Raw genomic sequence first — 55611 nt, 5'->3', positions numbered from 1 at the left:
GCGATCGGTGTCGGCCCCGGCCGCACCGAGACCATCGAGATCAACTCCTTCCTGTAGGAGATACCGACGGAGCGGCCGGACCTTCCCCCGTGGAAGGTCCGGCCGCTCCGTCGTCTACCGGGGTACCGCACTGTCCTCCCCGCAGAGCCGCATCCCCTTCGGGGTCGCGCAGGGCAGATGACCGCCGGTCCGCATGATCTCCTCGCCGTAGTCGTCGACGTAGTTGAGGAAGCCGGTCACCAGCGAGTCGGCGGGTGGCGATCCGTAGGTGTAGGCGTACTCGATCTCCCGGTACGGGTAGCTGCTGGTGCCGATCGAGTCGACGGAGGGGACGGTGCCGTCGATGGCCGTCCGGTGCGCCCCGGCGGGCACGTCGCCGTTGCGCAGCTCGGTGTAGCCGATCGCGCCGTCCAGCCGGGCGACCTCGGCCAGGACCTGGTCCGTGCCGTCGAGTTCGCAGCGGAGGACCGGGGCGTCGGCGTAGTCCTTGGTGGTGCAGTCGCGCGAGGAGGTGGCGGGCTCGCTGCCGTTCAGGACACGGCGCTGGAACACCTCACGGGTCCCGGAGTTGGCGTCCCGGCTGACGAGCCTGATCTCCAGGTCGGGGCCGCCCTCGATCTCGTTCCAGTTGCGGATGTCGCCGCGGTAGATCCGTCCGATCTGGTCGAGCGAGAGGTCGGTCACCGGCACCGTGTCGTTGACGACGAGGGAGAACAGCGAGATCGCGACCCGCTTCTCGTGCAGCGCGGTGAGCGCGGCGGGCCTGGGGCCGTCGGAGAAGGCGATCATGGCGGGCGAACCGGCAGGTCCGGCCTTGCCGCCCAGCGCGTCGAGCTTCCGCACCCCGGCGTTGCTGCCATGGATGTCCAGGACGATCTCCGTGCCCTCGCACTCGTCCTCGTACGTACGCTCCAGCTCCTCCAGGACGGGCTTGAACGCCGTGGAGCCCGTGACCGTGAGGGTGCCCCTGGCGCAGTCCATCGGCGGCGGGGAGTCGTCCCGTACGACGATGATGCCCGCGAGCGCGACGACGCAGACGGTGAGCGCCACGGTGATGCTCCTGGCGGCAGGTCCGAACAGCGGGGGCTTCTCGTCGGGGCGGGCGGCCTTGTTCCGCGCCACGACACCGTCCCGGATGCCCCCGGTGACCTTGATGGGCCCGCCCACGTGCGAACCGGTGAGCAGGACCAGGAGCTTGAAGTGCTCGTTGCGGTTGAGCGGGACGCGCGGCAGCCGGATGAACGAGCCGTGGTGCCGCATCCCGGCGGCCGGGGTGAAGTGGTCCATCAGATGGTCGGCGTCCGGCGAATGGGTCACGGCGATCCCGCGGACGGTCCGCCCGGTGAACTCCGCCGTGAGGCCGTTGAGTTCCCCGCGCCCGGTGTAGTCCTCGTCGCCGATCGACTGCGAGCCGTCGTTCTCGATGCGCAGCAGGACGAGCGTGGCGTCGGCCATGTCCGGGGTCTCGTTGAAGAGGCCCAGCCGCACATTGGCCCGGCCCTGGCTCACCTCGCTGCCGATGGGTGTGTCCATCTGCACGCGGTAGCCGATGCGCTTGCGGCGCGGGACACGGCGTTCGTACCAGAGCACGCCCGCCGACGTCAGGACGCCCAGGACGGCGGTGAGGACGGCGACGACGTTCTCGGGGCTGAACCACTCCATGGTCCTCGCGCTCCCTCGGGGATGCGGTGTGCCGGATGGCGTCACGGTACGGCCGGGGATCGCGAGGAGGACGAGCCTCCGGATTCCTTCCGGTGAAGTTCGCCTCGCGTTCAATGGGCCCGCATTTACGGCGAGTTGGGCGTCAGCCGGATGGAGGGCGAGTTCTGGTCTAGACCTTGACAGGTCCAGACCATCGGCGCTTGAGTGGCTCCAACCCCCCATGGCGGCGCTCGCTCGCGCGGGCGCCGCGCTCGAAGGAGAGATCACGTGGCCAAACGTGTCATGAGCCTGATCGCCGCGCTGGGCGCGGTCATCGCGACGTTCGTCTTTCTCCCCGCCTCCACGGCTTCGGCCGCCGCGTGCGCCCCGGCCTGGAACGCCTCCTCCGTGTACACCGGCGGCGGCTCGGCCTCGTACGAAGGGCACAACTGGTCCGCGAAGTGGTGGACCCAGAACGAGCGGCCCGGCACGTCCGACGTCTGGGCGGACCAGGGCAGCTGCGGCTCCGGCGGCGAGACGGACCCGGGCGAGCCGGACCCCTCGGGCTTCCTGGTGAGCGAGGCCCAGTTCAACCAGATGTTCCCGAACCGGAATTCGTTCTACACCTACAGTGGCCTCACCGCGGCCCTGAGCGCCTACCCGGGCTTCGCCAACACCGGCAGCGACACGGTCAAGAAGCAGGAGGCGGCGGCGTTCCTCGCCAACGTCAGCCATGAGACCGGCGGGCTGGTGTACATCAAGGAGATCAACGAGGCCAACTACCCGCACTACTGCGACGCCAGCCAGTCCTACGGCTGCCCGGCCGGACAGGCCGCCTACTACGGGCGTGGTCCCATCCAGCTCAGCTGGAACTTCAACTACAAGGCCGCCGGTGACGCGCTGGGCATCGACCTGCTCGGCAACCCCTACCTGGTCGAGCAGAACGCGTCCGTGGCCTGGAAGACCGGCCTCTGGTACTGGAACACCCAGAGCGGCCCCGGCACCATGACGCCGCACAACGCCATCGTCAACGGCGCCGGCTTCGGTGAGACGATCCGCTCGATCAACGGCAGCATCGAGTGCAACGGCGGCAACCCCGCCCAGGTCCAGAGCCGCATCGACACGTACCAGGCGTTCGTCCAGATCCTCGGAACCACGCCCGGCTCGAACCTGAGCTGCTGAACCCGGCCCCACCCCGGGGGAGAAGGGGGCGCGTACGGCAGTGGCCGTGCGCGCCCCCGATTCGTTTTCCGGAGCGGGCGGTTGGCAGGATCGGGCCCCATGGACACGGAAAACGCCGGCACCCCTCCCGCGACCACCGAGGCCCGCCTGGCCCTGATCGACAAGGTCCTCGCCCTGCCCTTCCCGCCGGGGGAGGAGAGCGAGGACAACGGTGTGCGCAGCAGCGGCCCCGGACACCACCTGCTGATCCTCCGGGCGAGCCAGGACTTCTGGGACGACCGGTCGCCCGAGGTCGTCGAACCCGCCGAGCAGGAGATCGAGACCGAGTTCAGCGTGCTGGCGACCGCGCTGAGCGAGCGGTGGGGCGAGCCGGAGACCGTCGACCTCTGGCCGTATCTGGAGCGGGACGACGACGGCTCGGGCGAGGATGTCGCCCCGGAGCCCATGGGGCAGCTCTGCCAGCTGGCGGGCAGCATGCAGGTCTGGCGGGTGCCCGGGGGCACGCGCTGGCTCGGACTGTCGGTGGGGCAGGCCGATCCGGAGTTCCCCGTCTGGCTGCTGGCCGCCGTCGGGGAGACGGCGACGCTCCCGGGGCGCTGACCCCGCCCCGGGGCTCCGGGGCGCCCGCCCCAGGGGTCAGAGCAGCGGCGGTTTCACGGACATCAGCAGATGCTGGTGGGTGACCGTCCCGGTGCCGTCCCCGCCGGTGACCATGGCGCGCTGCCCCGGCCCCATCAGCTTCATCCGGACCGTCGCGTCCTCGAAGGAGGACAGGGCGTCCATCAGATACGCGGGGTTGAAGGCCACGGCCATCTCCACCGCACCGGCCGAGACCGCGGGCAGCCGCTGCGAGGCCACATCGTCCTCGAACCCCGCCTGCAGCAGAACCGAGCCCTCCGGCCCGGCGGAGAACGTCAGCTGGAGCGGACTGCCGCCGTCCGCGACCACGGAGACCCGCTTGACGGCCTCCACCAGACGGGCCCGGTCCAGCACCACGACCGCGGGGTCCGCCATCGCGAACAGCTTGTCGTGGCGCGGGAGTCTGCCGTCCAGCAGCCGCACCGTCGTACGCGTCCCGGCGTGCTCGAACCCGACCGAGCCCCCGTCCACGGCGACATCGACCTGCCCGGGCCCGCCGAGCGACCGGGCGATCTCGGCCAGCCGGCGCGCCGACACCACGACATCGGCCGCCACCTCGGGCGCCGTCGCCTTGAACGGCAGGGTGCGCACCGCGAAGCGGTACCGGTCCGTCGCCGCCAGGGTCATCGTGGTGCCGTCGAGACCGAGACGGATCCCGGTGAGCGTCGGCAGGGTGTCGTCCCGCCCCGCCGCCACCGCCACCTGGGCGACCGCCGAGGCGAACTCCCCGGCGTCCACCGCCCCGCGGACCTCCGGCAGCGGCGGCAGCGCCGGATAGTCGTCGAAGGGGAGGACCGAGAGGCCGAAGCGGGAGCCGTCACCCACGACCGTGAGACGCGAGCCCTCCAGGGCGCACTCCACGGGCCCCTCGGGCAGCACCTTGCAGATGTCGAGCAGCCGCCGCCCCATGACCAGCACCTTCCCGGGCCGGACGGTGTGCGCCTCCGTCTCGACGCGCGTGGAGGCCTCGAAGTCCAGACCCGACACACGGAGCCGGCCGGCGTCGGCGTCGAGGAGGAGCCCGCCGAGGACGGGAACGGGCGAGCGCGCGGGCAGCACCCGGGCCGCCCGCGAGACGGCATCGGTCAGTGCGCCACGCTCGATGCGGAATTCCACGGCAGGGGCCTCTCGTCCGGCGTACGTCACGGTCGAGAACCACGCTAGGCGGCACCACTGACAGCGGCCGCGGACCGACGACAGCGACCACCCCCGTGAGCCGCTGCCGCCGTGCCGTCCGGACGTCCCCCGACGTCCTCGGGCCCCCGGATCCGGGACGTCCTGACGTCCCCCGACGTCCCCCGAACGTCCCGGAACACGCTGGGGACTCTAGGTGGACGCAGCGGCGGGCGGGGAGATTCAAATCGCACCGTGTGGAACACGACGGGTATCAAACCGCACAGCCGGACCGGTACTCTGCACTCCGGTTCCGGGGAGGAGCGTTCGGGAGGAGCGGACACGTGCGTGCGCGGGAACGGGCCGACGACGTACTTCTGATGTACCGGCTGGCGCGGACCGGTGGATCGCCGGAGCTGCTGCGCAGGCTGGCCCAGCGGGCGGAGGGCTGGGCCGGGATCCTTGACGGGGACGGCACGGTGCTCCAGGCCGTGGCCGGAAACGTCCGGTGGCCGGGGCACGAGGCGGCCGGGCTCGCCGCGCGGGCGGCGCGGGAGCTGACGGCCAGGGCCGCCGGCTCGTACTCCCTCGACACCGACGAGTGCGCCGCGCTGCTGCTTCCCCTCGACCGGGCGTCCGAGGGGCACGGCCCGGTCCTCGCGGTCGTCGCCCCCAAGCCGCTGCCCGGCGGGCTGACCACGCTGATGGCGGACGCGGTGATGCCGCTCGCCCTGTCCTGGGCGTCGGAGAGCGTCGAGCGCAAACGGCGGCGCGTGGACCTCGCGGAGTCCCGGGGCCGTGAGGCCGTGCTGCACCTCCTGATGACGGGTCAGCTCTCCATCGCCCACCAGGTGGCGGGTGCTCTGCGGCCGAAGCTCCCCGACCCCGTACGCGTCTGCGTCGTCGAGTGCTCGGGAGGGCAGCGGGACGAGGTGGCCCGGATCTGTACGGACGTCTCCGGTGGCCGTACCTGGATCGTGCGCTGCCCGGTCTACGCCCGTCATCTGATCCTGATCGTGCCGGCGGACGACGAAGCGGAACCGCAAACGGAAGGACCGGAAGGGCCGGAGGGCGGCACGCTCGGTCTGGCCGTCGCCGGACTCGTGGAGGACTGCGTCGTAGGCGTCAGCGAGGAGGTGCGGCTGCCCGACACGGCGACCGCCTACCAGCAGGCCTTCCACGCCCTCGCCGTCGCCCGTGGACTCCCCGGGCGCCACGCCAGATTCGGTGCCGCCCCGGAGCCCGCGCTGGTCGTGGGCGCCGCCGGGGCCCGGTGGGCCGACGCCCTGCTCGCGCCCCTCCTCGCCCATCTGCCGCGCCGCTCGCAGGACCCGGGCAGCCAGGAGCTGTCGGCGACCCTCGCGTCCTGGCTGGCGTTCTCCTCCCACGCCACCCAGCACCTGAAGATCCACCGCAACACGCTGGCCGCCCGGCTGAAGCTCGTCGGTGAACTCCTCGGCCTGGACCTGAACCGGGTGGCGGACCAGGCGGCCGTCGACCTGGCCCTGCGGATCAGGGCCACTCCGGCCCTGCAGCGCCCCGACCCGGGGGATGCCGCCGCGCCCCGGGACCTCGACACGGTGCTGCGTGCCCCCGGGGTCCAGGACTGGGCCCTCCAGCAGCTGCGGCTCGTCGGCCGGGCCGGACCGACGGCGGAGGACACCCTGCGGACCTGGCTGCGGTGCGAGGCCCAACTGAGCCCGGCCGCCGCCGAACTGGGCATCTCCGTGCCCGGCGCGCGCAAGCGCCTCACCCGGCTCGAAGCACTGCTGTGCAGGTCGCTGCTCCAGACTCCGAGCGCGCGGTACGACCTGTGGCTCGCGTTCCGGGCGGTGGACCTCGCGGCGTGACCGCGTGCCCTCGGCCGTGTGTGCCCCTGCTCGTGCTGCCGCTCAGCCCGTCTTCGTGTACGTCAGGCTCTGGCCGGTGGAGGTGATCTGGCGGCGCAGGGTGCCGTCGGGCTGCAGCGTCAGGACGGTGGGCTCCCCCGGGGTGCACGAGGCCTCCGGTTCGCCCTCGACCACCTGGGAGGGCCCGATGCGGACGGGCCCGCCGGAGGACGGCTCGCTCGCCAGCTCGGCCTGGAACACGCAGCGGTAGGAGCCGCCCGTGTCGAGCGGGCCTTCGGCGGTGAGGGACATCACGGTGTCGCCCACCTCGCCCTGCTGGACGACCAGTTGACGGTTCGACGCTCCCCCGCCGCCCTCGACGGTGCCGGACCAGGTGCCCAGGAACCCGGAGGGGACGGAGCCGTCGGAGCCCTTGCCGTCGGTGCCGCCGGAGCCTTCGCCGCCCGAGGAGCCGTGACCGGAAGGGGAGACCGACCCGCTGGGGTTCGCCGTGGGATCGCCGTCCCCGCCCCGCATGAAGGCGTAGACCCCCCAGCCCGCCCCCACCGCGACGAGCAGCGCGACGGCGACCAGCAGCAGGGTGGAGCCCACCGCGCGGCGGCGTTCGGGCGGCGGCGCGAAGCCCCCGGGCCGGCCGTACGGAGGAACGGGCGGCCTGTATCCGTTGGCGGGGGAGGGCTGTTGCGGATAGCCGTACGCACGTGCCGGTGCGGGAGGCTGCGGCACCGGTGGCCGGGCGAACGCGGGGGTCAGGTGCGCGGCGGCGGGAGGCGGCACCGGCGCGGGAGGAGCGGGCCCGGCGGGTGCGGCGGGCACCTGCGCCGCCCGCGGGCCCCCGGCGGCACCGGACTCCCCGGCGGCACCGGACTCCCCGGGGTCCTCCGGGTCCTCGGAGTCCAGCAGCTCCACCGCGTGCCGGCCCAGCTGGGCGATCAGGGCGCCCGGAAGCCACGGCTCGGCCGTGTCCGTATCGCCCAGCCGCTCCAGGACGGCGTCCGTGGTCGGCCGTGCGGCCGGGTCCTTCGCCAGGCACTCCTGGATCAGCTCGACCAGGTCGACGGGTACGCCGGTGAGGTCGGGCTCCTCTTGCACTATCCGGTACATCAGCGCGTGGGCTCCGGTGTCCGCCGTACCGAACGGCAGCCGGCCGGTGGCCGCGTACGCCAGGACGGCCCCGAGACAGAACACGTCGCACGCGGGCGTCACGCGCTCGCCCCGCACCTGCTCGGGCGACATGAACCCGGGGGAGCCGATCATCGCGCCGGTGCGGGTGAGGCCGCCGTCGGCCACGGTGTCCAGGGCCCGGGCGATCCCGAAGTCGATGACACGGGGCCCGTCGATCGTCATCAGGACGTTGGACGGTTTCAGGTCACGGTGGATCAGCCCGGCGCGGTGGATGTCCTGGAGGGCCCCCGCGAGCCCGGCGCCCAGGATGCAAACGGAGCGCCCGGGGAGCGGACCGTACGCCTCCGGGTCGGGCACCGGCGCGCCAGGACGCCCCGAGACGATGCGGTGGAGCGAGGGGCCGGCGACGTAACCGGTGGCCACCCACGGCACCGCGGCGTCCACCCCGGCGTCGAGAACCGGCGCGGTCCAGGAGCCGCCGACCCGCCGGGCGGCCTGCACCTCCGCCCGGAAGCGGTCGCGGAAATGCTGCAGTTCGGCGAGCTCGGGACGGACCAGCTTGATGGCGACGGTACGGCCCCGGTCCGAGCGTGCCAGGAACACCTGGCCCATCCCGCCGGCGCCGAGACGCCCCAACAGGCGGTAGGTGCCGATGCGTTGCGGATCGCCGGCGCCCAGCTTCTCCATGGTGCGTTTCCTCCCCGTACGGCCGTGGCGGACCGTGGGGTCGAGAATAGCGGCGCACCTGTCCGGAGGCGGCCCTCAGCCCCCGGAGGGCTCCGGCGGCAGCCCGGCCGGGGACGTCAGGGTGTCCATGGCGGCCGAGAGCCGCTCCAGCACCTCGACGGTCCGGGCGAACTCCTCCTCGCCCAGCTCCCCGGCCAGCCGCGCCGCGAACTCCGCGTGGGCGGGGATGATCCGTCGCACCGCGTCCCGGCCCTCCGCGGTGGGGCGGAGCAGCTTGGCGCGCCGGTGGGCCGGGTTCGCGAGGTACTCGGCGAGGCCCCGGTCGACCAGCAGATCGGCGATCCGCTGCACGCTCTGCCGGGTGATCCCCATCGCGCGGGCGATCCCCGACACGGGAAGCGGCTCGGTCAGGACCGCGCCGAGGACCTGCCACCGGGCCGCCGTGAGCCCGGCGGGCCCGGCCAGCTCCTCGGCGACCGCCAGGAACCGGCCGTTGAGCCGGAACACCCCGAGCGCGGTGCGGCTGAGCAGAGTGGGGTTCCCCGCGCTCTCGCCGTTCCCTGGGTCCCCGCCGGTCCCGGAGGCCCCGTCGGTCGTAGCGCTCATGCGTTCAGCTCCTCGTAGGCGCCGGCGTCCGAGTCGTGGAAGAGCCGGTACCAGGCATCCAGCTTCTTCGGCTCGAACACCCCGAGCAGACCGAAGATCTCGCGGGCGAAGGCGACCGGCTCGGTCGGCCCCGCCGTGACGAGAGCGCCGCGCGGCACCCCGCCGGACGGTGTGTCCGCGCCGGGGTCCGTCACCGCGTCGGCGTCCACGTAGTGCGCGCCGCCCGCGTACCCCGTGGCCGCGAGGTAGAAGGAGACGGCGCTCGTGTGGCGGCGCCCGTCGAGCAGTCCCTCGCGGGCCAGTCCCGCGGTCGCCCCGCAGATGGCCGCCACCGGCACACCCGCCTCCAGGAATTCCCGTGCCGCCCGGGCGAAGGGGGCGAGGGTGTCCCCGGCGTCCCACAGGGAGGCGCCGGTGAGGATCAGCAGCTCGCTCCCGGCAGGGTCCAGCGCGTCGAGCGGCAGATCGGGCTGGACGCGGACCCCGCCCATCGTGGTGACGGGTGCGGTGGTGAGGCCGACGGTGCGCACGGTGTGACCGTGCTGGGTGAGCTGGGACGTGGCGAAGCCCGGCTCCCAGTCGGCGAACGTGTCGTAGACGGCCAGGTGGACGCTCGTGCCGGTCATGACGACCTCCGGTGGCGGAATTCCGTGAACCGATCCTTACGACAGCAGCCTGTCATGATGACAACATGCTGTCAATAGATCGGCCGGTTGCCGGGCGGAGACCCGACACCCTGCCGAGCCGGGCGGCCCACGCCGTACACAGTGGCCATGGAGGACGGCCGCGCCGCCGCATACGCTCGCCGCATGAGCCCCGATGCCCCTCGCGCCCCGTACGCCGACCCCGCAGCGGGCGCGGCCGTGAAGGCCGCCGACCGCGCGCACGTGTTCCACTCCTGGTCCGCCCAGGGCCTGATCGACCCGCTCGCCGTCGCCGGCGCCGAGGGGGTGTACTTCTGGGACTACGACGGCAACCGCTATCTGGACTTCACCAGCGGTCTCGTCTTCACCAACATCGGCTACCAGCACCCCACCGTGGTCGCCGCGATCCAGGAACAGGCGGGCAAGCTCGCCACGTTCGCACCCGCCTTCGCCGTCGAGGCGCGCTCCGAGGCCGCCCGGCTGATCGCCGAGCGCACCCCCGGCGACCTGGACAAGATCTTCTTCACCAACGGCGGCGCCGAGGCCGTCGAGAACGCCGTCCGCATGGCCCGCGTCCACACCGGGCGCACGAAGGTGCTCTCCGCCTACCGCTCGTACCACGGAGCCACCTCCACCGCGATCAACCTCACCGGCGACCCGCGCCGCTGGGCGTCCGACACCGGATCGGCGGGCGTCGTCCGCTTCTGGGCGCCGTTCCTCTACCGCTCCCCGTTCCACGCGCAGACGGAGGCCGAGGAGTGCGCCCGCGCACTCCAGCACCTCGAGGACACGCTCGCCTTCGAGGGCCCGGCGACCGTCGCCGCGATCATCCTGGAGACGATCCCCGGCACGGCCGGCATCATGACGCCGCCGCCCGGCTACCTCGCGGGAGTCCGCGAGATCTGCGACCGGTACGGGATCGTGTTCGTGCTGGACGAGGTGATGGCCGGTTTCGGACGCACCGGGAAGTGGTTCGCCGCCGACCACGACGGTGTCGTGCCGGACCTGATGACCTTCGCGAAGGGCGTGAACTCCGGTTACGTGCCGCTCGGCGGCGTCGCGATCAACGCCGAGATCGCCGCCACGTTCGAGACGCGCCCCTACCCCGGCGGACTCACCTACTCCGGCCACCCGCTGGCCTGTGCCGCCGCCGTCGCGACGATCGGCGTGATGGAGGACGAGAAGGTCGTCGAGAGCGCCGCACACCTCGGCGAGCACGTGCTCGGCCCCGGTCTGCGCGAGCTCGCCGAGCGGCACCCGTCCGTCGGCGAGGTGCGGGGGCTCGGCGCGTTCTGGGCGCTGGAGCTGGTCCGTGACAGGGAGACCCGCGAGCCCCTGGTCCCGTACAACGCGACCGGCGAGGCCAACGCCCCGATGGCCGCCTTCGGCGCGGCCTGCCGGAAGAACGGCCTCTGGCCCTTCATCAACATGAACCGCACCCATGTCGTCCCCGCCTGCAACATCACCGAGGCGGAGGCGAAGGAGGGCCTCGCCGCCCTGGACGCGGCCCTCTCGGTCGCGGACGAGCACACGCTGTAGACGGCGCAACCGGAGTGACGCCCCCACCAGGTCGTAAGGTGACCCAAGCCGAGAACGGGAGGGGGCGTCATGGGCGCGAGCGGAGGCGTGACCCGCAGCACGCTGCGGCAGCAGATCGCCGACGCACTGCGCGACGAGGTGCTCGCGGGGCGTCTGCGGCCCCGGGTGGAGTTCACCGTCAAGCAGATCGCCGAGCAGTACGGGGTGTCCGCGACGCCCGTACGGGAAGCGCTCTTCGACCTCTCCGCGCAGGGGCTGCTCGAATCCGACCAGCACCGCGGCTTCCGCGTCCGGGAGTTCTCCGTCGCCGACTACCGGGCGATGGTCGAGGCACGGGCCCTGGTCATAGACGGGGTGTTCCGGCGGATCTTCGACGGGACCGGTTCGGCGCCCGCCGTGATCGGCGCCCACCGGGCCGCCCTCGTCTCCGTACGCCGCCGGGGCGAGGAGGCCGCACGGGCGGCGCGCGGCGGTGACCTCGACATCCTCATCGGCTACGACCTGCGGTTCTGGCGGGAGCTGGGCGCGGTCGTCGGCAACGCCTACATCAGCGACTTCCTGCAACGGCTGCGAATGCAGGCCTGGGCCTTCGCCGTCCCGTACCTGCGCGGCGACGGCGACGTACGCGACTGGCTGTGGAACGGCCACCAGGAGCTGGTGGAGGCGATCACGGCTGCCGACGGGCCCGCCGTGCGGGCGGTGCTGGACGACTACTACGCGCACGGGCTGAAGTGGGCGGACCGGCTGGCCCACGGCGACCCCCCGCACCCGGGCCACACCTGAGCGCGCTCCGGCCCCCGGCACGCCCGCACCCTGTGCGCGGGGTCCCGGCCGCATTACGCTGTCCCGACCGTTGCACGAACCCGTTGGAGAGCGAGACTTCGTGGCCTGTGACCTGTGGCTGGTCCCCCTCGTCGATGTGCTGTGCCACAGCCCCGACAACCCGTTCGCCGAAGAGATCGCCGTCTACGACAAGGCGCTGACCGAGGCCGGGCTGCCGCCCGTGCCCGTCTACGCCTACATGCCAGGACTCACCGGGGACGTCGCCCCGGTCGCGGGCTTCGACTACGACGCCCTGCACTTCCTGCGCCGCGCCTACCTGCTCCAGCTCAGCGGCCTCGCCGTCACACCCGTCGACGAACTGGGCGGGGACTACGAGCAGCTGCTGGAGATGTTCGAGCAGAGCGCGCAGGAGTCGCACCTGGTCTGGCACTACGACCACGCCGGAGCGTACGTCCCGGTGGACTTCCCCCATCCGCTCTCCGACGAGCAGCTGCTGGAGGGCGGCGGCCCGCTGGGCTCCTCCCACGGCCTGCTGCGCGAGCTGGAGTTCGTCGCCCCCTCCATCGGCATCGACCCGGCCAACCCTCCGGCCGCACCTCTCCCGCCCGCCGGCCCGACCACGCTGGAGGAACCGGCCGCTCCGGTCCCGTACGACGAGAGCCCGTTCGCCCGCGAGCGGCACGTCTGGCTCGGCCTGCACGCGGCGGCGACCCGTAGCCTCGCGCAGGGCTCGATGATCATCTTCAGCTGAGCCGCCGCGCCTGTGGCAGCCGCCGCACCGGCTGCCCGCGGCCGTCCCGCTCCTTCACCGGGGCGGCTCGGGCGGCCGCTGGCGCGGCATGTTCGGCCGGGCCACCGCGGGCATGGTGAGCCGGTGCGAGGCACCCTGCTCGGGGCGGCCTCCGGGCCCGCCCGTCACCAGCGACTGCACGCCCATGGGCGCGGGGCCCGCCCGGAACTCGACCATCCAGTCCGCCGTCTCCATGCGGACGAGTTCGGTGATGTCCTCGGAGAACCTGCGCAGCACCCCCAGGCACCGCTCCGCGGCCTCGCTGGCGGTGCCCTCCGTCGGCCCGAGCACCTCGCGGACGCACTCGGAGGCCCAGTCGAACTGGAGCACCTGGAGCCGCCGCTGCACGGCCTGCGCCGTCGCGAGGTTCCTTATCCAGCCCGAGGTCAGTCCGAAGTACCGGTCGCACGCCATGCACGCGGCGCCCAGCAGCAGCGACAGATAGCCCCAGCCGGCCGATCCGTGCAGCTCCCCGGTCAGATCGAGCAGCGGGAGGGCCGCGCCCGCCACCACCCCCGCCGCCGTGCCGAGCCGGAGCAGTCTGGCCGTGCGCCGTTTGCGGACCCGGTCGCGCAGATACCAGTCGGCGGTCTCCATGGCGCCGGCCTCGACCCACCGGTACAGCTCGTCGAGCCGTTCGGCGGGTTCACCCCAGTCGCCGAGGGGGAAGGCGCGGCCGGTCAGGTCCCGTGGGCTCGAACCGTAGCGTGAACCGGACCGATCGGTTCCGGTGCCGGCACCGGATCCCGCGCCGGACTCCTTGCGGGGCGGCCCTTCGGGCTGCATCTCCGGCTGACTCACCGGGGGACTCCTCTGCACTCTGCGTTCGGCGCGTATCGACGCGGATCGGCACGGCTCTCGGTCACGGAGGGGCGGATCCCGGCATATGACCGGGGCCCCATCCGTGTAACTCTGCGTTACCCTCACTATGCGTACGGGTGCGGATACGCATGCTCTTCCTACCGCCGAATGGTGGGCCGCGGGGTCGAAATCGCGGGATTCCCGGGTGGACACGGCCTCTGGTCAGGTATAGGAGCCCGGCAGGTGGTTTTCAGAACTCACCCGAAAGAGTTGGTCCCCGGCGGGTGGGGCGCGGTGTCCGGCGAACACGTAGGCTCGGCATACCGAAACAATCCGTTGTCGAAATGCCAGGAGTGACCGTGATTCCCGGTGGTGGCCAGCCCAACATGCAGCAGCTGCTCCAGCAGGCCCAGAAGATGCAGCAGGATCTTGCCGAGGCCCAGGAGGAGCTGGCCAGGACCGAGGTCGAGGGACAGGCGGGCGGTGGTCTCGTGAAGGCCACCGTGACCGGTTCCGGTGAGCTCCGCGCCCTGGTGATCGACCCGGGCGCGGTGGACCCGGAGGACACCGAGACGCTCGCGGACCTCGTGGTCGCGGCGGTCCAGGCGGCGAACGAGAACGCGCAGCAGCTCCAGCAGCAGAAGCTCGGCCCGCTGGCCCAGGGCCTGGGCGGCATGCCGGGTCTTCCGTTCTGACCCTGTGGCTCCCCGTTCGCACCGGCTACGGTACGAACGGCACGAGCAGGAAAAAGGAAAGGCGTTCCGTTGTACGAAGGCGTGGTTCAAGAGCTGATCGACGAGCTGGGCAGGCTGCCGGGCGTCGGTCCCAAGAGCGCGCAGCGGATCGCCTTCCACATCCTGCAGGCCGAGCCCACCGACGTACGCCGTCTGGCCCATGCCCTCCTCGAGGTCAAGGACAAGGTCCGCTTCTGCGAGATCTGCGGCAACGTCGCCCAGCAGGAGCAGTGCGGCATCTGCCGGGACGCACGCCGTGACCGCTCGGTCATCTGCGTCGTCGAGGAGCCCAAGGACGTCGTGGCGATCGAGCGGACCCGTGAGTTCCGGGGCCGCTACCACGTGCTCGGCGGCGCGATCAGCCCGATCGAGGGCGTCGGCCCCGACGACCTGCGCATCCGGGAGCTGCTGGCCCGGCTCGCGGACGGCTCCATCACCGAGCTGATCCTGGCCACCGACCCCAACCTGGAGGGCGAGGCCACCGCGACGTACCTCGCCCGGATGGTCAAGCCGATGGGCCTGCGGGTCACGCGGCTGGCCAGCGGGCTGCCCGTGGGCGGCGACCTGGAGTACGCCGACGAGGTGACCCTGGGCCGCGCCTTCGAGGGGAGGCGGCTGCTCGATGTCTGACCCGGCATCTGAGTCTGACCCGGCATCTGACTGCGGCTTTATGTGCGGCGGCGCTATGTTCTACCCACCGTTCGCGACCGTGCCCACGGGAGGTCCCCTCGATGTCTGACGCCACGCTGAACTCCGTCACGCAGGACCCGGACGATTTCGCCGTCCAGATCGCGGACCAGATCAAGACGTTCATCGTCGCGGTCACCGAGGTGTCCAAGGCCGAGGAGCCCGAGGAGGCCGTACCGGTCCTCCTCCTCCAGGTCTCCCAGCTCCTGCTGGCCGGCGGCAGACTCGGCGCGTACGAGGACATCCTCCCGGACGAGCGCTACGAGCCGGACCTGGGCGCCGAACCGGACGCCGACGGGCTGCGTGAGCGCTTCGCGGAGCTCCTGGAGCCCATCGACGTCTACTCCGAGGTCTTCGACCCGTACGAGCCCCGTAAGCCGCCCGTGCCCCACCGGATCTCCGACGACCTGGCCGACCTGGTCACGGACCTCGGCCACGGCCTCGCGCACTACGAGGCGGACCGCACGGCGGAGGCCATGTGGTGGTGGCAGTTCTCGTACTTCTCCAACTGGGGATCCACCGCGTCCGCAGCCCTGCGCGCGCTCCAGTCGCTGATCGCCCACATCCGGCTGAACCAGCCGCTCCAGGAGCTCGACGGCCTGGACACGGACCAGGACCCGGGCGACGGTGACCTGGCCGAGGAGGCGGGGCGTGTGATGGCCGAGGAGATCGCGGGGCCGCTGGGCCTGCGGCCGGTCCTGTAGCCGTCTCCGTGGCTTGTGCGACCGCTGTGCCTGTTGTGTCCTGGGACACAAAGAGGCGTGCGGTTCGGGGAAGCGGGCAACAGCCCGGTACGAGCAGTTCGGAGCGACACGCCGTTCCGGGTGGTGGGCGGGACATCTCACCATCCGGTACTGACGGGTCGATTCCGGACTGCTCGTTAAACTGAGCCGACCGCACCATTATTGAGCGAGGAGCGCACGTGGGCCTTGTCGTGCAGAAGTACGGAGGCTCCTCCGTAGCCGATGCCGAAGGCATCAAGCGTGTCGCCAAGCGAATCGTCGACGCCAAGAAGAACGGCAACCAGGTGGTTGTCGTGGTGTCCGCGATGGGCGACACGACGGACGAGTTGATCGATCTCGCCGAGCAGGTATCCCCGATGCCTGCCGGGCGTGAGTTCGACATGCTGCTGACCGCCGGAGAGCGGATCTCCATGGCCCTGCTGGCGATGGCGATCAAAAACCTGGGCCACGAGGCCCAGTCGTTCACGGGCAGCCAGGCCGGTGTCATCACCGACTCGGTCCACAACAAAGCGCGCATCATCGATGTCACGCCGGGCCGCATCAAGACCTCGATCGACGAGGGCAACATCGCCATCGTCGCCGGGTTCCAGGGTGTGAGCCAGGAGGGCAAGAACATCACGACCCTCGGTCGTGGCGGGTCGGACACGACCGCTGTCGCCCTGGCCGCCGCGCTGGACGCCGAGGTCTGTGAGATCTATACAGACGTGGACGGTGTCTTCACCGCCGACCCCCGGGTCGTGAAGAAGGCCCGGAAGATCGACTGGATCTCGTTCGAGGACATGCTGGAGCTGGCGGCGTCCGGCTCCAAGGTGCTGCTGCACCGGTGCGTCGAGTACGCACGCCGTTACAACATCCCGATCCACGTCCGCTCGTCCTTCTCCGGACTGCGCGGCACCTGGGTCAGCAACGAGCCGCAAGGGGACCAGCAGGTGGAGCACGCCATCATCTCCGGAGTCGCCCACGACGTCTCCGAGGCCAAGGTCACGGTCGTCGGTGTCCCCGACAAGCCGGGCGAGGCCGCCGCGATCTTCCGCGCCATCGCGGACGCCGAGATCAACATGGACATGGTGGTGCAGAACGTCTCCGCCGCTTCGACCGGTCTGACGGACATCACGTTCACCCTGCCCAAGGCGGAGGGCCGCAAGGCCATCGACGCCCTGGAGCGGGCACGCGCCGGCATAGGGTTCGATTCGCTGCGCTACGACGACCAGATCGCGAAGATCTCCCTCGTTGGCGCCGGCATGAAGACCAACCCCGGGGTCACCGCGGGCTTCTTCGAGGCGCTGTCCAACGTCGGCGTGAACATCGAGCTGATCTCGACGTCCGAGATCCGCATCTCGGTCGTCACCCGTGTCGACGACGTCAACGAGGCCGTGCGCGCCGTGCACACCGCCTTCGGTCTCGACAGCGACTCGGACGAGGCAGTCGTCTACGGGGGCACCGGCCGATGACAGGACGCCGCCCTTCGCTCGCGGTCGTCGGTGCGACCGGGGCGATCGGCGGCGTCATGCTCCAGATCCTCTCGCAGCACGAGGACGTCTGGGGCGAGGTCAGGCTGATCGCCTCCCCGCGTGCGGCCGGCACCAAGCTGGTCGTACGCGGCGAGGAGACCGAGGTCCTCGCACTGTCCGAGGATGTGTTCGACGGTGTGGACGTCGCCCTGTTCCTGGTGCCGGACGAGGTGTCCGCACAGTGGGGGCCGGTCGCGGCCGCCACGGGCGCCGTGGTCGTGGACGACTCGGGGGCCTTCCGGCTGGACGACGACGTCCCCCTCGTCGTACCCGAGATCAATCCCCATGCCGTGCGGCTGAGGCCGCGCGGCATCGTCGCGTCCCCGAACTGCACGACGCTGTCGCTGATCGTGGCGGTCGGTGCGCTGCACGCCGAATTCGGGCTGCGGGAGCTGATCGTCTCGTCCTACCAGGCGGTGAGCGGTGCGGGCCGGGACGGCGTCGCCGTGCTCCGCGAGCAGCTGGCCCTGGTGGCGGGCACGGAGCTGGGCACCCGCCCCGGGGACGTGCGCCGGGCGCTGGGTGACGGTGACAAGAGCCCCTTCGCCGCCCCCGTGGCGCTGAACGTCGTGCCGTGGGCCGGGACGGACGCCGGGGACGGCTGGTCGTCCGAGGAGATGGCCATCCGCGGGGAGTGCAGGAAGGTCCTGGGTCTGCCGGACCTGAAGGTGACGGCGACCTGTGTGTACGTACCCGTCGTGGCGACGCACTCCATGTCCGTGCACGCGCGCTTCGAGAACGAGGTGTCCGTGGCCCGGGCGCACGAGGTCCTGGCGACCGCACCCGGGGTGGTGCTCTTCGACAGCCCGGCGGCCGGTGACTTCCCGACGCCGTCCGACGTCGTGGGCACCGACCCGACCTGGGTGGGCCGGGTGCGGCAGTCGATGGACGACCCACATGCCGTGTCCATGTTTATCTGCGGCGATAATCTCCGAAAAGGCGCGGCCCTGAATGTGGCCCAGATCGCCGAGTCGGTGGCGGCGGAATTTCCTCGTACCTGATCGAACCTGTTTTGTAGGATCTGTGTGCGCCCTGTGGGTAACTTGCTGGTCTGAACCTCTTGAGCTGGGGCGTTGTCATATCCGACGATGATCTCCTGACCCTTTGCAACCGCTAGGCGGATGCGACGCGTCTATGTCGTCACTTCTTGCGTGGCTGGACGCGTTTTCGGGGCATTTGGGGAAGAGCAGGTACGAATGAGGGCATGTCGCACAGCATCGAACGCGGTGCCGTACGCGTACAACCCTGACGGGGGGAAGCGTGTCCAACTGGCGTGGCAGAGGTTCTCGACATCACAGTGGTGGGCCCGTTGCGAGGCGCTTCGGTGCGCCCGCTCCGGCGGCCCCGCGCAGCCGGCGGTATGCCGGTGATCGCGCCCATGCCCGCCGCACGGTCCACCCGGCTGCCCTCGCAACGCGAGGGCGCTGAGGAGACGGTGGCGGCAGGAACGACCGTTGACCATCTCACCGAGACCTATCGCGCTCACTACCGCTCGCTGCTGGGCCTCGCGGCGCTCCTGCTGGACGACACCGCGTCCTGCGAGGACGTGGTGCAGGAGGCGTTCATCCGGGTGCACTCGGCGCGGAACCGGGTGCGCGATCCGGAGAAGACGCTCGCCTATCTCCGCCAGACGGTGGTCAACCTGTCGCGCTCCGCGCTGCGTCGGCGCATCCTCGGGCTGAAGCTCCTCTCGAAGCCGATGCCCGACATGGCGAGCGCGGAGGAGGGCGCGTACGACCAGTTGGAGCGGGACGCGCTGATCAAGGCGATGAAGGGGCTGCAGCGCCGCCAGCGCGAGGTGCTGGTGCTGCGCTACTTCTCGGACATGACGGAGGCCCAGGTCGCGGAGACGCTGGGGATATCGCTCGGTTCGGTGAAGGCGTACGGCTCCCGGGGCATTGCGGCACTGCGCGTCGTGATGGAGGCGCAGGCATGAGCAGGCCCGAGCACAGGCACGACGAAGACCGGACTGGAAACGGAATTGTGAACCACAGGCCGGAGAACATCCCCGACACCGATCCCGAGCAGGACGGTGAACGGAAGCAGGGCGCGGACACCGCCGCGGTCGACGGCGCGGAAGCCGCCTCAGGGACCGCCGCCCCGGAAGCGGAGCCGGAAGCGGACGCGGGCTCGGGCGGCCGTGCCACTGGCGGCGGCGGGGGCAGGGGCGGCGGCACGCTGACCGAACTGTTCGGCGGCTCCGGCGGATCCGGTGGGTCCGGAGGCTCGGGCGGATTCGGTGGTGACGACATGGACGAGGCCGCGCTGCGCCGCATGCTGCAGGGCGCCGTCCAGGGCCTGGAGCCCTCCGACGGCACACTCGACCATCTGTACCGCGCGGTACCCGCCCGGCGCGCCAGGCGGCGGCAGGGCGTGGTCGGCGCGGCGGCTGCGGCGCTGCTGATCGGGACGGCGGTCCCCGCGTTCGTCCATGTGGCGAATTCGGACGGCTCGGCCACCGCCAGCCCCGCCATCGCCGGTCATGGCGAGCAGGCCCAGGGCGGCAGCGGCGAGGACGCGGGCGCCGAGGCCGACGGGGGGCGGACGGCGGGCCCCGACGACCGACGGAGCGAGGGCGCCGAGGGCGAGAAGGGCGACTCCGCGGAGCCGTCCCGGGGATCGGGCCCGGGTGCCGAGAGCAGCGGGGCCGAGGGGCTGGACGACCCGCCGGGCGCCGGTACGGCGGCCGCCAGGACCTGCAGCCCTGACCAGCTCGGTGTCGCCTCCGCCGACGCGGGCGCGGCCCGGGCGGACGGCACGGTGTACGGGACCTTCAGGATCGCCAACGTGTCCGGCGACGCCTGCTCGGTCACCAGCAACGGCACGGTCGGCTTCCAGGCGGCCGGTGCCGCCGACCCGCTGAAGATCACCGTGGTGCAGCACACCGCGGGCGACCCGGCGGCCGGGCTGCCCGATCCGTCGCTGGAGCCGGGGACCGTGTTCCTGAAGCCGGCGATGACGTACGAGGTGCGCTTCGCGTGGGTGCCGTCGGACACCTGCCCGACCAGCGGTGGTTCGCCCAGCCCGACGCCCACGGACGGCGGCGGAGGCGGCGGCGAGGGTACTGCGGGCAGCGACGCGGGGACGACGGACACGGCGGCGCAGTTCGGCAGCGCGGACGAGGGCCCGACGGACGGAAGCATCGCGGTCACCCACACCCCGGAGGCGGGTGCGCCGACCGCGGAGACCAAGATCACCAACGCGTGCGCCGGCACGATCTACCGCACGGGCGTCCTGGACGCCTCGTAGCAGGATCCGGGCGCGGATCCCGCCACGTGCGCCGGTACCGGCCCACGTGGCGGATTCCGATCCGGATGACGGTACGGGCAGGGGCCCGTCAGGAACCGGGAGTTCCTGACGGGCCCCTGTGCGTCGCTGTTGCCCGGTCGCTGCCGTCGTCCTCGCGGGCGCGTCCTCACGGGCGTCGGCGGCGTTCCTAGCGCGGGACTCCGTCAGTCGGCGTCGGCGGTGAGCCCCAGCTGGATGTCGCGCGCGGCCTCGGCCTCACGGCGCAGCAGCCGGAACCACATGAAGAGCACGAAGCCGGCGAAGACGAACCACTCGCCGGTGTAGCCGAGGTTCTGGAAGGCCTTCAGGTCGAGCCCGCTGCCCTGCGCCGCCGCCGCGGGCACGGGCCGCAGGTCACCGCCCGCACCTCCCGCCTCCGGCTCGGGCAGGGTGACCCAGGCGTCGTAGACGTCGTACGGGACGAGGTTCACGAGGGACGCCGCGCTGATCATGCCCAGCTGCCCCTCGGGGAGCCCGCCGCCGAGGTCGACGCCGGTGGTGCCGCTGTTCTCGGAGGCCTGCAGATCGCCGGTCACGGTGACCTCACCGGCGGGCGCCGCGGGGACCTCGGTGCTGCCCGGGCTGCCCGCCAGCCAGCCGCGCACGACGGGCAGGGCCTTGCCGCTGTCGGTACGCAGCAGATCCAGCACGTAGAAGCCGTCACGGTCGTCCAGCTTGCGGCCCGGGACCAGGAACTGATCGGCGTACGTCCCCTTCACCACGGCGGGGCGGCCGGACGTCTCCGTGCTCACGGGGAGCAGCTCGTCGAGCGGCGCCGGTGAGCGGCTGCCCGGATCGGGACGCTCCTCGGCCTCCTCGTGCGTCTGCACACGGTCCTCGAAACGACCGAGCTGCCACGTGCCCATGAACACGCAGAACGGGATGGCCAGCACGACGAAGAGGTTGATCCCCCACCACCGCGGGGTCAGCAGGAACCGGTACACCCCTCCACGGTACGGTTTCCCGCTCCGGGCCCTCGGAGCGGGGTGCACCATTTATCCGGAACTTATGCCGACGGGCCCGCGTCCCGTCGCTGTCCCGCCGAGCCCTTGTCCTGCCAAGGCCCGTCCCGACGGGCCCGCGCGTCACCGGCCTCTCTCGCTCCCGGGCTCAGGCCCTACGCCTCCCCTCCTTCCGCCTTCTCGTTCTCGGCGCGCCCCCGCCCGAGGTGGCGCAGGGTGAAGTCCAGCTCCAGCCGCACCTGCTTGATCCGTTCCTCCACGACGAGCGAGCCGTGCCCCGCGTCGTAGCGGTACACCTCGTGGACCGCGCCACGGGCCGCCAGGCGGTCCACGTAGTTCTCCACCTGACGGATCGGGCAGCGGGGGTCGTTGATGCCGGCCGAGATGTAGACCGGGGCGCGCACGGCGTCCACATAGGTCAGCGGGGACGAGGCCTCGAAGCGCTCGGGCACCTCCTCCGGGGTCCCGCCGAGCAGGGTGCGGTCCATCGCCTTCAGCGCCTCCATCTCGTCGTGGTAGGCGGTGACGTAGTCGGCGACCGGGACCGCCGCCAGCCCGAGTGCCCAGGACTCCGGCTGCGTACCGAGCCCGAGCAGGGTGAGATAGCCGCCCCACGAACCGCCGGCCAGCACCAGCCGCTCCGGATCGGCGAGCCCCGACTCGACCGCCCAGTCCCGGACGGCCGCGACATCCTCCAGCTCGATCAGCCCGACCCGGTGCTTGAGCGCGTCCGTCCAGGCCCGGCCGTACCCCGTGGACCCGCGGTAGTTGACCCGCACGACGGCGAAGCCGTGGTCCACCCACGCCGCTGGACCCGACGCGAAGGCGTCGCTGTCGTGCCAGGTGGGACCGCCGTGTATCTCGAAGACCGTGGGGAACGGGCCGTCACCGGTGGCCGGGGTCTGCACCAGGGCGTGGATACGGCCTCCGGGGCCCTCCACCCAGGCGTCCCGCACCGGCACCGAGGTCGGAGCCTTCGCACCCGGCGGGTCGAGGACGGCGGCGCCGGTGGTGGACCGCACGGCGGGCGGCTGCGCGGCCGACGACCACAGATACTCCACCGTGCCGTCCGGACGGGCCGTGGCGCCCGACACGGTCCCGGGAGGGGTTTCCACACGGACGGGGCCCGCGGCTCCCGGCTCGTACCGCCACAGCTCGCTGCGGGCCTCGAAGCCGTGCTCGATCAGCAGCGCGGAACCGTCCGGATACCACTCGGCGCCCGCGTCACCGGGCAGATCGACCGGCAGATCCGTCTCCGTGCCCGCCACCGGGTCCCAGATCATCGGCTCCCAGCGCCCGCGCCGCTGATGCGCCACCAGCAGCCGGGTGTCACCCGCCACCGGGGCGAAGCCCAGCACCGACAGGCCGAGCTCCTTCGTGCCGCCCTCGGTGTCGTCCAGCTCCGCGACCGGCGAACCGTCGGGGCGCACCACCCGCAGCGCGGAGTGCATCGCGTCGCCGTGCTCCGTGTGCTCCAGGGCGATCAGCGTCCCGTCGTGGGAGAGGTCGCCGACCCCGGCGGACTCCCGGTGCCGGTAGATCTCGGCCGGCTCCGCCCCGGGGCGCACCAGATGGACCGTCGTGCCGTCCTCGTCCGTCGAGCGGCCGACCACCGCCGTGCCGTCACGGCCGATCGCGAGCCCGGCCGGGTAGGAGGGGTCGAGACCGGGCGCGGCCGGCTCGTCCGCCCCGCCGTCGAAGGGCTGCCGCATCCACACGCCGAACTCGTCGCCGTCGGTGTCGGCGAACCACCAGACGGCCCGGCCGTCCGGCGTCAGCACGCCGTCGGTCGTCCCGTTGGGCCGGTCCGTGACCTGGCGCTGCTTCCCGGTCTCCCGGTCCCACGCGTACAGCTCGTACGTACCGGTGGCGTTGGAGACGAAGAGCGCGCGGTCGGGGGCGTCCTCGGCCCAGTCGGGCAGGGACACCCGCGCGGCGCGGAAACGCTGCTCCCACTGCGGCGGCTCCTGCTCCCGCTCCGGTACGGACGCGTCGTTCTGTGTGTCGCTCATGACCCCATCCAACCCGATGTGGCCACCGCGCCGGGCAGCCTGTGGATAACTGTTCGCACGCACCCCCAGCCTGTGGGTAACTTTCACGGCATGTACTCACCGACGCCCGATGACTGGCGCGAGGCGAACCGTGCGCGCTGGGACGAACGCGTGGCGATCCACGCCGCCAGTGACTACTACGATCTCGACGCCTTCCTGGCGGGCAGGGACGCTCTGCGCGGATTCGAGCTCGCGGAGGTCGGTGACGTGACCGGCCGGACCCTGCTGCATCTGCAATGCCACATCGGCCTCGACACCCTCTCGTGGGCCCGCCACGGCGCGGCCCAGGTCGTGGGCCTCGACTTCTCCGAGCCCGCCGTCGAGACCGCCTGCGGCCTGGCCCGCTCGCTGGGCCTGCCGCCGGAGCGGGCTGCGTTCGTCGCATCCGACGTGTACGACGCGGCCGAGGCGGTGCCGGACTCCGCGTACGACATCGTCTACACCGGGGTCGGTGCGCTGAACTAGCTCCCGGACGTGCCCCGTTGGGCGGAGGTCGTGGCCTCGCTGGTCGCGCCCGGCGGATTCCTCTACCTGGCGGAGTTCCATCCCCTGACCGACTGCCTGGACGACGAGACCGGCTCCAGGATCGCGTACGACTACTTCAGCCGCGACGCGTGGGTGGACGATTCGCCCGGCACGTACGCCGACTTCGACGCCCCGACCGTCCACAACCGCAGCGTCGAGTGGCAGCACCCGGTGGGCGAGGTCGTCTCGGCGCTGGCGGCGGCCGGGCTGCGGATCGAGTTCCTGCACGAACACGATGCCTCGCTCTTCGCCCGCTACCCGGTGCTGGTGCGGCACGCGGACGGCTTTTACCGCTTCCCCGCCGACCGACCGCGCATCCCGATGATGTACTCGGTCAAGGCGTCCCGGCCGGCCGGCGGCTGAGGAGCCGTGTTCCGGCAGGGGCCCGCCCGGGGTGCGCTGTGCCCGGGCAGGCCCCTCTACGCGCGTTACGCCGCGGAGTTGAAGGCCGGGAGGTAGCCGTTCGACTGCCCGATGGCCTTCGGGTGGTACGAGTTGGTGACCGGGATGGACACGCTGTGGATCCACGGGTCACCCGAGCAGAGTTCGTGCCCGGTGAATTCGTCCACCACGCTCGAATACGTGAACCCCGCGTCGGCCGCCCGCTTGGCGAGCACCCCGTTCAGCACGTCCGAGGCGTTGTTGATGGCCCCGCGTTCGGTCTCGGTGAGGCCGGCGATGCAGCTGCCGGACAGCTTGTAGAAGCGCGGGTAGCCCAGGACCACCACACGGGCCTGCGGTGCCCGTGAACGGATGCCCGTGTAGAGGGAGTCGAGCCTCCCGGGCAGCGTGTTCTGCATCTCGGAGACCGCGGTGTTCACCCGGGCGACGCAGGTGGCCTCGCTCTGCAGGACGCACGTCTGCATGACGTCCGCGAACCCGACGTCGTTGCCGCCGGCCGTGAGACTGACGAGCGTGGTCGACGCGCTCAGCGCGCCCAGCTGGCCGCTGTACACGGAGGACGTCGTCGCACCCGAGCAGGCGACGAACGCGAACGTCGACGGGGCGTTCGCGTTCTTCCAGAGGTACGGGTAGGCGTTGGTGCTGCGTTTGCAGTCACCGCTCTCCGAGGTGTAGCTCCCGGCGCCCACTCCGGAGGAGTAGGAGTCACCGAGAGCGACGTAGTTGCCGCCGGCGGCGGACGCGGGTTGCGCGAGCCCGAGTGCTGCCACGGCGGCGACCGCGAGGGTGATGACGGATGCCCGGAAGGTTCGTACTGACATGGCTGCCAGCCCTTCGAAATGTGGGGGACGAGTGGGGAGTTCGTGGGGCGTGCACGTTTGTAGCAGCTCCCGGTACTCGCCGGTAATGGGTGCGGGGAAAGTCGTCTGATATGCCCGAAGGATCGTTCGGTAGGCGATGCTCCGCGCGTAGATAAACCTTCAACGGGCCCCCGAATGGGTGAAGTTGTGGATCTCTCCGACACCCCTCGTGACTGCCCTGAGTCACCTCGGGGGGAGTGTCACCTGTTCGAAGGGCAGCCGTCCCCGCCATCGCCCCGCCATCGCCCCGCCTTCACAACCGCCCCCGCACGGCACACGACTGCGGCCGCCAGGAGTCCTGGCGGCCGCAGTGGGTCGGGGTGGGGCGCGGTGCTAGAGAGTGCGCTCCAGGCGGTCCGCCATCAGCCTGCTGAAGCGCGACGGGTCACTCAGCTCGCCACCGTCCGAGAGGAGCGCCAGCCCGTGGACCAGCTCGGCCGTCTCGGCAAGTTCGGTGCGGGCGCCCTCCTCGTCGCTCTGTTCGGCGTGCGCCTTCCTCAGCCCGCTGATCAGTGCGTGCGACGGGTTGAGTTCGAGGATGCGCTTGATCTGCGGCACCTCCTGGCCCATGGCGCGGTACATGTTCTCCAGCGCCGGGGTGACATCGTGCGTGTCCGAGACGATGCAGGCCGGCGAGACGGTGAGCCGTGAGGAGAGACGTACCTCCTTGACGGTGTCACCGAGCTGCTCCGTCATCCAGGTCAGCAGACCGGCGTAGTCCTGCTGCTGCTTCTCACGCTCGGCCTCGACCTCCTTCTTCTCCTCGTCCGTGTCCAGGTCGACCTCGCCCTTGGAGATGGACTGGAGCGGCTTGCCGTCGAACTCGGGAACGGACTGGACCCAGACCTCGTCGACGGGGTCGGTCAGCAGCAGGACCTCGAAGCCCTTGGCGCGGAAGGCCTCCATGTGCGGGGAGCTCTCCATGGCGGCGCGCGACTCGCCCGTCATGTAGTAGATCTGCTCCTGACCCTCCTTCATCCGCTCCACGTACGAGCGCAGGGTGGTCAGTCCCTCCTCGTCCTGGGTCGAGGCGAACGAGGAGATCTCCAGGATCGCGTCCCGGTTCTCGAAGTCCTGGAACAGCCCCTCCTTGAGGACCCGGCCGAATTCCTTCCAGAAAGTCGCGTACTTCTCGGGGGCGCCGGACCTCATGTCCTTCACCGTCGAGATCACCTTCTTGACCAGGCGGCGCCGCATCATCTCGATCTGGCGGTCCTGCTGAAGGATCTCGCGCGACACATTGAGCGACAGGTCCTGGGCGTCGACCACGCCCTTCACGAAGCGGAGATACGTCGGCATGAGCGCTTCGCAGTCATCCATGATGAATACGCGCTTCACATAGAGCTGAACGCCGCGCTTGTGGTCCTGCATGAACAGGTCCTGCGGTGCGTGGGACGGCAGGAAGAGCAGCGCCTGGTATTCGAAGGTCCCCTCCGCCTGCATGCGGATGGTTTCCAGCGGGTCGGTCCAGTCGTGACTGATGTGCTTGTACAGCTCGCTGTACTCCTCATCGGTCACGGAGTCCTTCGACCGTGCCCACAGGGCCTTCATCGAGTTGACCGTCTCGGTCCCGGGCTCGTCGCCCTCCTCGCCCCCCACCGCCGCCATGCGGATGGGCCAGGTGATGAAGTCCGAGTAGCGCTTGACGATCTCCCTGATCTTCCAGGGGGACGTGTAGTCGAAGAGCTTGTCCTCGGCGTCCTCGGGCTTGAGCCGCAGCGTGACCGAGGTGCCCTGCGGTGCGTCGTCGACGGACTCGACGGTGTAGGTGCCCTCGCCGCTCGACTGCCAGCGGGTGCCCGTCTCCTCACCCGCTCGGCGGGTCAGCAGGGTGACCTCGTCGGCGACCATGAAGCTCGAATAGAACCCGACACCGAACTGTCCGATGAGTTCCTCGGACGCGGTGGCGTCCTTGGCTTCCTTCAGTTCCTGGAGGAATTTCGCCGTACCGGAATTCGCGATCGTCCCGATCAGCTGCACGACCTCGTCGTGCGACATTCCGATTCCGTTGTCGCGCACGGTCAGCGTGCGCTTCTCCTGGTCGGCCTCGATGGCGATGTGGAGGTCGGACGGGTCCGCCTGGAGCGTGTCGTCGCGGAGCGTTTCCAGTCGCAGCTTGTCCAGCGCGTCCGAAGAATTGGAAATGAGCTCACGCAGGAATACATCCTTGTTCGAGTAAATCGAATGGATCATCATCTGCAGGAGCTGGCGCGCTTCTACCTGAAACTCGAACGTCTCGGCCGGCATGGGTGAGGGGTCCCTTTCCTGGGGTAAGTCATGTGAGCGCTCCATATCGTAACCAGGCCCCGGTCCGGTCATGTGCCGGTTCGCCCAAGGCCGTTGCCCGCCGGGTGCCCGCGCCGGACGGTGGACATGCGCACCCGTCGCGGGACGAGCGGCCGCGGGCCGGGCAGACTGGGACGCATGGGCGATACGACAGCGACTTCCCGGACCGAGGTCCCCCCGGTGATCACGTGCCGGGAGCCCGGCAGCTTCGCCCATGGCGTCATGGCCGAGCGGCACCCGGCGCTGATCGAGCAGGTGCGCGAAGCCTTTCCGTACGGCCCCGCTCAGCACCGCGCCCTGGACGCCCTGCTGCACGAGATCCTCCACGGCGTCGTCGAACCGCTCGGCCCCGGCAGCCCGGACCGCGAGCTCTGGCTGGGGCGGGGGCCGGAGCACTTCGGGCGCCCGTGGTTCGACGCCCCGTTCCTCTGGGCCGAGAGCTACTTCTACCGAAGGCTCCTGGAAGCCGTCGGCTACTTCGGGGCGGGCCCGTGGCAGGGCATCGACCCCTTCGCCACCTTCAAGCGCGCGGAGCTCAGCGGCTCCACGGTCGAGGAGGAACTCCGCGCCCTGGACGACCTCGCCGGCGCACCCGCCGCCGAGCGGGCGACGGCTCTCCTCCAGGCCTCGCTCTGGGGCAACCGCGCCGATCTCGGCTTCCGCGGACCGGCGGGCGAGTCCACCCCTGGCGAAGCCGATCCCGGTCTGGTCGCCGACGACAGCGCGGCGCTCTGGTCCCTCCTGCCCGCCGGGTCCCCGGCCACGGTCGCCGTCATCGCGGACAACACCGGCCGCGAGCTGATCCCCGACCTCGTCCTCATCGACCACCTGCTCCGGCACGGCCACGCGGAACGGGTGGCGCTCCATGTGAAGCCCTCCCCCTACTACGTCTCCGACGCCATGACGGCCGACGTCGTCGACTGCCTGCGCCGGATGAGCCGGGCCCCCGGCGAGGCGGGCGCGATCGGCGGGCGGATCCGGGAGGCCATGGGCACGGGGCGGATCGACGTACGTACCCACGCGTTCTTCTGCGCCCCGTATCCGTACGAGCGGATGCCTGCCGACCTCCGGGAGGAGCTCGGGGCCGCCACGCTGACGATCCTGAAGGGCGACCTCAACTACCGGCGCCTGGTGGGCGACCGGCGGTGGCCCGCGACCACGCCGTTCGCAGGCCTCACCGCCTACTTCCCGGGTGCCGTCGCCGCGCTGCGCACGCTCAAGTCCGATGTCGTCGTGGGCCTGGACCAGGAGACCCTGGACCGCCTGGAGGGGTCCGGCCGGGCGTGGCGCACCAGTGGCACGCACGCCCTGATCCAGGTACGCCCGTAGCCCGGCCGCATCGCCCCTACTCCACGCCGTACCGGCTGAGGAGGTCGTGCCAGCCCTGCTCCAACCGGTCGATGCCCATGCCGCGTTCACACGTCAGATGGTGGACGAGGGGGGCGTCGATCGATCCGAGCAGCGTGTGGGCGAGCAGCTCCGGTTCGCCCGCCGCACGCGCCTGGCGCAGCAGCAGGGCCACATGGCTGAGCCTCAGCCGCTGCGCGGGGACCTCGTACGTACGCAGCGGATCGGCGCGGGACGCGAGGATCAGCTCGTGGTGGTCGCGTTCATGGCGCATCAGGGCCGGGCCGAAGGCGTGCAGCCGCTCCGCCGCGGGGGCGTCCGGGCCCATCGGGGGCGGCCCGGAGAGGAAGGCGGCCTGGAGCAGTGACTCGCGGTGGTCGAGGAGCGCGATGAGCAGGCCGGTGCGGTCCTTGAAGCGCCGGAAGACCGTGCCCTTGCCGACTCCGGCGGCCGCCGCGACCGATTCCATGGTGAGGTTCGCCGCCCCGCAGCGGGCCAGGAGGCGTGAGGCGGCGTCCAGCAGGAGCACGCGGTTGCGTGCCGCGTCCGCCCGCAGCATCTCCGGTCCGCCGACGGCGGCGAGCGTGAGATTCGTCCGCGTCTCGCCGGGGGCGGGCGGCCCGGGGAGCGGGGGGAGGGGAGCGGTCATGACTTCAGGGTAGCCCCGGACGGCAGGAAGTGGACCGCGGTCCGTTTAGGTGGTACAACTTTAAACGGACCCTGGTCCGCTTACTTCTGCAGTCTCCGTCTCCCGGGAGCTTCCCCCATGTCTGTACGCATCCTCGCCCTCGTCGGCAGCCTCCGCGCCGGCTCCCACAACCGCCAGCTCGCCGAGGCGGCCGTCAAGCACGCGCCCGAGGGCGTCGAGGTCGAGCTGTACGAGGGCCTCGTCGAGGTCCCCTTCTACAACGAGGACATCGACGTCGAGGGCAGCGTTCCGGCTGCCGCGGCCCAGCTGCGCGAGGCGGCCGGCCGGTCCGACGCGTTCCTGCTGTTCTCGCCCGAGTACAACGGCACCATGCCGGCCGTCCTGAAGAACGCCATCGACTGGCTGTCCCGCCCGTACGGCGCCGGCGCCATGACCGCCAAGCCGGTCGCCGTCGTCGGCACCGCGTTCGGCCAGTTCGGCGGCGTGTGGGCCCAGGACGAGGCCCGCAAGGCGGCCGGCCTCGCGGGTGGAGCGGTTCTGGCGGACGCCAAGCTCTCCATCCCCGGTTCCGTGACCCGCTTCGCGGAGCTCCACCCGGCGGACGACGCCGAGGTCGTCACCTCGCTGACCGAGGTGCTCCGACAGATCGCCGAGGGCACCGCGGCTGCGGCTGCCTGATCCGCTTCCGGCGGCGGGCGCGCCGCCGCCGTGCCGCCCGGCACCACTTCCGTGGGCCCGGCCCCTTTCTCGCAGGAGAAGGGGACCGGGCCCACGTGCGTTCACGCGGCGGGGCCCGGGCGCAGCCGTAGTCACAGCAATATGGCAAACAGAATCGTTGACAATCCTGTTGGCCTAGATTTAGGTTCGACAGGCACTCACTCAGGGGGGCAACGATGCCGAAGCAAGCCGGTCCGGCCAGTGGGGAGCAGGCCAGGCAACTGGCTCTGACCCGTCTGCGGCAGGCGATTCTGCGCGGCGAGATGGCACCGGCCCAGCGGCTGGTGGAGAACGAGCTCGCCGAGCAGTTCGGTGTGACACGGGCCAGCGTCAGGGCGGCGCTGATCGAGCTGGAGTCGGAGGGACTGGTCGAGCGGATCCGTAACCGCGGATCACGGGTGCGCGTGGTGAGCGTCGACGAGGCCGTCGCCATCACCGAGTGCCGCATGGCCCTGGAAGGGCTCTGCGCGGCCAAGGCGGCCGTCGCGGCCGGCGACGAGCAGCTGGACCGGCTCGCGGGAGTCGGCGAGGCCATGACCAAGGCCGTCGCCGACGGCGAGCCCATGCTCTACTCCGACCTGAACCATGAACTCCACGCCCTGGTGAGGGAGTTCTCCGGTCAGCAGACGGCCGTGTCGCTACTGGAGCGGCTGAACGGCCAACTGGTGCGCCACAGGTTCCAGCTCGCCCTGAGGCCCGGACGCCCACAGCAGTCCCTGAGTGAACACCTGGCCATGATCGACGCGATCAGGGCCAGGGATCCGCAGGCGGCCGAGGCGGCCGTCCGCTCCCACCTGGCGAGCGTGATCGAGGCACTGCGCGGTTGACGCGCCGCGTCCGGTCGACGCACTGCGCGCACGGCGCGCCGCGCTGGTGGGCCGATGCCCTGTCCAGCAAGGAGAGTTCAGCCATGACAACCGAGACGGCGCGGACCGCGGAGCGGCCGGCATGAGCGGCGTCATCGTCACCGGACCGCCCAGGGCGGACGCGCGGGACATCGAGGCGCTCGCCGGGTACGGCGTGGCCACCGTGAGCGAGGCGATGGGGCGTACGGGCCTGCTCGGACCCGAACTGAGGCCCGTCCAGGAGGGTGTACGGATCGCGGGCAGCGCGGTCACCGTGCTCAGCTGGCCCGGCGACAACCTCATGATCCACGCGGCGGTGGAACAGTGCGGCGAGGGCGACGTCCTCGTCGTCACCACCACCTCCCCCTCCACCGACGGCATGTTCGGCGAGCTGTTCGCCACCGCGCTCAGCAGGCGCGGAGTGCGCGGAGTCGTGATCAACGCGGGCATCCGCGACACCCAGGAGCTGCGGGACATGGGCTTCGCCGCCTGGGCGAAGGCGGTGTCCGCCCAGGGGACGGTGAAGGCCACCGGTGGTTCCGTCAACGTCCCGGTCGCCATCGGGGGCCAGGTGATCCACCCCGGCGACGTCGTGATCGCCGACGACGACGGTGTGGTGGTCGTGCCCCGTGAGCGCGCCCGCGAGACCGCCGAGGCGTCCGAGGCGCGGGAGGCCAAGGAAGCAAAGGCGCGCGCGGCCTTCCTGGAGGGCCAACTCGGGCTGGACCGTTACGGACTGCGCGAGAAGCTCGACGCCCTGGGCGTGCGGTACACCTCGTACGAGGACCACGCGCGGGAGGCCGGAGCGTGACCGGCGGACCTGCGGAGGTCCGCTGCCTCCTGATGCGGGGCGGTACGTCCAAGGGGGCCTACTTCCTCGCGGACGACCTGCCCCGGGATCCGGCCGCCCGGGACGATCTGCTGCTGCGGATCATGGGCAGCCCCGACCCGCGCCAGATCGACGGGCTGGGCGGGGGGCACCCGCTCACCAGCAAGGTCGCGGTCATCTCCGTACCGGACGACCCGGACATCGATGTGGACTACCTCTTCCTCCAGGTCGGCGTCGACACCGCGGAGGTCTCCGACCGCCAGAACTGCGGCAACCTGCTCGCCGGGGTCGGCCCCTTCGCCGTGGAGCGCGGTCTGGTCGCCGCCGCGGACGGGCGGACGTCCGTACGCATCCGGATGGTCAACACCGGCGACCTGGCGACGGCGTCCTTCCCCACCCCCGGCGGGCGCGTCGACTACACCGGGCCGGCGAGGATCTCCGGGGTGCCGGGCGCCGCCGCACCGGTGGTGATCGGGTTCGCTCCGGGCGACAACCCGCTGCTGCCCACCGGCCGGGCCTGTGACGTCATCGCCGGCACCCCGGTGACCTGCGTCGACAACGGCATGCCGACCGTGCTCATCGCGGCCGAGGCCCTGGACGTCACCGGCTACGAGAGCCCGCGGGAGCTGGAGGAGAACACCGCCCTGCGCGACCGGATCGAGCGCATCCGCCTCGAAGCGGGCCCCCTCATGGGCCTCGGCGACGTCCGCGGCGCGACGGTGCCCAAGCTCAGCCTGCTGGCCCCGCCCGCCGAGGACGGCGCGGTCACGACCCGTACCTTCATCCCGCACCGCTGCCACACCTCCATAGGCGTCCTCGGCGCCGCGGGCGTCGCCGCCGGGCTGCGCGTCCCCGGCAGCGTCGCCGAGGGCATCGCCCGGCTGCCCCCGGACGGCGACCGGCTGCGCATCGAACACCCCACCGGGTTCCTCGACATCGAGGCCGCCGTCGGGACGGGCGCGGACGGCACCCCCGTCGCAAGGCGCACCGCGGTGGTCCGTACCGCACGAAAGATCTTCGACGGCACCGTCTTCCCCCGGTCCGAGCAGACAGCTCGCCCGTCCGAACTCTCCCCGCAAGGAGCCGCAGATGACTCCCCCTCTCGGTGACATCGCCCATGTCGGCCACGCCGAACTGCTCACTCCGGACCTGGAGGGCAGCGTCCGGTTCTTCACCGACTACCTCGGCCTGACCGTCAACGGGCAGGACGGCGACTCCGTCTACCTGCGCACCTTCGACGACTACGAGCACCACAGCCTGGTGCTCACCGCGGCGGCGAAGCCCGGCCTGCGCCGCACCGCCCTGCGCACCTCCAGTGAGGAGGCCCTGCAGCGAAGGGTCGCCGAACTCGAGGCCACGGGCCATGCGGGGCGCTGGGCGGAGGACGAGCCGGGCATCGGGAAGCTCTACCTCACCGCCGACCCGGACGGCCACGAGATCGCCCTGTACTGGGAGAGCGAGTACTACGAGGCGCCTCCGGAGCTCAGGCCCGCGCTGAAGAACCAGCCGCAGGCCAAGCCCAACCGGGGCGTGGGGGTGCGCCGCCTGGACCACATCAACTTCCTCGCCGCCGACGTCGCCGCCAACGCCGACTTCCACCAGCACGTACTCGGCGCCCGGCCCACCGAGCAGATCCAGCTCGACACGGGCAGGATCGGCGCCAAGTGGCTGACCTTCAACAACAAGTCGTACGACGTCGTCTACACCTCGGACTGGACGGGCTCCACCGGGCGCCTGCACCACATCGCCTTCGCCACCGACACCCGCGAGGACATCCTGCGCGCGGCCGATCTCGCCATCGACAGCGGCGTGTTCATCGAGACGGGCCCGCACAAGCACGCCATCCAGCAGACGTTCTTCCTGTACGTCTACGAGCCGGGCGGCAACCGCGTCGAGCTCTGCAACCCGCTCACCCGCCTCGTGCTCGCCCCCGACTGGCCGCTGGTCACCTGGACCGAGGCCGAGCGTGCCAAGGGGCAGGCGTGGGGCCTGCGGACGATCGAGTCCTTCCATACGCACGGCACCCCGCCGCTGGACTGAACCGGCGGCGTGCGGGGAGGGGCGGGCGGCACGCACCTGTGGGCCGCCCGCCCCGTCGGCATGCCCGCACGCGCCCGGTCGGCATGCCCGTGCCCACGGCCGGGGCGGCAGCGCGACGGGCGTGGCCAGATTGTTCCTAAGATTGTTGACAAAAGCGTTGACGTTAAATCCCGGGGTCCTTAACGTCAACGGCACATTCGGGTCCGCCGCGATCGAGCCGCACCGACCCGCCCCCTCCGAAGCTTCTTCAGGGACAGAGCTGTCCCGGACGAGAGGAATACCCCGATGTCCTCCCCATCCCCCGCCACCGGGGCCCGCAGCAGCCGGCTCGCCCTGCTGGTCGTCGGCCTGTGCTGGCTGGTCGTCCTCTTCGACGGCCTCGACATGTTCATCTACGGCTCCGTCCTGCCGCACATGCTGGAGACCAAGGCCCTCGGCATCGACCCGGGCAAGGCCGGTGACATCGGCTCGTACGCCACCTTCGGCATGCTGATCGGCGCACTGTCCTCCGGCACCATCAGCGACTGGGCGGGCCGCAAGAAGACGATCGTCGTCTCCACCGCCGTCTTCTCGCTGGCCTCCGCCATCTGCGCCGTGGCAGGCACCCTCGGCGTCTTCAGCCTGGGCCGCTTCCTCGCGGGCCTCGGTCTCGGCGGCCTCCTGCCGAGCACCATCACGCTGGTCAGCGAATACGCCCCGCGCGGTCGCGGCGCGCTGATAGTCGGCTCCCTCATGACCGCCCACCAGGCCGGTGGCATCGTGGCCGGTTTCGTGGCGCTGTGGACCGGCGACTGGCGTGTGTCCTTCTGGATCTGCGTGATCCCGCTCTTCATCGGCGTACCGCTGGCCGTCAAGTACCTGCCCGAGTCCCTGACGTTCCTGCAGGCCAAGGGGCGTACCGAAGAGGCCCGGGCGCTCGCCGGCCGGTACGGGGTCGAGGCGCCCGCCGCCGCCCCCGGGGTGAAGCGCCCGGCCGGCACCGAACGCTGGAGCGCGGTCGCCGCCCTGTTCCGCGGCGGCCTGTGGGTGCAGACCCTGTTCTTCTGGCTGGCGTCCTTCGGCGGACTCCTGCTCGTCTACGGCGTCTCCCAGTGGCTGCCCTCGATGATGCGCGCCTCCGGCTACGACCTCGGTTCCTCGCTCGGCTTCGTCATCGTCATCAACCTCGGCGGCATCGTCGGCATGCTCGTCGGCGGCAGGCTCACCGACAGGTTCGGCGGCGCTCGCATCGGCGCGATCTGGTTCGGTGCCACCGCCATCGGCGTCTACATGCTCAGCGTCCACATGCCGCTGGCCGTGACCTACGTCGTGGTCTTCCTGACCGGCCTCTTCCTCTTCAGCGCCCAGGCGATGATCTACGCCACCGTGGCCGCCCGCTCGGACGACGACAACCGCGCCACGGCAGTCGGCTGGACCTCGGGAATGGGCCGCTTCGGCGCGGTCTTCGGCCCCTGGCTCGGCGGCCAGCTCCTCGCCACCGGCTCGACCACGACGGGCTTCACCGTCTTCGCGGCCGCGGGCGTCTTCTCCCTGATCTTCATCGGCCTCACCGGTCTGCCGTCGGTGAAGCGCACCACGGACGGGGACACCGCGCGCCCGGTCTCCGCGACGGGCTGAGGGGCGGGGCCGACGCCACCACGGCCGCCTCCGGAAATACAGGAAGGGCCTGATCCTCAGAGAGGATCAGGCCCTTGACCTGGTGTTTCAGCTGTCGGGGTGGCGGGATTTGAACCCACGACCTCTTCGTCCCGAACGAAGCGCGCTGCCAAGCTGCGCTACACCCCGATGTCCACCGATTGTGCTGGCGACATCGATTACTTTAGCCCACCCGCGCCCGGAGGCGAAATCCGGTTTTTGCGCCCCGGCGCGGGAGGGCCGGGAGCCTCAGTCGCGGGGCGTCAGGGTCAGCAGGGTCGCCTCGGGCGGGCAGGCGAAGCGGACCGGGGTGTAGCGGTTCGTGCCGCAGCCCGCCGAGACGTGGAGGTAGGCCCGCCGCTCGCCGACCGTGTGTCCGGAGAGACCCTTCACCCGGTCCGTGTCCAGGTCGCAGTTGGTGACGAGGGCGCCGTAGAAGGGGATGCAGAGCTGACCGCCGTGGGTGTGACCGGCCAGGATCAGGGGGTAGCCGTCCGCCGTGAAGGCGTCCAGGGAGCGCAGGTACGGGGCGTGGACGACGCCGATCGAGAGGTCCGCGTCCGTCTCCGGGCCGCCGGCGACCTCGGCGTACCGGTCCCGCTTGATGTGGGGGTCGTCCAGGCCGGTGAAGCCGATCTCCAGCCCGTCGGCCTTGATCCGGCCCCGGGTGTTGGAGAGGTTCAGCCAGCCCGCCTCGTCGAAGGCGTCCCGCATCGGCTCCCACGGGTTGTGGACGACGTTGACCGCCGGCGCGTTCCCGTTGAGGCCGTGCTTGCCCTGCGTCTTCTCCAGGAGGTAGCGGACCGGGTTGCGGAGCTTCGGGCCGTAGTAGTCGTTGGAGCCGAAGACGTAGACCCCGGGGAACTCCATCAGCGGCCCGAGGGCGTCGAGCAGCTCCGGCACGGTCTCCGGGTCGGAGAGATTGTCACCGGTGTTCACGACGAAGTCCGGGCGCAGGCCCGCCAGCGACTGCAGCCAGGCGCGCTTCTTGCGCTGGCCGCTCACCATGTGGATGTCGGAGACCTGGAGGACGCGCAACGGGCGTGCTCCGTGCGGGAGTACGGGAATCGTGATCCGGCGGAGACGGAACGAGCGGGCCTCGAATCCGGCCGCGTACACGAGACCGGCGGCGCCGACCGCTGCGCCGACTGCCGTGACTTTCAGGGGTACTCCGTAGCGTGCGCGCATGGGGCCATCGTCGCAGAAACGGTGCGGCGGGACGAAAACAGGCGGGCGTCAGGTGCCCCGTACCTGTCACAATCGCCGCATGACCACGCTCAAGTCCAAGCTCAAGGAAGACCTCACCACGGCCATGAAGGCGCGTGACGAGCTCACCTCGTCCACCCTCCGGCTCACCCTGACCGCGATCACCAAGGAAGAGGTCAGCGGCAAGGCGTCGCGCGAGCTCTCCGACGACGAGGTGCAGAAGGTGATCGCCAAGGAGGCGAAGAAGCGCCGCGAGGCGGCCGAGGCCTTCGCGCAGGGCGGCCGGACGGAGCAGGCCGAGCGCGAGAAGGCGGAGGGCGAGCTGCTCGACGCGTACCTGCCCAAGCAGCTCTCCGACGACGAGCTGAACGTGATCGTCGCGCAGGCCGTCGAGGAGGCGAAGAGCGCCGGCGCCGAGGGGCCGCGCGCCATGGGCGCCGTCATGAAGATCGTCAACCCGAAGGTGGCCGGGCTCGCCGACGGTGGCCGGGTGGCCGCGACGGTGAAGAAGCTGCTCGCGGGCTGATCGCCGGCCCGGGGCCAGGAGCGCGACGGGCCCTCCGGCGGGAAGTGCTTTCCGCCGGAGGGCCCGCCGAGAACACTCCGGATCAGCTGTAGGTCGTCACGTGCTCCAGCATGTGGTCGTAGCTGTCCCAGTGGATGCCGCCGGTCACGGTCCCGTCCCAGACGCCCGTGTACGCCACCAGCGTGATGTGGCGGTCCTCGGGGAGCGACATGTTCACGTGACGCGTGGAGCCGGCCTTGGTCCGGTTCCAGTAGTAGTACGTGGTGTCCCCCTGCACGATGAGCCGAGCCACCGTCGACTTGCCGTCCGAGACGAGGTCGGTGACATAGAGGTGCTCGCCGGACGGTACGAACTTGGCCTGGCCGAGCTTGGACGCGGTGTAGATGCTCACGGCGGGGTCATCGGCCTGTGCCGAGGACGCCGTGATTCCTCCCATCAGTGCGACTGCGGAGGCGATGGTGATGGCTCGCATTGCGTTACGCATGTGTGGCATCTTTCGGTCGGCGGGCATCGGAAATACAGACTCGGCAATGAAGAGGACCGCGATCTTCCATGCGCTCTTTATTGTCCGGTCTTGGTTTTCTGCGTGGTGCTGCAGTCGGCTGAGATGTGCATCAGCACTTTCTCGTCAGCCTTGAACGGCTTTCCTGCGGCAGGGGACTGGGAGCACACCCGCCAATTCCTTGCCGTCCGCGAGTCGAGGCGCCTGGACGGTGCCTGCTGGTCCTGGGCCGTCATGCGGTCGGGTGAGAAGCCGGTCGAAGCCATCAGAGCCGCGGCTTCGGCGCTCGTCCTGCCCGTGACGTCGGGGACCGGAGGGCGTGGCACCACAGCACCCCTCTTCGCGGGGCAGGTTTCCGCCGAAGGCACCACGAAAAGGTCGATCGCGCCGTACTCCGGCTTGTCCTCCGTGAAGCAGACGGCGTACCCCCGGGTCATTTCCGGAGGTATGTACCTGCCCAGGAAGGTCGCGTCACGGACGGACAGCCCCAGCCCCGCGGACGTCACCTCGTCCACGACCTCCACCAGCGGAGTCCCTGGCTTCACAGCCCGAAAGCCTTCCTCGGCCCCGGTCGGCGGGGCCTTGGAGGATCCGCAGCCCGCGACAAGCAGGGAAGTCGCCGCGAGGAAGGAGAGCATTCTTGTTTTCTCGATGACTCGCAACCGTCATTACACCTTTATTTTTGTGCGACTCCGTCGAAGAGTGAATTCTGTCCGCGGCCCTTTGTCCGTCGATCATAGGCGTGGAGGGTGCATGCGACCACCGGTTAAAGCGCAAGTAAATCGGAATAAGGCGATCCGTTACTGCGCTGTGTGAAACGCGGCGGCCGCGAAGTCGTTTGTGGGTGGAATTTATGGGTTCGCGGCCGGGGGCGAACCGTGGTTTCCTCACGAAGAGTCATGTGAGGTCCGTCACGCGATTGCGGTCGGCCCCGCGTGACGAAGGAAGAGGCCCCCGGGTGACGAAGGAAGAGGGCCCCGCAACGAAGAAGGAGGGCGCCCCCCGGCGGGGGAGCGCCCTCCTTCATGACTGACGGGGAAGATCAGGGGCCGTTGCCGCCACGCCCGCCGCCGTCGTTCCCGCCGATGACGCCCGGCGGCAGGGTGATGCCGCCGATCGGGTCGGCGCCCGGCTTGTCGTTGTCGTCGTCGCCGTTCCCGCCGTTGCCCTCGCCGCGGCCCTTGTCCTTCTCCTTGTCCTTCTCCTTCTCCTTGGCGCGCGGCACCGAGATCGGGTTGAAGGACGGGGTCTCCGAGGCGTTGAGCGCGCCGGTCATCGCGGTCTTCCAGATGGGGCCGGGGAGGCAGCCACCGCAGACCTTGTCGTAGTACTGGCCACCGATGGTGATGTCGTACATCTTGGTGGTCTTCTCGCCGATGTCGTCGCCGACCCAGACCGCGGTGGAGAGGTTCGGGGTGTAGCCGACGAACCAGGCGTCGAGGCGGTCGTTCGTCGTACCCGTCTTGCCCGCGTTGTCGCGGTCGGTGAGGCCGGCCAGGGTGCCGGTGCCGTCCTCGACCACGCCCTTGAGCATCTGGCTGATCGTGTCCGCCGTCGGCTCGCTCATCGCGCGGGAGCACTTGGTCTTCGGTACGGCGATCTTCTTGCCGTCGGGGCCGGTGATCGAGTCGATGGCGACGGGCGTGCAGTACGTACCCCGGTTGGCGAACGTGGCGTACACGGAGGCCATCGAGAGCGGGGTGCTCACCTCACCGCCGAGGGTGATCGAGGCGTGCTCCTCGATCTCCTTGCCGTCGCCCCGCTCGTAACCGACCTTCTTCGCCATCTCGACCGTCTCGCAGAGGCCGGCCTTCTGCTCCAGCTTGGCGAAGTAGGTGTTGATGGACTTGCCGAGCGCGCTCGTCATGTCCCAGCTGCCCTTTTCGGACTCCATCTCGTTCTGGAGGTCCCAGTTGCTGCTGCCCGTCGGGGCCCCCGCGCAGGTGCGGAAGGAATTCAGCGGCAGCGAGATCTTCCAGTCGGTGGAGTAGCTCTCCGCGGGGCTGATGCCCTTCTCCAGAGCGGCGGCGGCGGTGATCGGCTTGAAGGTCGAGCCGACCTGGAAGCCGTAGGTGCTGCCGCCCATCCTGTTGCTGACGCCGAGGTTGAGCATCGTCTGGTGCTTCTTCTGGTCCAGGCCGTACGGCCTGGACTGACCCATCGAGAGGATCTTGCCGGTGCCGGGCTCGACCTGCACCACGGACGCGGCGACCTTGTCGTCCTTGTAGACCTTCGAGGTCGCGGCCTCGTTGGCGGCCGCCTGCGCGCGCGGCGAGAGCGTGGTCCTGACGGTCAGCCCGCCGAGGTTCCAGAGCTTGGCGCGTTCCTCCTGGGTGGCCCCGAAGGTCGGGTCGGTCAGGACGGTCTTGCGCACGTAGTCGCAGAAGAAACCGGCGCCGCTGACGGCCGTGATGCAGCCGCTGTTCGGCTTGCTGACCTTCAGCTTGAGGGGACTGGCGATGGCCTTGTCGGCCTCGGCCTGCGAGATGTCGCCGACGGCGGCCATGCGCTGCAGCACGGTGTTGCGGCGCTTGGTCGCCTCCTCCGCGTCGTTGACCGGGTCGTAGCGGGTCGGCGACTGGACGAGACCGGCCAGCATCGCCGCCTCCTCCAGCTTCAGGTCCTTGGCGTGCTTGGAGAAGTACCGCTGCGAGGCGGTCTCGATGCCGTAGGCCTGCTGCCCGAAGAAGGTGATGTTGAGGTAGTTCTCCAGGATCTTCTTCTTGCCGAGCTCCTCCTCGACCTGGATCGCGTACTTCAACTCCCGTACCTTGCGGCCCAAGGTCTGCTGGGTGGCCTCGGCGACCTTGTCCGGGTCGTCACCCGCCTCCTCGACGAAGACGTTCTTCACGTACTGCTGGGTCAGCGTCGAGGCGCCCTGCGCGGCACCGCCGGCCTGTACGTTGCGGTTCATCGCGCGCAGGATGCCCTTGAGGTCGACGGCCCCGTGCTCGTAGAACCGCGAGTCCTCGATCGCGATGATCGCGTCCTGCATGTACGGGGAGATGTCCTTGAGCGGGACGACGGTGCGGTCGCGCGAGTAGTCCGTCGCGATGAGCCCGCCCTCGTTGTCCAGGATCGTGATCCGCTGGCTCAGCGGCGGAGTCTTGAGGTTGGAAGGGATCTCGTCGAATCCCTCGACCGTCCCCTTGGCGGCGAGGCCTAGTGCGCCGGCGGCCGGCAGCGCGATGCCTGCCAGTACAGCTCCGGAGAGCGCGGCGACACCGAGGAACTTGGCGGCCTGCTGGGTCGTCGTCAGACCCCCGCCTGAGCGCTTCTTTGGCATGGGGGCAGCCTACGTTCTCATTCGCCGGACACGCGTATAGGCCTTGGCCTAAGCTGCTCTCAACTGTCACAGCAGTCCGATTTTGTATCAACCCCCGTGCACGGCCTTCAACGGAATTCAGCCACCTGCCGAGGCGTTCCCGAATTCGCCTCATGTGTCACTGAATGTCTGTTGCGACTTGGGGTTTCTGTCCCGATTCTGTCGGGAAGGTCGCGCATGTCCTCGCATCACTCCCCTGGGTGATCTGCCGCGTACGCATAGTCCGTTCGGGCCATTCAAGATTGGGCCCGAAGGGGGTGTTGTGCTGTGCCCACCTTCCGTAACGTCCTCAACTGGCAGCGGTGAATATGCCGCTACCGCCGTGGGGGAGCCTCGATTCGGGAGAGGACGGCGCCGGCATGGGCTGGGTAACCGACTGGAGTGCGCAGGCAGCCTGCCGCACTACCGATCCGGATGAATTGTTCGTACAAGGGGCGGCGCAGAACAGGGCCAAGGCGGTGTGCACCGGTTGCCCGGTGCGGACCGAGTGCCTGGCCGATGCGCTGGACAATCGCGTCGAGTTCGGCGTGTGGGGCGGAATGACGGAGCGGGAGCGCCGCGCACTTCTGCGCCGACGTCCCACCGTCACGTCCTGGCGCCGCCTGCTGGAGACCGCGCGCAGTGAGTACGAGCGGTCCACAGGCATGCTGCCCGCAGCGGTGGGCCTGGACGACGACCTGCACGACGACGCACTGCACGAGACGTTCGCCGCGGTGGGGTAGGCGCGGGCGCTGACCCGCACGGACGCCCCGGGGAGACCCGGTGGGGTCCTACGCGGCTCCGGCCGGAGTGGAAGCGGAACCGGTCGCGAGCAGTTCCCCGATGGCCCTGAGGCCTGAGAGGTCGTGCACGTCACCTGGCAGCGCGGCCACCTCGGCCACCGGGACTTCGGGGTGGAGCGTGGTGAAGCGGTCCCGTGTGTGCTGTTCGCGCGCGACGACCTGCATCCGCTCGGCGTGCAGCCGCAGCAGACCCGCGGTCAGCTGCTCGATGGACACCTCGACGGATGCGGCGTCCGTGGCGGCCGTGTCGTGTCCGTCTGTTTCCGTGTGCCTGGATGGTCCGGACGGATCAGTCGTCTTCCGGCCACGGCTGCGCGGCTCGGCAGGCTCGGGCTCAGGGGTGTGCGTCGTCCGGTCGTGCTGGGGCGGCTCCTGCTGTGACGGCTCGTGCGGGGCGTGCTCGTTGCTGCGCTCGGGGGAGAGCGGCTCCGGGGCTTCGGGAGAGGTGGGTGACGCCGGGTCCACCGGGTCACCAAGGCCAGCCTTCCCGGCCGTCTGATCCACAATGCCGGCGTCCTCAAGATTTTCTGCGGCCGCCAGCGCCCGCTCCGAGGAGAGCCGCGCGGCCTCGCTGCCGTGCACCCGGTTGAGGACCAGCCCGGCCAGCGGCATCTCCTCCGCGGCCAGCCGTTCCACGAAGTACGCGGCCTCGCGCAGCGCGTCCCGCTCCGGCGTCGCCACCACGAGGAACGCCGTACCGGGCGCCTGGAGCAGCTTGTACGTCGCATCGGCCCGGGTACGGAATCCGCCGAACATGGAGTCCATCGCCGCGACGAAGGTCTGTACGTCGCGGAGGAACTGCCCGCCGAGCAGCTTGCCGAGCGTCCCCGTCATCATCGACATCCCGACGTTGAGGAATTTCATCCCGGCCCGCCCGCCGATCTTCGCCGGTGCGATCAGCAGCCGGATGAACTTCCCGTCCAGGAAGGAGCCGAGACGTTTCGGCGCGTCCAGGAAGTCCAGCGCGGAACGGGACGGCGGGGTGTCGACGATGATCAGGTCCCACTCGTCGCGGGCCCTCAGCTGGCCGAGCTTCTCCATGGCCATGTATTCCTGTGTGCCCGCGAACCCGGCCGACAGCGACTGGTAGAAGGGGTTCTCCAGGATCGCGCGGGCCCGCTCGGCATCCGTGTGCGCCTCGACGGTCTCGTCGAAGGTGCGCTTCATGTCGAGCATCATGGCGTGCAGCTCGCCCTCGCCCTGGATGTCCTCGACCCGGCGCGGGATGTTGTCCAGCTGGTCGATGCCCATGGACTGGGCGAGCCGGCGGGCCGGGTCGATGGTGAGGACGACGACCTTGCGGCCGCGCTCGGCCGCCCGTACACCGAGGGCCGCCGCGGTCGTGGTCTTGCCCACGCCGCCGGAGCCGCAGCAGACGACGATGCGGATCTCCGGGTCGTCCAGGAGCGCGTCGGTCTCCAGCCCCGGTGCGACGTCCGGTGCGATGTCCGTGTCCACCGTCATGACCCCGCCCCTCGTCCGGAGCCGCGTCGCTTCCCGCCCCGGGGCGCCTGCCCCGCCGCGTCCGCGGTCTCGTCGCCGACACCCTGCTTGTGGAGCTCCTCCGCCAGCTCGTGCAGCGCGGACAGGCCCACTCCCTCGCCCATCAGCGGGAGCTCGGCCATGGGCAGTTCCAGCCCGGCCAGAACGGCGCGCTGCTCACGCTCCAGGCCGACGCGCTGGGCATGCTCCGCGGCCTGCGCGACGAGCGGCCGTACGAGCCCGGCGGAACCCGTCACACCGGCCCGGGTGAGCGTCTTCGCGATCTCCTTGCGGCGGCCTCCCGAGGCCGTGCGCAGCGCGTCCTCGTCCAGCAGATGGGGCCGCACCATGTTCACGACGACCCGGCCCACGGGCAGTTCGGCGGCCCGCAGCTCGGAGATGCCGTCCGCGGTCTCCTGGACCGGCATCTCCTCCAGGAGTGTCACCAGGTGGACCGCGGTCTCGGGGGACTTCAGGACCCGCATCACGGCCTGCGCCTGATTGTGTATGGGGCCGATCCTGGCCAGCCCCGCCACCTCGTCGTTCACGTTGAGGAAGCGTGTGATGCGGCCGGTGGGGGGCGCGTCCATGATCACGTAGTCGTAGACGAACCTGCCCTGCTTGTCCTTGCGGCGTACGGCCTCGCAGGCCTTTCCCGTCAGCAGGACGTCCCGGACCCCCGGGGCGATGGTGGTGGCGAAGTCGATCGCGCCGAGCTTCTTCAGGGCCCGGCCCGCGCTGCCCAGTTTGTAGAACATCTGGAGGTAGTCCAGGAGGGCGCGCTCGGCGTCGATCGCCAGGGCGTGCACCTCCCCGCCGCCGGGCGCCACGGCGATCCTGCGTTCCTCGTAGGGGAGGGGCTCCGACTCGAAGAGCTGGGCGATGCCCTGCCTGCCCTCGACCTCGACGAGGAGAGTGCGCCTGCCCCCGGTCGCGAGGGCGAGCGCGAGTGCGGCGGCGACCGTGGTCTTACCGGTCCCGCCCTTGCCGCTGACGACCTGGAACCTGCTCACGTCTTCGAGCCTAACCAGTCGGCAGGCAGGCTACGCACGAGGCCGCCTGTGCCAGGCATTACAGTCGGCTCATGACCAAGTGGGAATACGCGACCGTGCCCCTTCTCGTGCACGCGACCAAGCAGATTCTGGACACCTGGGGCGAGGACGGCTGGGAGCTGGTCCAGGTCGTTCCCGGCCCGAACAACCCCGAGCAGCTCGTGGCCTACCTGAAGCGGGAGAAGCCGTAGTGGCGGGCGCCGTCGAGGCGAGGCTCGCCGAACTCGGCCTGGCGCTCCCGGACGTCGTACCGCCGCTGGCCTCCTACCAGCCGGCCGTGCAGTCAGGGGTGTACGTCTACACCTCCGGCCAGCTCCCGATGGTGGACGGCACGCTCGCGGTGACCGGCAAGGTCGGCGCCGAGGTGACGGCGGACGAGGCCAAGGAGCTGGCGAGGACCTGCGCGCTGAACGCCCTGGCGGCGGTGAAGTCGGTCGCCGGTGACCTGGACCGGATCGCCCGGGTCGTGAAGGTCGTGGGCTTCGTCGCCTCCGCATCCGACTTCACCGGCCAGCCGGGAGTCGTCAACGGCGCGAGCGAACTGCTGGGCGCGGTCCTGGGCGACAAGGGCGTGCACGCACGCAGTGCCGTCGGCGTCGCGGTGCTGCCGCTGGACGCGCCGGTCGAGGTCGAGGTCCAGGTCGAGCTCGTCGACGCCTGATCCGCTCCCGCCTGATTCCGTACCCGTCTGATCCCGCCCGGTCCACGCGACCGGGCGGGATCATTCATGTACGGGGCAGGCATCGATGTCCGGGGCCCCTCGAACATCGGCGCGGTTCCGGATAGCCTCCGGCCATGTCGAACGGTCAGTGGTACCCACCGGAATGGCCCGCCCGGATCAGGGCCCTCGCCAGCGGCGAGCTGACAGCCGTGACCCCCAGGCGTGCGGCCACGGTGATGCTGCTCCGGGACGACGCGTCGGGGCAGGACGCCCCCGGTCCCGCCGTCCACATGCTGCGCCGGCGGACCTCCATGGCCTTTGCCGGCGGCGCGTACGCCTATCCGGGTGGCGGGGTCGACCCGCGCGACGACGACCACCTCGTGCGCTGGGCCGGTCCGTCCCTGGAGACCTGGGCCGGCCGGCTGGGCGTCGGCACGGCCGCTGAGGCGCAGGCCGTCGTCTGCGCCGCGGTCCGTGAGACGTACGAGGAAGCGGGCGTCCTGCTGGCCGGGCCGACCGCGGACACCGTCGTGAGCGACACCACGGGCGCCGACTGGGAGGCCGACCGTGAGGCCCTCGTCGCCCGGGAGCTGTCCTTCGCCGGGTTCCTGGACCGCCGGGGCCTGGTGCTGCGCTCCGACCTGCTCGCCGCGTGGGCGCGCTGGATCACCCCGGCCTTCGAACCGCGCCGCTACGACACCTGGTTCTTCGTGGCCGCCCTCCCGGAGGGCCAGCGCACCCGGAACGCCTCCACCGAGGCCGACCGCACCGTGTGGATCCGGCCCGGTGACGCCGCGGACGGCTACGACAAGGGCGAACTGCTGATGATGCCGCCCACCGTGGCCACCCTGCGGGCACTGAGGCCGTACGGGACGGCCGCGGAGGCGTTGGAGGCGGCGGACTCCCAGAACCTGGCTCCCGTGCTGGCAGAGGCCCGTATGGAGGGTGACGAGCTGGTGCTGAGCTGGCCGGGACACGAGGAGTTCACCAAACACGTCCCGGCGGCCCACGACACGGACGGGACCACCGCATGAGTGACGCGGCGGCACTGCCCGGTCAGCCCCGCGGCGGCGTCCTCTCCGGGCCCGCCACCACCCGTGCGGTCAACGTCCTGGCCCCCAACGCCTCGGCGATGACCCTGGACGGCACGAACACCTGGATCGTCGCCGAACCGGACTCCGATCTGGCGGTCGTGATCGACCCGGGGCCGCTCGACGACGTACACCTGCGGGCCGTCATCGACACCGTGGAGCGGGCGGGCCGGCGCGTCGGCCTCACCCTGCTCACGCACGGGCACCCCGACCACGCGGAGGGCGCCCTCCGGTTCGCCGAGCTCACCCGCACGAAGGTGCGCGCCCTGGACGCGGCGCTGCGCCTGGGCGACGAGGGGCTCGCGGCCGGAGACGTGATCACCACGGGAGGGCTGGAACTGCGGGTCGTCCCCACCCCGGGGCACACCGCGGACTCGCTCTCCTTCCATCTGCCGGCCGACCGGGCCGTACTGACGGGCGACACGATCCTCGGGCGCGGCACCACCGTCGTGGCCCACCCGGACGGACGGCTCGGGGACTACCTGGACACCCTGAGGCGGCTGCGCTCGCTGACGGTCGACGACGGGGTGCACACGGTGCTCCCGGGGCACGGGCCGGTGCTGGAGGACGCCCAGGGCGCCGTCGAGTTCTATCTCGCCCACCGGGCGCACCGCCTGGCCCAGGTGGAGACGGCCGTGGAGGCCGGGCACCGGAAGCCCGCCGAGGTCGTGGCCGCGGTGTACGCGGATGTGGACCGTTCGCTCTGGCCGGCGGCCGAACTGTCGGTGCGGGCGCAGCTGGAGTACCTGACCGAGCACGGTCTGATCCGGCCCGACCCGGACGGGTTCTGACCGGCCGGCGCGGGCACGCGAAAGGCCCCACCGGGCGGTGGGGCCTTTTCGACGGCTGCGGCTCCTCCGGGCGTCTGCGCCCAGGGGTGCGTACGCGGCGGAGGCGTCAGCGGGACCGCTTCGCCAGCCGCTCCACGTCCAGCAGGATCACGGCGCGTGCCTCGAGCCGCAGCCAGCCGCGGCCCGCGAAGTCCGCGAGCGCCTTGTTGACCGTCTCGCGGGAGGCGCCGACCAGCTGGGCCAGCTCCTCCTGCGTCAGGTCGTGAACGACGTGGATGCCCTCCTCCGACTGCACGCCGAAGCGGCGCGACAGGTCGAGGAGCGCACGGGCGACACGGCCCGGCACATCGGAGAAGACCAGGTCGGACATCTGGTCGTTGGTCTTGCGCAGCCGGCGGGCGACCGCCCTCAGCAGCGCGGTGGCCACCTCGGGACGGGCGTTCAGCCAGGGCTGGAGGTCTCCGTGACCGAGGCCGAGGAGCTTGACCTCGGTGAGCGCGCTCGCGGTGGCGGTGCGCGGGCCCGGGTCGAACAGCGACAGCTCGCCGATCAGCTCGCCGGGGCCGAGCACGGCCAGCATGTTCTCCCGCCCGTCGGGAGAGGTGCGGTGGAGCTTCACCTTGCCCTCGGTGACCACGTACAGGCGGTCGCCCGGGTCGCCCTCGTGGAACAGCGCGTCGCCGCGTGCGAGGGTCACCTCACTCATCGAGGCGCGGAGCTCCGCGGCCTGCTCGTCATCGAGCGCCGCGAAAAGCGGGGCGCGCCGCAGAACGTCGTCCACGAGTTCTCTCCTTGTCGGCCTGTTCAGGGAAGCGTGGTTTCCATGATGCCGGACGGTAAAACAGTGCGATCGATCACAAACCAGTTTGACGCACGGGCGTGCCGGACCCTACGGCAGGGGGCCGATCGAGCGTGGATACGCGGTGACCGGGGCGGATGTCAGCCCCTGGCTCTAGGCTGGCCGGGTGTCCGGAACGCCGGTGAGAGCGCAGGCCGAGGGGGCTGATGGGGTGTCGGGAGACAGGAATTCCGCTGTGGGCGAACAGGTCGTACGAAGTAAGAAAAAAGCCGCGAACCGCTCGACGGGAGCAGCGGCGGGCAAGCCCGCGAAGCCCGAGTCGCATCTCGCGATGGTCCGCCGTGCCCGCCGGATCAACCGTGAGCTCGCCGAGGTCTATCCGTACGCCCACCCCGAGCTGGATTTCCGTAATCCCTTCGAGCTCCTGGTGGCCACGGTCCTCTCCGCGCAGACCACCGACCTGAGGGTCAACCAGACCACCCCGGCCCTCTTCGCCGCCTACCCGACGCCCGAGGACATGGCCGCCGCCGTTCCCGAGAAGCTGGAGGAGACCATCCGGCCGACCGGGTTCTTCCGGGCCAAGGCGCGGTCACTCATGGGCCTGTCGGCCGCCCTGAGGGACGACTTCGGCGGAGAGGTCCCCGGCAGGCTGGAGGATCTCGTGAAGCTGCCCGGCGTCGGGCGCAAGACGGCCAACGTCGTCCTCGGCAATGCGTTCGGAGTGCCCGGCATCACGGTGGACACCCACTTCGGCCGGCTGGTCCGGCGCTGGAAATGGACCGAGCAGGAGGACCCGGAGAAGGTCGAGGCCGAGACCGCCGCGATCTTCCCGAAGAGCGAGTGGACGATGCTCTCGCACCGTGTGGTCTTCCACGGCCGCCGCATCTGCCACTCCCGCAAGCCCGCCTGCGGCGCCTGCCCGATCGCCCATCTCTGCCCTTCCTACGGGGAGGGCGAGACGGATCCCGAGAAGGCCAAGAAGCTCCTGAAGTACGAGATGGGGGGCTACCCGGGTCAGCGCCTCAGCCCACCCCCGGACTATCCGGGCAGCCCCGCACCCCCGCTCGGAGCCGGGTGAGCGGCCGGCTCACGAGGCCCAGGGGCGAGCGGGGTCCGGCACCGGCCCGCCGGGCGGGTCCGTGCGGAACGAAATCGCCGACGACAGGCGTTGGAACGACGGGGGTGCCCATGACGCACGCACAGAGCACACGGGCCGCGACCGACGCGGCCACCACGGGGACGGGCGCGCCCCACGACAGCGCGATCACCGTCACCACCGAGGGCCTGCCCGGCTGGCTGGAGCCCGTGGCACGGGCCGCGCAGACCGTGCGGGCCCAGCAGCTCAGCCGTTTCCTGCCGCCGGAGAGCGGTGCCGGGCGCCAGTCGGCCGTCCTGATCCTCTTCGGCGAGGGCGAGCGCGGTCCGGAGCTGCTCCTGATGGAGCGTTCGGGTTCCCTGCGCTCCCACGCCGGCCAGCCGTCCTTCCCCGGCGGCTCGCTCGATCCCGAGGACGGCGACCACACGACCACCGGGCCGCTGAGGGCGGCGCTGAGGGAGGCGGAGGAGGAGACCGGGCTCGATCCCAGCGGTGTCCAGCTCTTCGGTGTGCTGCCCCGGCTCTACATCCCGGTGAGCAGCTTCGTCGTCACGCCCGTCCTCGGCTGGTGGCGGACGCCCAGCCCGGTGGGAGCCGTCGATCCGGCCGAGACCGCCCGAGTCTTCACCGCCCCCGTGGCGGATCTCACGGACCCCGCCAACCGCGCGACAGCCGTCCATCCGAGCGGCCACCGAGGTCCCGCATTTCTGGTCGAATCCGCCCTGGTCTGGGGATTCACAGCCGGTGTGATCGACAGGATTGTGCACTACGCGGGATGGGAACGCCCCTGGGACAGGACCAGACAGGTGCCGCTCGACTGGCGCGCATGACAGGCTGACTCCCGTGCTGCGCTGTTCCGGGCCTGGCCCGGACCCCGTCGAACCGGACGGGCCAGGTGACGAATCTGCGAGGCTATAGACGGTGAACGTGCTGGACATCCTGCTGCTCGTCGGCGCCGTGTGGTTCGCGGTCATCGGCTACCGCCAGGGTTTCGTCGTCGGCATCCTGTCCGTGATCGGCTTCCTGGGCGGCGGCCTCGTGGCCGTCTACCTGCTGCCCATCATCTGGGACCAGGTGACCGACGGGTCGGAGGTCTCCTCCACCGCTGCCATCGTCGCGGTCGTGATCGTGATCGTGTGCGCCTCCGTGGGCCAGGCGTTCACCACCCACCTCGGCAACCGGCTCCGCCGGTACATCACGTGGTCACCGGCGCGCGCCCTGGACGCCACGGGCGGCTCGCTGGTCAACGTGGTGGCCATGCTCCTGGTGGCGTGGCTGATCGGCTCCGCACTGGCCGGCACGTCACTGCCGACGCTGGGCAAGGAGGTCCGCAGCTCGTCGGTCCTGCTCGGTGTCTCCCGGGTGATGCCCGATCAGGCCTCCACCTGGTTCACGGACTTCTCCTCCGTCCTCGCCCAGAACGGCTTCCCGCAGGTCTTCAGCCCCTTCGCCAACGAGCCCATCACCGAGGTCGAGCCCCCGGATCCGGCGCTGGCCGGAAGCCCTGTCGCCACCCGTGCCAAGAAGTCCATCGTCAAGGTCGTCGGTATGGCGCCGGGCTGCGGCAAGGTCCTCGAAGGAACCGGTTTCGTCTTCTCCGACCGCCGTGTGATGACCAACGCCCATGTGGTCGGCGGCGTCGACGAACCGACCGTCCAGATCGGCGGCGAGGGCCGGCTGTACGACGCCAAGGTCGTCCTCTACGACTGGCAGCGGGACATCGCCGTACTGGACGTCCCGGACCTGGACGCCGAGCCGCTGCGCTTCACCGACACCGACAAGGACGCCGGGAGCGGTGACAGCGCCATCGTCGCCGGCTTCCCGGAGAACGGCGCCTACGACGTACGCTCCGCGCGCATCCGGGGCCGCATCGACGCCAACGGCCCGGACATCTACCACCGGGGCACCGTGCGGCGCGACGTGTACTCGCTCTTCGCGACCGTCCGCCAGGGCAACTCCGGCGGCCCGCTGCTCACTCCGGACGGGAAGGTGTACGGAGTGGTGTTCGCGAAGTCGCTCGACGACCCGGACACGGGTTACGCGCTGACGGCCGACGAGATCCGCGAGGACATCGAGCTCGGCAAGTCCACGGCCCAGCAGGTCGACAGCCAGGGCTGCGCGCTCTGAGGTCTCCGTCCGACGAACACCGTGGCCCGGCTACCAGGGCCCCGGCTGCCGCGGAAGCCGGCTAACCGGTCACTGCCGTGGTCGGCCCCGGCCGCCGCCGTACGGATGCCACGTACAGGTCCCCGGTCCTCGACGGACCGGGGACCTTCGCGTGGTGTGTCGTCCGGCGGCTGACGGGTCATCCGCGGGGGTGGCGCAGGCGCGCCGAGACCCAGCGGGCCCGGCGGTGGAGAATGCGCGGAATGCCCAGCCGGAGATCATGGAAATCGCTCACATCGTGCACCCGGCTCGGAGAGCCGCCCCCCTCATGAATGCTCGGACCAGCAGGAGCGGTCGAGCGGCGGTTGCGTGCTGCGTCATTGAAGTCGCGCGTCCAGCCCATACCCCGACGTCTGCCCGTGACCCAAGGTCGGTAATCGTGCGCGAGTCAGCCAATTGGCTTATGCGGCAGGCAAGTGGCTGTTCGTCAGACACCTGTGCCAGTCGGCTACCGGTCGGGCTCGGGGTCCTTGAGCCAGTTGATGAGTTCGGTCGAGAAGCCGACCGGATCCTCCTCATGGGGGAAGTGCCCCAGACCGTCGAAAAGTCGCCACCGGTACGGCGCCTCGACGTACTCGCCGGACCCCGCGGAACTACGCGTCCGGACCGCCGGGTCGAGCGAGCCGTGGAGGTGCAGCGTCGGTACACGCACCGGGCGCTTCATCCGCCGGTTGAACTGGACGCCGTCCGGACGGGCCAGTGAGCGGACCATCCAGCGGTACGGTTCGATCGAGCAGTGGGCTGTCGACGGGATGCACATGGCGCGCCGGTAGACGTCCATGGCCTGGTCGTCGGGGAAGTCGGGGGTGCGCGGCCCGGACCAGTCACGGATCAGCCGGGCCACCAGGGCCGCGTCGTCCGCGACGAGCTGACGCTCCGGCACCCACGGCCGCTGGAAGCCCCAGATGTGCGAGCCTGCCCGGGACTGAGCGAAGTCCGAGAGCATCGAGGAACGCCAGCGGCGCGGGTGCGGCATCGACGACACCACGAGCCGACGGACCAGCTTCGGCCGCATCACGGCCGCCGTCCAGGCGAGGTAGCCGCCCATGTCGTGGCCCACGAGCGCCGCGTCGGGCTCACCGAGCGAACGGATCACGCCGGTGACGTCGAGCGCGAGGTTCGCGGGGTCGTAGCCCCGGGGCGTACGGTCGCTGCCGCCGACCCCGCGCAGGTCCATCGCGACCGCGCGGTACCCGGCGTCGGCCAGGGCGGTCAGCTGATGGCGCCAGGTCCACCAGAACTGCGGAAAACCGTGCAGCAGCAGTACCAGGGGCCCGTCGCCGAGCTCGGCGATGTGGAAGCGCGCGCCGTTGGCGGCCACATCACGGTGCGTCCAGGGGCCATCGAGCCGGACGGGGCCGCCGGAACCGGCAGCCGGTCCCAGCGGCCCCACCGGGCCGGATGTGCCGAAATCGGGGTCGGTCATGTGGACGAGCGTGTCACAGAGACCGCCTTGTCCTGGGCAGGACGGTTCTCGATGGCCCTGTCCGCGAGTGTGCTGCCCTGCGCCTGTTCGATCGCCCGGGCGCCGGCGGGGCGGGGGTGGGGCTTGACGCCCTGCAGGACCGCCGCGGTCTGCTTCGCCGAGGCGATGGACTTCTCCGGCGGCTTGACCTTCTTGAACTTGGCCAGCCCGAAGAGGGCGAGCAGGATCCCCAGCAGGATGAACGCACCGCCCACGATCAGGAACGACCAGGCGAGACCGAGCCCGAGGTTGTGGATCCCGTAGGCCGCGGCGAAGCTCAGCACGGGGATCGCGAACAGGATCAGCACACCCGTGACGATGAACGCCACGCTGCCGATCGCGCCACGCTTGACGTCCTGACGCACCTCGGCCTTGGCCAGGGCGATCTCGTCGTGCACCAGCGCGGACATCTCCGCCGTCGCCGCAGCGAACAGCTGTCCGAGACTACGGTCGGTGCTGCCCGCGTAGTTGCCGGGGTCGCTCATCCCTGACTCCCTCTCCTCTTCCGTACATCCGATGTCAGATCATGCCGGACTGTCCGGCTTGCTGCTCGCTGCCCCCGCCCGTTGGGCCAGGCGGCGATGCTCTGCAGCCTTCTTCTCGTGGATCGCGGCCATGCGCAGGTGGTACTCCGGGTCGTCCTGCTCGTAGACGTCGGGCACACCTGATCCGTCCGCGTCGAGTTCCTCGGCCTCGTACAGCGTCCTGTATCTGCGTACCCGCAGTTTGAGCAGTACACCGGAGAGTACGGCGGCAATCAGGGAACCGATGAGCACCGCTGCCTTGACTTCGTTGATCATGTCCTCGTCGCCCGTGAAGGCGAGCTCCCCGATGAGCAGCGAAACGGTGAAGCCGATACCGGCCAGCGTGGCCACGGCGAAGACGTCGGCCCAGGCGAGATCCTTGTTGAGCTGGGCCTTCGTGAAGCGGGTGACGAGCCAGGTGCCGCCGAAGATGCCCACGGTCTTGCCGATGACCAGACCGAGTACCACCCCGAGCGTTTCGGGCCGGGTGAAGACGCCGGCCAGGGCATCGCCCTTGAGAGTGACGCCGGCCGAGAAGAGGGCGAACAGCGGGACCGCGACGCCGGCCGACAGAGGGCGCACCATGTGTTCGATGTGCTCGCCTGGGGACTGCGTCTCACCCTCGCGCCGGGAGCAGCGCAGCATGAGCCCCATGGCGACGCCGGCGATCGTCGCGTGGACGCCGCTGTTGTACATGAGACCCCAGATGACCAGGGCGAGCGGCAGGTAGATGTACCAGCCGCGCACCCCCGTGCGCAGCAGCACATGGAACACGGCCAGCCCTGCGAAGGCTCCGCCGAGCGCCAGGAAGTCGATGCTCTCGGTGAAGAAGACCGCGATGATGAGGATGGCGAAGAGGTCGTCGACCACGGCCAGCGTCAGCAGGAAGGCGCGCAGCGCCGACGGCAGCGACGTGCCGATGACCGCGAGCACGGCGAGTGCGAACGCGATGTCGGTGGCGGTGGGGACGGCCCAGCCGGCGAGGGACCCGCCGCCGAGTGTGGCGGTCAGCGTGTAGACGACGGCGGGGACGGCCATGCCGCAGAGCGCCGCCGCCACGGGGAGGGCCGCGGCCCGCGGGTCACGGAGTTCTCCGGCGACCAGCTCACGCTTGAGCTCGACGCCCGCGACGAAGAAGAAGACGGCGAGCAGTCCGTCGGCGGCCCAGTGGGACACCGAGAGATTGAGCCCCAGAGCTTCCGGGCCGAAGTGGAAGCCGCTGACGGACTCATAGGTGGAGCCGAAGGTGTTGGCCCAGATCAGCGCGGCGACGGCCGCGACCAGCAGGATGACGCCGCCGACCGTCTCGGTGCGCAGGGCGTCGGCGACGTAGTTGCGCTCGGGAAGTGAAAGCCGGCCGAGCAGAGTACGGCGGCCGGACGGGGGAACGGGCGGGGCCACGGGGGAGACCTCCGGGTCGGGTTACGGCAGTGGTGGCATGGCGAATACACATGCCGACCAGACTTCCCGGCGCCCCTGTGAAGATTTCCTGTGCTGTTGTCGCTCGCTGCTCGCTGCTCGCTGCTCGCGCCTGCGTACCGGCGTGCACGCGATCGTGCTGACGTACTCCGCGCACTTTGCGAACTCCGCCGACGAATTCATCACTCTACCTGGGCTGTGGGAAACGTATCCGGGCCCGGGGGCCGCCGCCCGGCGACGCACACCTGCGGCCGTACGTCTCTGCCCTGCCCCGGACGCCGAAAGGGGCACCCGGGGGGTTCCGGGTGCCCCTGGAGGCGTACGAACGGACCTGTCAGGCCTTGGCCGGCGGACCTGGCATGTCTGGTCGGCTTGGTCGGCTCTAGTCCTCGGACGAAGCGGAGGGCAGCTGCGTCTGGATGAGTGACATGACCGAGGAGTCGGTGAGGGTGGTGACGTCTCCGAGTTCGCGGTTCTCGGCGACGTCGCGCAGGAGGCGGCGCATGATCTTGCCGGAGCGGGTCTTGGGCAGCTCGGCCACCGGCAGGACGCGCTTGGGCTTCGCGATGGGCCCGAGGGTGGTGCCGACGTGGTTTCGCAGCTCGGCGACCAGTTCGTCGGAGGCCGTTGCCGTCCCGCGCAGGATCACGAAGGCGACGATGGCCTGACCGGTCGTCTCGTCGTTGGCGCCGACCACGGCGGCCTCCGCGACCGAGGGGTGCGACACGAGAGCCGACTCGACCTCGGTGGTCGAGATGTTGTGCCCGGACACGAGCATGACGTCGTCGACCCGGCCGAGCAGCCAGATGTCGCCGTCCTCGTCCTTCTTGGCACCGTCACCCGCGAAGTACTTGCCCTCGAAGCGCGACCAGTAGGTGTCGATGAAGCGCTGGTCGTCACCCCAGATGGTGCGCAGCATCGACGGCCACGGCTCGGTGAGGACGAGATAGCCGCCCCCGCCGTTCGGCACCTCGTTCGCCTCGTCGTCGACGACGGTGGCGGAGATTCCGGGCAGGGCCCGCTGGGCCGAACCGGGCTTGGTCGCCGTGACCCCGGGAAGCGGCGAAATCATCATGGCGCCGGTCTCGGTCTGCCACCAGGTGTCCACGATCGGACACGTGTCGGCGCCGATGTGCTTGCGGTACCAGATCCAGGCCTCGGGGTTGATCGGCTCACCGACCGAACCCAGGACACGCAGCGACGACAGATCGAA

Annotated in this window: 53 protein-coding genes, 1 tRNA gene and 1 pseudogene (1 of these 55 only partly in view); 31 read left to right on the top strand and 24 right to left on the bottom strand. The window is 70.7% G+C overall.

Features of this window, described 5'->3' with window-relative positions; translation table 11 throughout:
- Positions 1 to 57, top strand: the final stretch of a protein-coding gene (locus tag ACIRD8_RS34665) for an adenylosuccinate synthase (protein ID WP_404000745.1). Its footprint begins 1227 nt before the window's first position; the window shows 57 of its 1284 coding nt (coding positions 1228–1284); its start codon lies beyond the left edge, outside the window; the stop codon is at positions 55 to 57.
- Between the two features lie 57 nt (positions 58 to 114).
- On the opposite strand, the gene ACIRD8_RS34660 is transcribed toward ACIRD8_RS34665, so the two are convergent.
- A complete protein-coding gene (locus tag ACIRD8_RS34660) occupies positions 115 to 1662 on the bottom strand; it encodes a substrate-binding domain-containing protein (protein WP_404000742.1) in 1548 nt (515 codons plus the stop codon).
- A gap of 267 nt (positions 1663 to 1929) precedes the next feature.
- Here ACIRD8_RS34660 and ACIRD8_RS34655 point away from each other — a divergent pair, with 267 nt between their 5' ends.
- Positions 1930 to 2823 (top strand): glycoside hydrolase family 19 protein, encoded by an 894-nt coding sequence (locus ACIRD8_RS34655; protein ID WP_404000739.1) that lies wholly within the window; start codon positions 1930 to 1932, stop codon positions 2821 to 2823.
- 99 nt (positions 2824 to 2922) lie between these two features.
- The gene (locus tag ACIRD8_RS34650; RefSeq protein WP_404000736.1) at positions 2923 to 3423 is read left to right on the top strand and encodes a hypothetical protein; all 501 of its coding nucleotides are present in this window, start codon (positions 2923 to 2925) and stop codon (positions 3421 to 3423) included.
- Between the two features lie 36 nt (positions 3424 to 3459).
- Here ACIRD8_RS34650 and dnaN read toward each other — a convergent pair whose 3' ends face one another.
- Entirely contained in the window at positions 3460 to 4578 is a 1119-nt protein-coding gene (gene dnaN, locus ACIRD8_RS34645; protein WP_404000733.1) for a DNA polymerase III subunit beta, read from the bottom strand.
- Positions 4579 to 4955: 377 nt separating this feature from the next.
- Between dnaN and ACIRD8_RS34640 the strand changes: the two genes are divergently transcribed.
- On the top strand, positions 4956 to 6425 hold the full coding sequence (locus ACIRD8_RS34640; RefSeq protein ID WP_404000826.1) for a helix-turn-helix domain-containing protein: 1470 nt from the start codon (positions 4956 to 4958) through the stop codon (positions 6423 to 6425).
- 42 nt (positions 6426 to 6467) lie between these two features.
- On the opposite strand, the gene ACIRD8_RS34635 is transcribed toward ACIRD8_RS34640, so the two are convergent.
- From ACIRD8_RS34635 to ACIRD8_RS34625, 3 genes are all read right to left on the bottom strand, one after another.
- Complete coding sequence (locus ACIRD8_RS34635) at positions 6468 to 8237, bottom strand: serine/threonine-protein kinase (protein WP_404000730.1); 1770 nt, start codon at positions 8235 to 8237, stop codon at positions 6468 to 6470.
- A gap of 75 nt (positions 8238 to 8312) precedes the next feature.
- On the bottom strand, positions 8313 to 8843 hold the full coding sequence (locus ACIRD8_RS34630) for a MarR family winged helix-turn-helix transcriptional regulator (RefSeq protein WP_404000727.1): 531 nt from the start codon (positions 8841 to 8843) through the stop codon (positions 8313 to 8315).
- Positions 8840 to 9469 (bottom strand): DJ-1/PfpI family protein, encoded by a 630-nt coding sequence (locus tag ACIRD8_RS34625; RefSeq protein ID WP_404000724.1) that lies wholly within the window; start codon positions 9467 to 9469, stop codon positions 8840 to 8842. The genes ACIRD8_RS34630 and ACIRD8_RS34625 overlap by 4 nt, the downstream gene beginning before the upstream one ends.
- Before the next feature lie 183 nt (positions 9470 to 9652).
- On the opposite strand from ACIRD8_RS34625, the gene ACIRD8_RS34620 reads away from it, so the two are divergent.
- The 3 genes from ACIRD8_RS34620 (at position 9653) to ACIRD8_RS34610 (ending at position 12560) form a co-directional block, all read left to right on the top strand.
- Entirely contained in the window at positions 9653 to 11026 is a 1374-nt protein-coding gene (locus ACIRD8_RS34620) for an aspartate aminotransferase family protein (RefSeq protein ID WP_404000722.1), read from the top strand.
- A 69-nt stretch (positions 11027 to 11095) separates the two neighbouring features.
- On the top strand, positions 11096 to 11809 hold the full coding sequence (locus tag ACIRD8_RS34615; protein WP_404000719.1) for a GntR family transcriptional regulator: 714 nt from the start codon (positions 11096 to 11098) through the stop codon (positions 11807 to 11809).
- 100 nt (positions 11810 to 11909) lie between these two features.
- Entirely contained in the window at positions 11910 to 12560 is a 651-nt protein-coding gene (locus tag ACIRD8_RS34610) for a hypothetical protein (protein ID WP_404000716.1), read from the top strand.
- A gap of 54 nt (positions 12561 to 12614) precedes the next feature.
- Here ACIRD8_RS34610 and ACIRD8_RS34605 read toward each other — a convergent pair whose 3' ends face one another.
- A complete protein-coding gene (locus tag ACIRD8_RS34605; protein ID WP_404000713.1) occupies positions 12615 to 13400 on the bottom strand; it encodes an SLATT domain-containing protein in 786 nt (261 codons plus the stop codon).
- 359 nt (positions 13401 to 13759) lie between these two features.
- Between ACIRD8_RS34605 and ACIRD8_RS34600 the strand changes: the two genes are divergently transcribed.
- From ACIRD8_RS34600 to ACIRD8_RS34570, 7 genes are all read left to right on the top strand, one after another.
- Positions 13760 to 14095, top strand: a complete 336-nt coding sequence (locus tag ACIRD8_RS34600; protein WP_387395116.1) for a YbaB/EbfC family nucleoid-associated protein — start codon at positions 13760 to 13762, stop codon at positions 14093 to 14095.
- A 69-nt stretch (positions 14096 to 14164) separates the two neighbouring features.
- Entirely contained in the window at positions 14165 to 14764 is a 600-nt protein-coding gene (gene recR, locus ACIRD8_RS34595; protein ID WP_099173476.1) for a recombination mediator RecR, read from the top strand.
- A gap of 101 nt (positions 14765 to 14865) precedes the next feature.
- Positions 14866 to 15525 carry a DUF5063 domain-containing protein gene (locus ACIRD8_RS34590; protein ID WP_358969835.1) on the top strand — a complete coding sequence of 220 codons (660 nt, stop codon included), beginning with the start codon at positions 14866 to 14868 and terminating at the stop codon, positions 15523 to 15525.
- A gap of 218 nt (positions 15526 to 15743) precedes the next feature.
- The gene (locus tag ACIRD8_RS34585; protein ID WP_404000709.1) at positions 15744 to 17015 is read left to right on the top strand and encodes an aspartate kinase; all 1272 of its coding nucleotides are present in this window, start codon (positions 15744 to 15746) and stop codon (positions 17013 to 17015) included.
- Positions 17012 to 18076 carry an aspartate-semialdehyde dehydrogenase gene (locus ACIRD8_RS34580; RefSeq protein WP_404000706.1) on the top strand — a complete coding sequence of 355 codons (1065 nt, stop codon included), beginning with the start codon at positions 17012 to 17014 and terminating at the stop codon, positions 18074 to 18076. The genes ACIRD8_RS34585 and ACIRD8_RS34580 overlap by 4 nt, the downstream gene beginning before the upstream one ends.
- A 359-nt stretch (positions 18077 to 18435) precedes the next feature.
- Entirely contained in the window at positions 18436 to 19011 is a 576-nt protein-coding gene (locus ACIRD8_RS34575) for a SigE family RNA polymerase sigma factor (RefSeq protein ID WP_099173480.1), read from the top strand.
- The gene (locus ACIRD8_RS34570) at positions 19008 to 20324 is read left to right on the top strand and encodes a hypothetical protein (RefSeq protein ID WP_404000703.1); all 1317 of its coding nucleotides are present in this window, start codon (positions 19008 to 19010) and stop codon (positions 20322 to 20324) included. Before ACIRD8_RS34575 ends, ACIRD8_RS34570 begins: the two co-directional genes overlap by 4 nt.
- Before the next feature lie 203 nt (positions 20325 to 20527).
- On the opposite strand, the gene ACIRD8_RS34565 is transcribed toward ACIRD8_RS34570, so the two are convergent.
- Positions 20528 to 21307, bottom strand: a complete 780-nt coding sequence (locus ACIRD8_RS34565) for an SURF1 family protein (RefSeq protein WP_404000701.1) — start codon at positions 21305 to 21307, stop codon at positions 20528 to 20530.
- 173 nt (positions 21308 to 21480) lie between these two features.
- Positions 21481 to 23337, bottom strand: coding sequence for a S9 family peptidase (locus tag ACIRD8_RS34560; protein WP_404000698.1), 1857 nt, complete (start codon positions 23335 to 23337; stop codon positions 21481 to 21483).
- A gap of 90 nt (positions 23338 to 23427) precedes the next feature.
- Here ACIRD8_RS34560 and ACIRD8_RS34555 point away from each other — a divergent pair.
- Positions 23428 to 24264, top strand: a pseudogene (locus ACIRD8_RS34555) (class I SAM-dependent methyltransferase).
- A 65-nt stretch (positions 24265 to 24329) separates the two neighbouring features.
- Here the strand turns inward: ACIRD8_RS34555 and ACIRD8_RS34550 are convergent.
- Both ACIRD8_RS34550 and htpG read right to left on the bottom strand, forming a co-directional pair.
- Positions 24330 to 25124, bottom strand: coding sequence for an SGNH/GDSL hydrolase family protein (locus ACIRD8_RS34550; protein WP_404000696.1), 795 nt, complete (start codon positions 25122 to 25124; stop codon positions 24330 to 24332).
- Between the two features lie 372 nt (positions 25125 to 25496).
- Positions 25497 to 27410 (bottom strand): molecular chaperone HtpG, encoded by a 1914-nt coding sequence (htpG, locus tag ACIRD8_RS34545; RefSeq protein WP_404000693.1) that lies wholly within the window; start codon positions 27408 to 27410, stop codon positions 25497 to 25499.
- Positions 27411 to 27587: 177 nt separating this feature from the next.
- Between htpG and ACIRD8_RS34540 the strand changes: the two genes are divergently transcribed.
- The gene (locus tag ACIRD8_RS34540) at positions 27588 to 28778 is read left to right on the top strand and encodes a damage-control phosphatase ARMT1 family protein (protein WP_404000690.1); all 1191 of its coding nucleotides are present in this window, start codon (positions 27588 to 27590) and stop codon (positions 28776 to 28778) included.
- A gap of 16 nt (positions 28779 to 28794) precedes the next feature.
- Here ACIRD8_RS34540 and ACIRD8_RS34535 read toward each other — a convergent pair whose 3' ends face one another.
- Positions 28795 to 29445, bottom strand: a complete 651-nt coding sequence (locus tag ACIRD8_RS34535) for a TetR/AcrR family transcriptional regulator (protein ID WP_404000687.1) — start codon at positions 29443 to 29445, stop codon at positions 28795 to 28797.
- A 117-nt stretch (positions 29446 to 29562) separates the two neighbouring features.
- Here ACIRD8_RS34535 and ACIRD8_RS34530 point away from each other — a divergent pair, with 117 nt between their 5' ends.
- The 6 genes from ACIRD8_RS34530 (at position 29563) to ACIRD8_RS34505 (ending at position 35493) form a co-directional block, all read left to right on the top strand.
- On the top strand, positions 29563 to 30123 hold the full coding sequence (locus tag ACIRD8_RS34530; protein WP_404000684.1) for an NAD(P)H-dependent oxidoreductase: 561 nt from the start codon (positions 29563 to 29565) through the stop codon (positions 30121 to 30123).
- 215 nt (positions 30124 to 30338) lie between these two features.
- Positions 30339 to 30989, top strand: a complete 651-nt coding sequence (locus ACIRD8_RS34525; RefSeq protein ID WP_404000681.1) for a GntR family transcriptional regulator — start codon at positions 30339 to 30341, stop codon at positions 30987 to 30989.
- Positions 30990 to 31110: 121 nt separating this feature from the next.
- Positions 31111 to 31818 carry a 4-carboxy-4-hydroxy-2-oxoadipate aldolase/oxaloacetate decarboxylase gene (locus ACIRD8_RS34520; protein ID WP_404000678.1) on the top strand — a complete coding sequence of 236 codons (708 nt, stop codon included), beginning with the start codon at positions 31111 to 31113 and terminating at the stop codon, positions 31816 to 31818.
- Positions 31815 to 32945: a 4-oxalomesaconate tautomerase gene (locus ACIRD8_RS34515; protein ID WP_404000675.1), complete on the top strand. Its 1131-nt coding sequence runs from the start codon at positions 31815 to 31817 to the stop codon at positions 32943 to 32945. The genes ACIRD8_RS34520 and ACIRD8_RS34515 overlap by 4 nt, the downstream gene beginning before the upstream one ends.
- Positions 32926 to 33876 carry a catechol 2,3-dioxygenase gene (locus tag ACIRD8_RS34510; protein WP_404000672.1) on the top strand — a complete coding sequence of 317 codons (951 nt, stop codon included), beginning with the start codon at positions 32926 to 32928 and terminating at the stop codon, positions 33874 to 33876. Before ACIRD8_RS34515 ends, ACIRD8_RS34510 begins: the two co-directional genes overlap by 20 nt.
- 285 nt (positions 33877 to 34161) lie before the next feature.
- The gene (locus ACIRD8_RS34505; RefSeq protein WP_404000669.1) at positions 34162 to 35493 is read left to right on the top strand and encodes an MFS transporter; all 1332 of its coding nucleotides are present in this window, start codon (positions 34162 to 34164) and stop codon (positions 35491 to 35493) included.
- A 94-nt stretch (positions 35494 to 35587) separates the two neighbouring features.
- Here ACIRD8_RS34505 and ACIRD8_RS34500 read toward each other — a convergent pair.
- Positions 35588 to 35661 (bottom strand) — tRNA-Pro (locus tag ACIRD8_RS34500).
- Positions 35662 to 35760: 99 nt separating this feature from the next.
- Positions 35761 to 36699, bottom strand: coding sequence for a metallophosphoesterase (locus ACIRD8_RS34495; RefSeq protein WP_404000667.1), 939 nt, complete (start codon positions 36697 to 36699; stop codon positions 35761 to 35763).
- 79 nt (positions 36700 to 36778) lie between these two features.
- Between ACIRD8_RS34495 and ACIRD8_RS34490 the strand changes: the two genes are divergently transcribed.
- Complete coding sequence (locus ACIRD8_RS34490) at positions 36779 to 37243, top strand: GatB/YqeY domain-containing protein (RefSeq protein ID WP_404000664.1); 465 nt, start codon at positions 36779 to 36781, stop codon at positions 37241 to 37243.
- 82 nt (positions 37244 to 37325) lie between these two features.
- Here the strand turns inward: ACIRD8_RS34490 and ACIRD8_RS34485 are convergent, their stop codons facing one another.
- From ACIRD8_RS34485 to ACIRD8_RS34475, 3 genes are all read right to left on the bottom strand, one after another.
- Positions 37326 to 37727, bottom strand: a complete 402-nt coding sequence (locus ACIRD8_RS34485; protein ID WP_404000662.1) for a hypothetical protein — start codon at positions 37725 to 37727, stop codon at positions 37326 to 37328.
- A 77-nt stretch (positions 37728 to 37804) separates the two neighbouring features.
- A complete protein-coding gene (locus ACIRD8_RS34480; protein ID WP_404000659.1) occupies positions 37805 to 38407 on the bottom strand; it encodes a PASTA domain-containing protein in 603 nt (200 codons plus the stop codon).
- Between the two features lie 380 nt (positions 38408 to 38787).
- Positions 38788 to 41031, bottom strand: coding sequence for a transglycosylase domain-containing protein (locus tag ACIRD8_RS34475; RefSeq protein ID WP_404000657.1), 2244 nt, complete (start codon positions 41029 to 41031; stop codon positions 38788 to 38790).
- Between the two features lie 398 nt (positions 41032 to 41429).
- Here ACIRD8_RS34475 and ACIRD8_RS34470 point away from each other — a divergent pair, with 398 nt between their 5' ends.
- Entirely contained in the window at positions 41430 to 41792 is a 363-nt protein-coding gene (locus tag ACIRD8_RS34470) for a WhiB family transcriptional regulator (protein ID WP_404000654.1), read from the top strand.
- A 48-nt stretch (positions 41793 to 41840) separates the two neighbouring features.
- Here the strand turns inward: ACIRD8_RS34470 and ACIRD8_RS34465 are convergent, their stop codons facing one another.
- Positions 41841 to 43316, bottom strand: coding sequence for an ArsA-related P-loop ATPase (locus tag ACIRD8_RS34465; RefSeq protein WP_404000651.1), 1476 nt, complete (start codon positions 43314 to 43316; stop codon positions 41841 to 41843).
- The gene (locus ACIRD8_RS34460) at positions 43313 to 44347 is read right to left on the bottom strand and encodes an ArsA family ATPase (RefSeq protein ID WP_404000648.1); all 1035 of its coding nucleotides are present in this window, start codon (positions 44345 to 44347) and stop codon (positions 43313 to 43315) included. The genes ACIRD8_RS34465 and ACIRD8_RS34460 overlap by 4 nt, the downstream gene beginning before the upstream one ends.
- Positions 44348 to 44418: 71 nt before the next feature.
- On the opposite strand from ACIRD8_RS34460, the gene ACIRD8_RS34455 reads away from it, so the two are divergent.
- From ACIRD8_RS34455 to ACIRD8_RS34440, 4 genes are all read left to right on the top strand, one after another.
- Entirely contained in the window at positions 44419 to 44577 is a 159-nt protein-coding gene (locus tag ACIRD8_RS34455) for a DUF4177 domain-containing protein (RefSeq protein WP_019992579.1), read from the top strand.
- The gene (locus ACIRD8_RS34450) at positions 44577 to 45047 is read left to right on the top strand and encodes a RidA family protein (protein WP_404000645.1); all 471 of its coding nucleotides are present in this window, start codon (positions 44577 to 44579) and stop codon (positions 45045 to 45047) included. The genes ACIRD8_RS34455 and ACIRD8_RS34450 overlap by 1 nt, the downstream gene beginning before the upstream one ends.
- A 134-nt stretch (positions 45048 to 45181) precedes the next feature.
- Entirely contained in the window at positions 45182 to 46081 is a 900-nt protein-coding gene (locus tag ACIRD8_RS34445) for an NUDIX hydrolase (RefSeq protein WP_404000642.1), read from the top strand.
- Positions 46078 to 46929 (top strand): MBL fold metallo-hydrolase, encoded by an 852-nt coding sequence (locus tag ACIRD8_RS34440; protein ID WP_404000639.1) that lies wholly within the window; start codon positions 46078 to 46080, stop codon positions 46927 to 46929. The genes ACIRD8_RS34445 and ACIRD8_RS34440 overlap by 4 nt, the downstream gene beginning before the upstream one ends.
- Positions 46930 to 47035: 106 nt before the next feature.
- Here ACIRD8_RS34440 and ACIRD8_RS34435 read toward each other — a convergent pair whose 3' ends face one another.
- Positions 47036 to 47710, bottom strand: a complete 675-nt coding sequence (locus ACIRD8_RS34435) for a Crp/Fnr family transcriptional regulator (protein ID WP_031090867.1) — start codon at positions 47708 to 47710, stop codon at positions 47036 to 47038.
- Between the two features lie 253 nt (positions 47711 to 47963).
- Between ACIRD8_RS34435 and nth the strand changes: the two genes are divergently transcribed.
- The 3 genes from nth (at position 47964) to ACIRD8_RS34420 (ending at position 50951) form a co-directional block, all read left to right on the top strand.
- Positions 47964 to 48806 carry an endonuclease III gene (gene nth, locus ACIRD8_RS34430; RefSeq protein ID WP_404000635.1) on the top strand — a complete coding sequence of 281 codons (843 nt, stop codon included), beginning with the start codon at positions 47964 to 47966 and terminating at the stop codon, positions 48804 to 48806.
- Positions 48807 to 48916: 110 nt separating this feature from the next.
- Positions 48917 to 49654, top strand: coding sequence for an NUDIX hydrolase (locus ACIRD8_RS34425; RefSeq protein ID WP_404000632.1), 738 nt, complete (start codon positions 48917 to 48919; stop codon positions 49652 to 49654).
- A 91-nt stretch (positions 49655 to 49745) separates the two neighbouring features.
- The gene (locus ACIRD8_RS34420) at positions 49746 to 50951 is read left to right on the top strand and encodes a MarP family serine protease (protein WP_404000629.1); all 1206 of its coding nucleotides are present in this window, start codon (positions 49746 to 49748) and stop codon (positions 50949 to 50951) included.
- A 178-nt stretch (positions 50952 to 51129) separates the two neighbouring features.
- Here the strand turns inward: ACIRD8_RS34420 and ACIRD8_RS34415 are convergent, their stop codons facing one another.
- From ACIRD8_RS34415 to ACIRD8_RS34395, 5 genes are all read right to left on the bottom strand, one after another.
- Entirely contained in the window at positions 51130 to 51333 is a 204-nt protein-coding gene (locus ACIRD8_RS34415) for a hypothetical protein (RefSeq protein ID WP_099173506.1), read from the bottom strand.
- A 105-nt stretch (positions 51334 to 51438) separates the two neighbouring features.
- Positions 51439 to 52416 (bottom strand): alpha/beta fold hydrolase, encoded by a 978-nt coding sequence (locus tag ACIRD8_RS34410; protein WP_404000626.1) that lies wholly within the window; start codon positions 52414 to 52416, stop codon positions 51439 to 51441.
- A complete protein-coding gene (locus tag ACIRD8_RS34405; RefSeq protein WP_404000623.1) occupies positions 52413 to 52940 on the bottom strand; it encodes a phage holin family protein in 528 nt (175 codons plus the stop codon). The genes ACIRD8_RS34410 and ACIRD8_RS34405 overlap by 4 nt, the downstream gene beginning before the upstream one ends.
- A 39-nt stretch (positions 52941 to 52979) precedes the next feature.
- The gene (gene nhaA, locus ACIRD8_RS34400; RefSeq protein ID WP_404000620.1) at positions 52980 to 54380 is read right to left on the bottom strand and encodes a Na+/H+ antiporter NhaA; all 1401 of its coding nucleotides are present in this window, start codon (positions 54378 to 54380) and stop codon (positions 52980 to 52982) included.
- A gap of 400 nt (positions 54381 to 54780) precedes the next feature.
- On the bottom strand, positions 54781 to 55611 hold an 831-nt coding region (locus tag ACIRD8_RS34395; protein ID WP_404000617.1), incomplete at its 5' end, for an AMP-binding protein.

The organism is Streptomyces sp. NPDC102451, from assembly GCF_044765485.1.
In the GTDB taxonomy this organism is placed as follows: domain Bacteria; phylum Actinomycetota; class Actinomycetes; order Streptomycetales; family Streptomycetaceae; genus Streptomyces.
This window is presented reverse-complemented; position numbering and strand designations above follow the sequence as displayed.

Excerpts from the sequence above, each read along its gene's own strand:
- ACIRD8_RS34660 (WP_404000742.1), bottom strand. The coding sequence starts at position 1,662 with ATGGAGTGGTTCAGCCCCGAGAACGTCGTCGCCGTCCTCACCGCCGTC.
- ACIRD8_RS34650 (WP_404000736.1), top strand. The coding sequence starts at position 2,923 with ATGGACACGGAAAACGCCGGCACCCCTCCCGCGACCACCGAGGCCCGC.
- ACIRD8_RS34640 (WP_404000826.1), top strand. The coding sequence starts at position 4,956 with ATGTACCGGCTGGCGCGGACCGGTGGATCGCCGGAGCTGCTGCGCAGG.
- ACIRD8_RS34635 (WP_404000730.1), bottom strand. The coding sequence starts at position 8,237 with ATGGAGAAGCTGGGCGCCGGCGATCCGCAACGCATCGGCACCTACCGC.
- ACIRD8_RS34630 (WP_404000727.1), bottom strand. The coding sequence starts at position 8,843 with ATGAGCGCTACGACCGACGGGGCCTCCGGGACCGGCGGGGACCCAGGG.
- ACIRD8_RS34625 (WP_404000724.1), bottom strand. The coding sequence starts at position 9,469 with ATGACCGGCACGAGCGTCCACCTGGCCGTCTACGACACGTTCGCCGAC.
- ACIRD8_RS34620 (WP_404000722.1), top strand. The coding sequence starts at position 9,653 with ATGAGCCCCGATGCCCCTCGCGCCCCGTACGCCGACCCCGCAGCGGGC.
- ACIRD8_RS34615 (WP_404000719.1), top strand. The coding sequence starts at position 11,096 with ATGGGCGCGAGCGGAGGCGTGACCCGCAGCACGCTGCGGCAGCAGATC.
- ACIRD8_RS34590 (WP_358969835.1), top strand. The coding sequence starts at position 14,866 with ATGTCTGACGCCACGCTGAACTCCGTCACGCAGGACCCGGACGATTTC.
- ACIRD8_RS34580 (WP_404000706.1), top strand. The coding sequence starts at position 17,012 with ATGACAGGACGCCGCCCTTCGCTCGCGGTCGTCGGTGCGACCGGGGCG.
- ACIRD8_RS34575 (WP_099173480.1), top strand. The coding sequence starts at position 18,436 with ATGCCGGTGATCGCGCCCATGCCCGCCGCACGGTCCACCCGGCTGCCC.
- ACIRD8_RS34570 (WP_404000703.1), top strand. The coding sequence starts at position 19,008 with ATGAGCAGGCCCGAGCACAGGCACGACGAAGACCGGACTGGAAACGGA.
- ACIRD8_RS34560 (WP_404000698.1), bottom strand. The coding sequence starts at position 23,337 with ATGAGCGACACACAGAACGACGCGTCCGTACCGGAGCGGGAGCAGGAG.
- ACIRD8_RS34550 (WP_404000696.1), bottom strand. The coding sequence starts at position 25,124 with ATGTCAGTACGAACCTTCCGGGCATCCGTCATCACCCTCGCGGTCGCC.
- htpG (WP_404000693.1), bottom strand. The coding sequence starts at position 27,410 with ATGCCGGCCGAGACGTTCGAGTTTCAGGTAGAAGCGCGCCAGCTCCTG.
- ACIRD8_RS34540 (WP_404000690.1), top strand. The coding sequence starts at position 27,588 with ATGGGCGATACGACAGCGACTTCCCGGACCGAGGTCCCCCCGGTGATC.
- ACIRD8_RS34535 (WP_404000687.1), bottom strand. The coding sequence starts at position 29,445 with ATGACCGCTCCCCTCCCCCCGCTCCCCGGGCCGCCCGCCCCCGGCGAG.
- ACIRD8_RS34530 (WP_404000684.1), top strand. The coding sequence starts at position 29,563 with ATGTCTGTACGCATCCTCGCCCTCGTCGGCAGCCTCCGCGCCGGCTCC.
- ACIRD8_RS34525 (WP_404000681.1), top strand. The coding sequence starts at position 30,339 with ATGCCGAAGCAAGCCGGTCCGGCCAGTGGGGAGCAGGCCAGGCAACTG.
- ACIRD8_RS34520 (WP_404000678.1), top strand. The coding sequence starts at position 31,111 with ATGAGCGGCGTCATCGTCACCGGACCGCCCAGGGCGGACGCGCGGGAC.
- ACIRD8_RS34510 (WP_404000672.1), top strand. The coding sequence starts at position 32,926 with ATGACTCCCCCTCTCGGTGACATCGCCCATGTCGGCCACGCCGAACTG.
- ACIRD8_RS34505 (WP_404000669.1), top strand. The coding sequence starts at position 34,162 with ATGTCCTCCCCATCCCCCGCCACCGGGGCCCGCAGCAGCCGGCTCGCC.
- ACIRD8_RS34495 (WP_404000667.1), bottom strand. The coding sequence starts at position 36,699 with ATGCGCGCACGCTACGGAGTACCCCTGAAAGTCACGGCAGTCGGCGCA.
- ACIRD8_RS34490 (WP_404000664.1), top strand. The coding sequence starts at position 36,779 with ATGACCACGCTCAAGTCCAAGCTCAAGGAAGACCTCACCACGGCCATG.
- ACIRD8_RS34485 (WP_404000662.1), bottom strand. The coding sequence starts at position 37,727 with ATGCGTAACGCAATGCGAGCCATCACCATCGCCTCCGCAGTCGCACTG.
- ACIRD8_RS34475 (WP_404000657.1), bottom strand. The coding sequence starts at position 41,031 with ATGCCAAAGAAGCGCTCAGGCGGGGGTCTGACGACGACCCAGCAGGCC.
- ACIRD8_RS34470 (WP_404000654.1), top strand. The coding sequence starts at position 41,430 with ATGGGCTGGGTAACCGACTGGAGTGCGCAGGCAGCCTGCCGCACTACC.
- ACIRD8_RS34465 (WP_404000651.1), bottom strand. The coding sequence starts at position 43,316 with ATGACGGTGGACACGGACATCGCACCGGACGTCGCACCGGGGCTGGAG.
- ACIRD8_RS34455 (WP_019992579.1), top strand. The coding sequence starts at position 44,419 with ATGACCAAGTGGGAATACGCGACCGTGCCCCTTCTCGTGCACGCGACC.
- ACIRD8_RS34445 (WP_404000642.1), top strand. The coding sequence starts at position 45,182 with ATGTCGAACGGTCAGTGGTACCCACCGGAATGGCCCGCCCGGATCAGG.
- ACIRD8_RS34440 (WP_404000639.1), top strand. The coding sequence starts at position 46,078 with ATGAGTGACGCGGCGGCACTGCCCGGTCAGCCCCGCGGCGGCGTCCTC.
- ACIRD8_RS34425 (WP_404000632.1), top strand. The coding sequence starts at position 48,917 with ATGACGCACGCACAGAGCACACGGGCCGCGACCGACGCGGCCACCACG.
- ACIRD8_RS34415 (WP_099173506.1), bottom strand. The coding sequence starts at position 51,333 with ATGGGCTGGACGCGCGACTTCAATGACGCAGCACGCAACCGCCGCTCG.
- ACIRD8_RS34410 (WP_404000626.1), bottom strand. The coding sequence starts at position 52,416 with ATGACCGACCCCGATTTCGGCACATCCGGCCCGGTGGGGCCGCTGGGA.
- ACIRD8_RS34405 (WP_404000623.1), bottom strand. The coding sequence starts at position 52,940 with ATGAGCGACCCCGGCAACTACGCGGGCAGCACCGACCGTAGTCTCGGA.